Raw genomic sequence first — 57110 nt, forward strand, 5'->3', positions numbered from 1 at the left:
AATTGTAGACTTGGTCGATAAGAGAGAACGGTTATTGCAAGGATTGTTACTCTACGCAGCTGACAATCCGGAATTTGCCCATTCTGAGGTTTGGCGCAAGGCAATTTTGCAAACACAACAGCTTGTTGAACAGATGCAGTCACAAACGACTGCAATAGGTCGATTGTTGCATAAATATCGCTACGGCAACAAATCAGTTCAGCAATACAAAAAGTTTTTATAAAGAGGAAGACTATGCGTGGTTCTTTACAGGCGTACAAAAAAGTATCAGTGGATAGCCAGCTAAGTGCGGCCTCACCGCATAAAATCGTTCAGATGCTGATGGGCGGTGCAATTGAACGTCTTATTCAAGGTAAGGCGGCGATGTTGCAGGGTCATATCCCGGTTAAAGGTGAACGTCTTGGTAAGGCGTTAGAAATTGTCATCAGCCTGCGCAGCTGTCTGTCGATGAATGATGGTGGCGAAATCGCCGAGAATCTCGATCAGTTGTATGAATTTATGATCACTCAGATCACGACGGCAAACTATGAGAATGACCCTCAGCCTATTGACGACGTTATTGATATTTTGCGTGAAATCAAGTCCGCCTGGGATCAAATTCCGGCTGAATACCACAATCTGACTGCCTCAGAAGTGGGAATCTAAGGAATTTTTGAAACTTTTAACTGATATCACATCGGTTAATTGCCAGGTTGCCTTATTTTTATAATTAAATAGAATAGAAGCCACTAACTAGCCAGTGGCTTTTTTGTTGCTGAATTCCACAAATTGTCTGTCGTTTAGACAGATAGATATTATAAATTGTCGGGTCTGATGATGACAGTCAGCAGCGCGACAACAACATTCCAGAATTAAGGCAAATAATCTCACCTATGCAAGGTTTAGCAAAACTACTTGTGATTGAAGACGATCCCTCGATTCGTCTGAGTCTCAGTACCATATTAGAATTTGTTGGAGAGCAATGTGAGGTGATTGAGTCTTCTCAGTTGGATCAGATTGACTGGTCGGCTGTTTGGGCTGGATGCATCCTGGGCTCCCTCGGAACGCAGTACTTACCTGAGTTGCTGTCGAATTCTCTTGCAAAAGCTAACCACATCCCGCTATTGGTCGCGAATAAGCAGCCGTACTCGCTGGAAGAGTTTCCCCATTTTGTTGGTGAGCTGGATTTCCCTCTCAATTATCCGCAGCTCAGTGAAGCACTGAGACACTGCAAAGAGTTCCTGGGGCGTAAAGGCATTCAGGTCATGGCGAGTGCGCGTAAAAACACGCTGTTTCGCAGCCTGGTTGGGCAAAGTCATGGTATCCAGGAAGTTCGTCACCTGATTGAACAAGTTGCGGGCACCGAAGCCAATGTACTTATCCTGGGGGAATCCGGGACAGGCAAAGAAGTGGTGGCACGTAACATCCATTACCATTCGTCACGTCGCGGCGGCCCGTTCGTGCCGATTAACTGCGGCGCTATTCCGGCCGATCTGTTAGAAAGCGAACTGTTTGGTCATGAAAAAGGCGCCTTCACCGGGGCAATTACCGCGCGGAAAGGACGTTTTGAACTGGCTGACGGCGGTACACTGTTCCTGGATGAAATCGGTGATATGCCGATGAGTATGCAGGTGAAGTTACTGCGAGTGCTGCAAGAGCGCTGTTTTGAGCGTGTCGGCGGTAACAGTACGATTAAAGCCAATGTCCGCGTGATTGCGGCGACGCACCGCAACCTGGAAACTATGATAGATGATCAGCGTTTCCGTGAAGATCTTTACTATCGTCTCAATGTGTTCCCGATTGAAATGCCGGCGCTGAAAGAGCGCAAAGAAGATATTCCGCTCCTGCTGCAGGAGCTGATGACCCGTCTGGAAGCGGAAGGCGGCCTGCCTATCTGTTTCACACCACGCGCGATCAATTCTCTGATGGAGCACGACTGGCCGGGGAATGTGCGCGAGTTGGCCAACCTGGTCGAGCGCATGGTTATCCTGTATCCGAACAGCCTGGTGGATGTTAACCATCTGCCGACCAAATACCGTTACAGTGATATTCCTGAATTCCAGCCTGAGCCAAGTCGTTTCAGTTCGGTTGAAGAGCAGGAGCGCGATGTGCTGGCGGATATTTTCTCGGAAGACTTCAGTTTTGGTCAGGATGAAGCCTTTAGTGAGCAGCTCGATGCCCCACAATCACTGCCTCCGGAAGGCGTGAACCTGAAAGAGTTGCTGGCCGATTTGGAAGTGAACCTGATTAACCAGGCTCTGGACGCTCAGGGTGGCGTTGTGGCTCGTGCCGCTGATATGCTGGGTATGCGCCGCACGACTTTGGTTGAGAAAATGCGCAAATACAACATGCAGCGCTGATTTTCGCTGAGTCAATTTATTGTCATAGCATTAACCTGCTGAAAAGTAATGTAAATAGCCTGGCACGCATCTTGCGTTACAGGCTATTGTTGTATTTAGAGGCAGATTTCCGACGATGGACCACGCAGCGCAAGAACAGCATTCTCATTTAGACTCCCTTGAGCATCAGGTGGAGCGCTACAAACAAGTACTGGATGTTATGCCAGCCGGAGTGATTTTGCTCGATACCCAGGGCATAGTGCGTGAAGCCAACCCTGAAGCTCAGCGTCTGCTTGACGTGCCGCTGCTGGGTGAGCGCTGGTATACCATTATTCAGACCGCTTTTGCACCGCGCGAAGATGACGGCCACGAGATCTCGCTGCGTAACGGACGTAAGGTTCGTTTGGCTATCTCGGCATCGGCGACCGGACAACTGATTCTTATCACGGATCTGACGGAAACCCGGCTGTTACAGTCGCGGGTCAGCGATCTGCAACGTTTGTCATCGCTGGGCCGCATGGTGGCGTCATTGGCGCATCAGGTCAGAACACCGTTGTCGAGCGCAATGCTGTATGCCTCCAACCTGTCAGCGCCTAATCTGCCTCAGCCCACTCGCGAACGTTTCCAAAGCAAACTGATGGATCGCTTGCATGACCTGGAAAAACAAGTTAACGACATGCTGCTGTTCGCCAAAGGTGGTGATAACAAAGTGATTCAGCCTTTTACGGTGGCCGATCTGGTGAATGAATTTTTGCCGATGATCGAAACCGCAGTAAAAAATAATCAGATTGATTACGGCCAGGAAGTGGAGCAGCAAGAGACCCAACTGATGGGTAACGTTAATGCGATCGCTTCTGCGTTAAGTAATCTGGTGATGAATGCGATTCAAATCGTCGGTAAAGGTGCTCAAATCGATGTCTTTTTCCGACCGGTGAATGGGGTATTAAAAATTTCTGTGCAGGACAATGGGCCAGGTGTGGCGAAAGAGCTACAACAAAAAATTATGGAGCCTTTCTTTACCACCCGTTCACAAGGCACCGGCCTTGGTCTTGCGGTTGTACAAATGGTGTGTCGTGCACACGACGGCCAACTTGAGTTGATTTCTGAACCGGGGGATGGTGCCTGTTTTACCATGTGTTTGCCTCTGGAGCGTCAACCACACACGTCTCACTCAGATTCGGGAGAATGATGATGGCTCAAAGTAAAGTCTTAATCGTTGAAGATGATGAAGGTCTACGCGAAGCACTGGTAGACACTCTGGCATTAGCGGGCTACGAATGGCTTGAAGCCGATTGTGCCGAGGATGCGTTGTTGAAACTGAAAACCTATCCGGTTGATATTGTGGTCTCTGACGTGCAAATGGCCGGAATGGGCGGCCTGGCCCTGCTGCGTAACATCAAACAGCATTGGCCGAATCTTCCGGTGCTGCTGATGACCGCGTATGCCAATATTGAAGATGCAGTGTCGGCGATGAAGGAAGGGGCGATTGATTATATGGCCAAACCTTTCGCACCTGAGGTGTTGCTTAACATGGTCAGCCGTTACGCTCCGGTGAAATCGGATGACAATGGTGATGCTGTGGTCGCGGACGAAAAAAGCCTTAAGTTGCTGAGCCTGGCAGAAAAAGTCGCGAAAACCGACGCGAATGTCATGGTTCTGGGGCCAAGTGGTTCCGGTAAAGAAGTGATGTCCCGTTATATCCATAATGCGTCACCGCGTAAAGCCGGCCCGTTTGTTGCCATCAACTGTGCTGCGATTCCGGATAACATGCTGGAAGCAACCCTGTTTGGTTACGAGAAAGGGGCATTTACCGGTGCGGTTCAGGCTTGTCCGGGCAAATTTGAGCAGGCTCAGGGCGGTACTATTTTGCTCGATGAGATCAGCGAAATGGATCTCAACCTGCAGGCCAAACTACTGCGTGTGCTGCAGGAGCGTGAAGTGGAACGGCTGGGCAGTCGCAAGAGCATCAAACTGGATGTGCGTGTACTGGCAACCAGTAACCGTGATCTTAAAGCTTACGTGCAAGAGAAAAAATTCCGCGAAGACCTTTATTATCGTCTCAATGTTTTCCCAATCGCCTGGCCGGCGCTGTGTGAGCGGAAAGGGGATATTGAACCGCTGGCCATCCATCTGGTTGAGCGTCACTGTAAAAAGCTTGGTCTGGCGGTTCCGGCAGTTTCTGAAAGTGCAATCAATAAGTTGCTGAGCTATAACTGGCCGGGTAACGTGCGCGAGCTGGATAACGTGATTCAGCGCGCTCTGATTCTGAGTGACCAGGACAGCATTGATCAGCAGCATATTTTGCTGGAAGGCCTCGACTGGCAGGATGCAAGCAGCTTGCAGAGTGCGGTGGAAAGCGGAGACGTGGCCGCGGTAGAGATTAAGCCGGTTGCCGAGGCCGACTTTGCCAAATCAATCAGCGCGAGCAGCGGTTTAGGCGGCGAACTGCGCGATCAGGAGTACGCCATCATCATGGATACCCTGGTGGAATGTGAAGGACGACGTAAAGAGATGGCCGAGAAGCTTGGTATCAGCCCGCGTACTTTGCGCTACAAACTGGCCAAAATGCGTGATGCCGGAATCGATATTCCGGGCTGAGTGAGCGTTGCGGTGCATGGCACATAACTTGCTGGATCTGACTAAAAGGTGATTCACAACGGGCTTGAGTCAAACAATTGGCATCTGAGGTAATAATGAGATTAGACGGCTTACAAAGCGAAATGCAGGCGATGATGATCGAAGCGGGTAACAGCCGCCCTGCAGCAACAGGACAAAAAGTTGGCGCTGATTTTGGCGATATGCTCGCTCAGGCCATCAATAATGTGAACGCTCTGCAAAAATCATCCGGTAATTTACAAACCCGTTTTGACCGTGGTGACGAGGGGGTTTCTCTGTCGGATGTGATGATCGCCCGCAACAAATCGAGTGTGGCTTTTGATGCCACGATCCAGGTACGCAATAAGTTGGTTGAAGCGTACAAAGAACTGATGAACATGCCAGTGTAATTGTAGGATTTGAACTGTGGCTGAAGATAAGCAAACAACTGATTTGGCACTGTCCGGCTCTGGCGGAGATCAGGCCCTGCTCGCCGGCGCGGATCTTGACGGCGTGGCGCAGAATCCCGATCTGGATGAGAAAAGCTCATCCAAGATGGATTTTGCTATGGGTGATCTGGATCTGCTGCGTCAGATCGTGCTGGTTCTGTCCATTTCGATTTGTGTTGCTTTGATCGTGATGCTGTTTTTCTGGGTCAAAGAGCCGGAAATGCGGCCGCTTGGCGCCTATGAAACGGAAGAGTTGATTCCGGTGCTGGATTACCTGGATCAGCAAAAACAAGATTACAAACTGGATGGCAACACCATTTTGGTGCCGAACAGTGACTACAACAGCCTCAAACTGAACATGGTGCGCGCCGGCCTGAATCAATCCCGGGAAGCCGGTGATGATATCCTGTTGCAGGATATGGGGTTTGGGGTTTCCCAGCGTCTCGAGCAGGAACGTTTAAAACTGAGCCGGGAACGCCAGCTGGCCAAAGCGATCGAAGAGATGCGTCAGGTGAATAAAGCGCGTGTTCTGCTGGCACTGCCGAAACAGAGCGTATTCGTGCGTCATAACCAGGAAGCGTCCGCCTCAGTATTTTTGACCCTGCGTACCGGCTCCGACCTGAAACAAGAAGAAGTGGATTCGATTGTCGATATGGTCGCCAGTGCGGTACCGGGGATGAAACCGACCCGGGTCACGGTCACGGATCAACACGGTCGTCTGCTCAGCTCCGGTTCACAGGATCCGGTCTCTGCGGCACGCCGCAAAGAGCAGGAGCAGGAGCGCAAGCAGGAAGACAACCTGCGTGAGAAAATTGACTCGGTGCTGATCCCGATCCTTGGCCTGGGTAACTACACCGCTCAGGTGGATGTGGAACTGGATTTCAGCGCCATTGAACAAACGCGCAAAAGCTTTGACCCGAACACGCCATCGACCCGCAGTGAATATACACTGGAAGATTACAACAACAGTAATACGGTCGCGGGGGTTCCCGGCGCTCTAAGTAACCAGCCGCCGGCGGATGCCTCGATTCCGCAGGATGTCGCGCAAATGAAAGACGGCTCGCTGATGGGACAGGGTTCGGTGCATAAAGAAGCCACCCGCAACTTTGAGCTCGATACGACCATCAGCCATGAGCGTAAGCAGACGGGCGTAATTAACCGCCAAACCGTGGCCGTTGCGGTGAAAAACCGTGCCAGTGTTAATCCGGAGACCGGCGAAGTGACCTACACTCCGCTGAGTGAAAGTGAGCTAAACTCTATCCGACAGATTCTGATTGGTGCGGTGGGCTTCAGTGAAAATCGCGGTGACCTGCTCAATGTATTGAGTATGCAGTTTGCCGAGCCTGAAATAGAGCCGCTGGCCGATGTGCCAATTTGGGAGAACCCGAATTTCAGTGACTGGATTCGCTGGCTGGCGAGTGCACTGGTTATCATCGTTGTGGTGCTGGTGCTGGTTCGCCCGGCGATGAAAAAACTGCTCAACCCTGTAGCAGAAGACGACGAACAACTGTATGGCCCGGATGGCCTGCCTATCGGAGCGGATGGTGAAACCAGCCTGATTGGCAGCGACATTGAAGGCGGAGAACTGTTTGAGTTTGGTTCGGGGATTGACTTGCCGAATCTGCATAAGGATGAGGACGTGCTGAAAGCCGTACGTGCTCTGGTGGCCAACGAGCCGGAACTGGCGGCTCAAGTAGTGAAGAACTGGATGCAAAATGCCTGACGAAATCGTACCACGTAATGCCGGCGGTGAAGTGGCTGAAACCAAAATTGATATTGCCTCAATACCGGGTGATGAACGTGCAGCAATCCTGTTGCTGAGCCTGAATGAAGAAGATGCGGCCGGGATTATCCGCCATCTGGAACCCAAGCAAGTTCAGCGGGTCGGTAGTGCGATGGCGCGGGCTAAAGATCTGAGCCAGGATAAAGTCAGTGCGGTGCACCGTGCATTTCTGGAAGACATCCAGAAATACACCAATATCGGTATGGGTAGCGAAGACTTTATGCGTAATGCTCTGGTGGCAGCACTGGGAGCGGACAAGGCCAACAATCTGGTTGACCAGATTCTGCTCGGTACTGGTTCGAAAGGTCTCGATTCACTCAAATGGATGGATCCGCGTCAGGTTGCCAGCATTATTGTTAACGAGCACCCGCAGATCCAGACCATTGTCTTGTCTTACCTTGAGCCGGATCAGTCGGCGGAGATACTGGCCCAGTTCTCCGAACGTGACCGTCTCGATTTGATGATGCGAATTGCCAACCTGGAAGAAGTTCAGCCATCCGCACTGGCGGAGCTGAACGAGATCATGGAGAAACAGTTTGCTGGTCAGGCTGGTGCGCAAGCGGCTAAGATTGGTGGCCTGAAAGCAGCGGCCGATATCATGAACTACCTCGACAATAACATCGAGGGAGCTCTGATGGATCAGATGCGCGACCAGGACGAAGATCTGGCTACTCAGATCCAGGATCTGATGTTTGTGTTCGAGAATCTGGTCGAAGTCGACGATCAGGGGATTCAGAAACTACTGCGCGATGTTCCGCAGGATGTGCTGCAACGTGCGCTTAAAGGTGCCGATGACGCGCTACGTGACAAGATCTTCAAGAACATGTCCAAGCGTGCTGCTGAACTGATGCGCGATGACCTGGAAGCGATGCCGCCGATCAAAGTGTCGGATGTCGAAGCGGCCCAGAAAGAGATTCTGGCCATCGCTCGTCGTATGGCGGATAACGGTGAACTGATGTTGTCCGGCGGCGCCGACGAGTTCCTGTAACACAATCTATTTTGTCAGGGGCTGTTGACCTGATGACAGCAGCAGACCCGGGCCGGCTGATTCAGCGGGCCCTTTTTTATCTTGGGTAGGGATGGTATGTCTGGAGAAAGAAAACGCGGTTTTATTCGTTTAGGCTCAGAATCAGAAGTGGCCGCCGAACCGCCAAAAAAATGGGGTCTGCCTGATTACAGTGCTGAACAGCATAAAACGGCTCGGGAAACGGCGATGAACTACGACCCGAGCTGGATGCCGAATTTTGATGAGCCGGAAGAAGAAGAACCGGTGCAACTGACCGAGCAGGATATCGAGCTGATTAAGCAGGCCGCTTACCAGGAAGGTCTGGAACAGGGTAAAGCGGAAGGCTATCAGCAAGGTTTCGAGCAGGGCAAAGAAGCGGGCTATAACGTCGGCCATGAAGAAGGCTTAGTTGCGGGGCAGGCCGAAGGCATAGAAGCCGGGCAGGCGGTGATAGAAGAACACGTGAATACCTTTATTGGTCTTGCCAATCAGTTTGCCCAGCCGCTGGAGTTGATGAACGCCCAGGTTGAAAAGCAGCTGGTGGATATGGTGCTCACTTTGGTCAAAGAGGTGGTGCACGTAGAAGCGCAGACCAACCCGCAAGTGATACTGGATACAGTCAAAGGTTCGGTGGAGGCGCTGCCGGTTTCCGGCCACGCCATTACGTTAAAACTCAACCCGCAAGACTGCGAGATTATCGAACAGGCTTATGGTGAACAACAGTTGCAATTACGTAACTGGACGCTGGTGAGTGAACCGGCTCTCAATCGCGGCGATGTGCAGATTGAAGCCGGCGAATCGAGCGTCAACTATCGGATGGAAGAGCGCATCCGATCTGTATTGCAGAGTTTTTGTGGTACCAACCGTCATCAGCAAGGTAATGAATAATGTTAGCGTTGGCAGAACGTCTTGCACAGTATAAAACCCAGGGGTTGACTAGTCGTCCGATTGCCTCTGGCAAACTGGTACGTGTGGTCGGACTCACCCTCGAAGCGACCGGTTGCCGCGCGCCAATTGGCAGCTTGTGCCGGGTCGAGACCATGTCCGGCGAGATGGAAGGCGAAGTGGTTGGTTTTTCCGGCGACAGTTTGTTTTTGATGCCAAGTGAACAAATAACCGGGGTTCTGCCCGGGGCAAAAGTGACCCCACTGACGGAAGAGACCGGACTGGCGGTCGGCATGGAACTGCTTGGCCGGGTGATTGATGGTGTGGGCAATCCGCTCGACGGACTTGGCCCGATTTATACCGACCAACGCGCCTCTTTCAACGCTCAGCCGATTAACCCGCTGGCACGCAAACCGATCAGTGAGCCGCTTGATGTGGGCATCAAGGCCATCAATGGCCTGCTCACGGTCGGTAAAGGACAGCGTATCGGTCTGTTTGCCGGTTCAGGTGTCGGTAAATCGGTCACGATGGGCATGATGACCCGGGGCACGACAGCGCAGGTGGTCGTGGTCGGTCTGATTGGTGAACGGGGCCGCGAGGTTAAAGAATTTATTGAAGAGATCCTCGGGGTGGACGGACGCCAGCGTTCTGTGGTAGTCGCCGCGCCAGCGGACTCCTCTCCACTGATGCGGCTCAAGGGATGTCAGACGGCGCTCACGATTGCTGAATACTTTCGTGATCAGGGTCTGGATGTCCTGCTGCTGATGGACTCACTGACCCGTTTTGCTCAGGCGCAGCGGGAAATCGCGCTCTCGGTTGGTGAACCGCCAGCGACCAAGGGTTACCCGCCATCGGTGTTTGCCAAGCTGCCCGCGCTGGTGGAACGGGCCGGTAACGGCGGTTCGCAGCAAGGCTCGATTACCGCATTCTTTACTGTGCTGACCGAAGGCGATGATTTGCAGGACCCGATCGCCGATGCGTCCCGGGCAATTCTGGATGGCCATATCGTGCTGTCACGGGAAATGGCCGATGCCGGCCATTATCCGGCGATCGACGTTGAGAAATCTGTCAGCCGGGTCATGCCACAAATTACGACAGATGAGCACGTGCTGATGTCCAAGGCGGTACGTCAGGTATTGTCTATTTGCCGTAAAAATCAGGATCTGGTGTCGATTGGTGCCTATAAGCCGGGCACTGACAAAGCGATCGACAGTGCCTTTACTCTCAAGCCGCGCCTGGATCTCTATCTGCAGCAAGCGATGAAAGAATCCGTCCCTTACGAGATGTGTGTCAGCATGCTGAAAAATGTGCTGAGCATGGAGTAACATCATGGATAACGCATTACAGTTTTTGCTGGAGCAGGCCAAAGATAACGAAGATAAAGCTGTCCTGGCGCTCAACAAGGCGCGCACTGAGCTGGAAGGTTATTATCAGCAAATCCGTCAGATTGAGCAGTATCGTCTGGAATACTGCCAGCAACTGGTTGAGCGTGGCCAGTCCGGGCTGACGGCCAGTCAATATGGTCACCTCAACCGCTTTCTGACTCAGTTGGATGAAACTCTGGCCAAGCAGCGCGATGCAGAACACCACTTTAAAAATCAGGTCGTCAATTGTGAGCAGCATTGGATGGCGGTACATAAACAGCGCCGATCTTACCAATGGCTGATCGATAAGAAGCAGACCGAAAAACAGCGCGCAGAAAATAAGCGCGAGCAGAAGCTGATGGATGAGTTTTCGACCCTCAGCTTTAACCGACGTCGTTCCGGTTCCAGTTTGAGCTGAGTTTATTGGGCCATTGACGTGCTTGGCGTAGATTTTGCAGAGTAGTAATGTGCAGAGTAGTAACAGATATCCGTGAGTCTCATCTCTGCAGATTAAGTACAAAGTGCTGTCCGACGCAGTTGTGCACGTGACAGTGGATTCGCTGCCGTTTAGGTGTGCAGCCTGAAATACGAGCTAAGTAATTATGAACGTCAACTCAACCTCATCTGCTGTTGATAATAGCAAAGCCACCAATGTGGTTAAGTCTGCGGGACAACAGGTCCAGCAGGATGAAAGCGGGGAAAATTCCGGCTTTTTGAGCAAATTATCGGCTCTGCTGTTTGGCGCCTCTGACCAGAGCGAATCCAGTGATGTCAAAAAAGCGGCCGGGCAGTCACAAGCTGCATTAGTTTCTACGCAAGATAAGCTTTCTGCGCAAGATAAGCTTTCGACTCAAGACCAGCAGTCTGCAGCGGATGGCAAGCTTATTAGTGTTGATAGCGGACAAGATGCGGCTGAGGGACTGCTCGAACAAGGTGACGGTGATGAGCAGACTCCGTCAGCCAAAGGGCAGCCAGCGGAGACGCAGCCTGATATCCCTAAGAATTTACAACGCTTTATTGCTGACGAAAGTGACAGCAAGCAAGGCGTGAATGCCACAAGCCAGCAAGTCATGAGTGACGGCGATGCGCTGATAGGCCGCTTAAAAGACGCCAATCAGGCACTGGCTGCCAGTAACGGCAACATTTTGCCTCCGTTCCCTGCTCAGCCTGCAAGCCGAGGTCATAGTGAAGATGATCTGTCATTGCGCGCCGCGTCGGAATCCGTTCAGGTCGTTCGTCCGATGAGTGCAAAGGGTGTGCTCAGCAGTGCTATAACCGGCAACGCTCAGCTAACCGCACCCGGTACTCCGCTCAGTGCTGCACAGGGGGCAGAGATCACCCAGTTGCTGGCCGAGCAGTTAACCAGGTTAGGATTGGATGATCAGATGAGCACCGAAGAACTGCAAGAGCTGACACCGCAGCAGGCAGCGGCTATCCTTGCTGCTTTGAAGGCCGAGTCGGCTCAGCCTGCGTCTGCGGATCCTGAACTCAGCTCTGCCAACAAGTCGGGAGAAGTTAAGATTCAATCTGCTGCTGCCGATAGCCAGAGCTTAGCGCAGCTTGCGCAAGGAGTTATGCATGATAAAGGTGACGCTACACCTGGCGTTGTCGCAGTGACGGCGGATTCAGCACGACTCGCGAACTCGCGGGCAGAGAGTCAGGTTTCTGCAGACAATGCGCCGCACTTAACCGCTGTGGCACAAGGTGTTGCAGCCGCAGCAGGTTCGGAGCTCGCCAGCGCTCAGACGACGTTGGGCTCTTCTGAGCAAGCAGACAAAATTAAGTCGGGAGTACACCATAATCCGGCTGGTGCAGCGCAGCAGCTTATCAACCAGTGGCAAACTGCTCAGCAACAATCTACTCAGCAAGCCGGCGCGTCAACCCATAATGTACCGGTCCAGGATGCCACTAATAGCGCGACTGTCACCACCAATGCCGCCAATCCGGCTGGCGTTAATCCGGCGCTTAATCCTGCAATGCTGGCCCAAACTGAAAGCCTCAGCCCGGCAGCATTAAAAGCTGCACTCGCAGGTAGCGGGATAGGTAAGCTGACCAACAGTAAAACAGGCCAGCCTGGTCAGGACTCGGCTTTTGCTAGCCAGGTGGCAACGGCTGCTGGTCAGCAGGGTATGAATGCCACGTCGTCCAACCTGCGTGCAGAACCAACCCAGGCTCAGCCGCAGATGCCGCTGCATCTGAGTAAGGAAATGGATGTGGATGATATGGCACAACGGGTCCAGATGATGATGTCTAAAAACCTCAAGCAGATTGATATTCGTCTCGACCCGCCTGAGCTGGGCCGTCTCCATATCCGCATGAACATGCATGGTGACGGAGCCAGCGTACAGTTCACCGTGGCCAACAACCAGGCGCGTGATGCGCTGGAACACTCTATGCCCCGCCTGAGAGAAATGTTGTCTCAACAAGGCGTTCAGCTTGGAGATACTTCGGTACAACAACAGAATTCAGGCCAGCAACAGCGTTATGCGGCAGGGGGGGGCGGTCAATCCGGTCATTCCTCAGCCAACGAGCGTTTTGCTGGTGAAGAAAATCTTGATACAGACGTCAAACTTGATTTGAATGTGGCTGCAAAGCGTGATGGAATCAGTTATTACGCTTAAACTAAATACAAAATAACGACATAGAGTAAGTTATGGCTGTTGAAGAATTACCTGATGGTGCCCCGAAAAGTAAAAAGAAACTGATGATCATCATCATTGCTGCTGTCGTATTGCTACTGGGCGGCGGCGGTGCGGCTTTCTTCCTGATGGGCTCAGATGGCAGCGAGCAGGCTCAGGAAGAAAGCGCTGAGAAAGTTGAAACTGTCGCTGAGCCGGTCTCTTACGTCAACATTGCCCAGCCGTTTGTGTTTAATGTCAGCGGTGATGCGCGTGAGCGTATGGTGCAAATTAAAGTGCAGCTCATGGTGCGTGGCACTGAAAACGAAGATCAGGCCCGTTACCATTCGCCGTTAGTTGAAAGCACGCTATTAAGTACCTTTGCTTCCGCTACGGTTGAGCAACTGCGCAGCGCCACTGGCCGTATTGACCTGCGCGACCAGGCGACAGACGATATCAAAGCAGCCATGACCAAAGTCGTCGGTAAGCCTGTGATTGAGCGGGTTCTGTTCACTGACTTTGTTATGCAGTAGGTGACGTGTGACTGATCTATTAAGCCAGGACGAAATCGATGCTCTGCTCCACGGTGTGGACAGTGTCGATGACGTTGAAGAAGAGTTAGATAGCTCCGATACCAGTGCGGTATCTTTCGATTTCTCCTCACAGGATCGGATTGTGCGCGGCCGAATGCCGACCCTGGAGCTGATCAACGAACGCTTTGCCCGTCACCTGCGTATCAGCCTGTTTAATATGCTACGCAAGACCGCAGAAGTGTCGATTAACGGCGTACAGATGATGAAGTTCGGAGAGTATCAGAACACCTTGTACGTACCGACCAGCCTGAATATGGTGCGTTTTCGCCCTTTGAAAGGCACAGCGCTGGTCACCATGGAGGCACGCCTGGTATTTATCCTGGTGGAAAACTTCTTTGGTGGCGATGGCCGCTACCACGCGCGGATTGAAGGTCGCGAGTTCACCCCGACCGAACGCCGTGTTATCCAGCTTCTGCTTAAAATTGTATTTGCTGATTACAAAGATGCCTGGGCGCCTGTGATGGGGGTGGAATTCGAGTATCTCGATTCGGAAGTGAACCCGAGCATGGCCAACATCGTCAGCCCGACCGAAGTGATTGTGGTCAGTTCGTTTCATATTGAAGTGGATGGCGGCGGCGGTGATTTTCACATAGTGATGCCGTACTCCATGGTGGAACCGATTCGGGAACTGCTGGATGCCGGTGTGCAGTCAGACAAGATGGAAACCGACGTACGCTGGAGCTCGGCACTGCGTGAAGAAATTATGGATGTCCCGGTCAATTTCCGCGTCAACCTGCTGGAGCAGGATCTGGCGCTGCGTGACCTGATGGAACTGCAGGTCGGCGATATTATCCCGATCAATATGCCCAAACATGCCACCATGTTTGTCGAAGAGTTGCCGACCTACCGGGTTAAGATGGGACGCTCGGGCGATAAACTGGCAGTGCAGGTATCGGAAAAAATTAAACGCCCGGATGTGGTAAAGACCGATCTCGCTTTCTTTGGTAAGGACATTATTGCCGAGCTGGAAGATGACGAGGAGGATGATGAAATGACGCTGGACAAGAATAGGTAACAAAGATGTCAAAATCAGAAGATCAAAAGCTTGCAGACGAGTGGGCTGCGGCACTGGGGGAAGACCCGAATGCGCCAGACGTTGATGTCGATGAGATTCTGGCGGCGCCACTGGATGAGTTGAAAGATAGTGCTCAGCCTATTTCAGATGATGAGCGGCGCAAACTGGATACCATTATGGATATCCCGGTCACCATTTCGATGGAAGTGGGGCGCTCTAAGATCAGTATCCGAAACCTGCTGCAACTTAACCAGGGCTCGGTCGTCGAGCTGGATCGCATCGCCGGTGAATCGCTGGATGTGATGGTAAACGGCACTCTGATAGCCCATGGCGAGGTGGTGGTCGTGAATGATAAGTTTGGTATCCGTCTGACCGATGTGATCAGCCAGACTGAACGCATTAAGAAACTGAGATAGCTTATGAAAAAGCTCATAAGCCTGGCGCTGTTTTCGACCCCGGCATTGGCGGTGGAGAATAATCAACTGGACCTGGCGACCACGCTGGGTTCTTTGATTTTTGTCATCGCGCTGATTCTGGCCATGGCCTGGATGCTCAAGCGTATGCGGGTCCCCGCGTTTGGTCAGCAGAAAGGACTGAGTGTGATCAGGCAACTGGCCGTCGGAACCAAAGAGCGGGTGATGATAGTACAGGCGGGGGAAGAGCAGTTCCTGATAGGGGTAACCGCGCAATCTGTTCAACTGATCTCAAAACTGGACAAGCCACTCCAGCCACAGGAGACGGAAGCGGCTTCTTTTACTAATCAACTGACCCAGCTACTGAAAAAACATGATAATAAACCCTCTGTTTAAGCGCTTGCCCGACCGACTGTCCTGGATAGCTGTGCTTATGTGGTTGTCTGCACTGCTGTTTGCGCCGTTGGCCAGTGCACAGCAGGAACTGGAAACCCCCATCCCTGCCACCGCCGCCGGCGCTGAAAATGTGACGGTTTCGGCGATGGAACGCGAGCAGGGGGCGGCCCGGACGATGGCGCTGGGCTCAAGCAGTGGCGGCGGGGGCATTCCTGCCTTTACCATGACGACAACTGCCGATGGCGGCGAGGAATACTCGGTCAATCTGCAGATCCTGGCCCTGATGACCATGCTCGGCTTCTTGCCGGCCATGGTCATTCTGATGACCTCGTTTACCCGTATCGTCGTGGTAATGTCGATTCTGCGTCAGGCGATGGGGCTGCAGCAGACGCCGTCCAACCAGGTGATTATCGGCATTGCTGTGTTTCTGACCTTTTTTATCATGTCACCGGTTCTCAACCGCATTAATGACCAGGCCGTACAGCCTTACCTCAATGAACAGATCACCGCCCGGCAGGCTTTTGATTTGGCTCAGGAGCCGATGAAAGATTTTATGCTCAAGCAGACCCGGGTGAAAGATCTCGAGACCTTCGTCAATATTTCAGGATCTGAGGCGCAGAATCCTGAGGATGTCTCTATGGCCGTGCTGATTCCGGCTTTCATTACTTCTGAACTTAAAACGGCTTTCCAAATCGGCTTTATGCTGTTTTTGCCGTTCTTAATCATCGATTTGGTCGTTGCTTCGGTACTGATGGCGATGGGTATGATGATGTTGTCGCCGATGATTGTTTCGTTACCGTTTAAACTGATGCTGTTTGTGCTGGTGGATGGATGGAATCTGATTCTGTCAACCCTGGCGGGCAGTTTTGCCTTATAGCAGGAGCATTGAATGACACCAGAAGTCTTTGTCGAGCTGTTTCGTGATGCGCTGTGGATGGTCCTGATTATGGTCTGTGCCATCATAGTGCCGAGTCTGCTGATTGGTCTGGTGGTGGCGATATTTCAGGCCGCAACCTCCATTAACGAACAGACGCTGAGTTTTTTGCCGCGTCTTATCGTGACTTTGCTGGCGCTGATGGCGTTTGCGCACTGGATGACGCAAATGCTGATGGAATACTTTTATTCCATCGTTGAGCGCCTGCCTCAGGTGCTGTATTAGGCTGGCGTATGGAATATCCTGCCAGCGTCGTCCTCGATTTTATCGCCAACTATTTTTGGCCCTATACCCGCATTTCAGCCATGCTGATGGTGATGAGTGTCACCGGGGCGCGATTTGTTTCCACTCGTATCCGGCTTTATCTCGGTCTGGCGATTACCTTTGCCGTTATGCCCGCTATCCCAGCCGTTCCTGCTGATCTGCAACTGCTCTCTTTTCAGGGTTTTATGACCACGCTGGAGCAGTTGATCATCGGAGTGGCGATGGGTATGGTGACCCAGTTTATGGTACAGACCTTTGTGATGCTGGGCCAAATTCTCGGCATGCAGGCGAGTTTGGGTTTTGCTTCCATGGTCGATCCTGCCAACGGTCAGAATACGCCGCTGCTCGGTCAGCTGTTTATGTTTCTCGTCACCCTGTTTTTTCTTGCCACCGATGGGCATCTGAAAATGATCCAGCTGCTGGTGATGAGTTTTAAAAGTCTGCCGATTGGCTCTGGCTCGCTCACCGCGGTTGATTTTCGCGAGCTGGCGTTGTGGCTTGGGACCATGTTTAAAGTGGCCCTTAGTATGTCACTGTCAGGCATCATCGCCCTGCTGACAGTCAACTTATCCTTCGGGGTGATGACCCGCGCTGCGCCGCAGCTGAATATCTTTTCACTCGGTTTTGCCTTTGCGCTGATGGTCGGCTTGCTGCTGTGCTGGTATATCATCAGCGGGCTCTATACTCATTATGATCTGTACTGGAATCAGGGCGAACAGCAGGTGTGCAGTCTGATCCGGTTAACATGTTAATTCACGGCGTGTCAGGAGGCTGAATTGGCAGAATCAGACGGACAAGAAAGGACCGAAGACGCCACCCCCCGACGGTTGCAACAGGCGCGAGAAAAAGGCCAGGTTGCCCGGTCGAAGGAGCTGGCGTCTGTGTCGGTACTGGTGGTCGGCGCTTTATCTCTGATGTGGTTCGGAAAGTCGATGGCCAGCGGTTTGCTGACTGCGATGGGGCGGCTTTTTAACCTCAGCCGGGAAGAGATTTTTGACGTCAACAAACTGTTCGACATCATTTCCGGTGTGCTGGTGCAGTTGCTGATGCCGCTGCTGCTTATTCTGGTGACGTTATTTATTGCGGCGCTGATTGGTGCAGCCGGCGTCGGCGGGATCAGTTTCTCAGCCGAAGCTGCGATGCCAAAATTATCCAAGATGAATCCGCTCAGTGGTATCAAGCGCATGTTTGGCATGCAGAGCTGGGTTGAGCTGATTAAATCGATTCTCAAAGTACTGCTGGTGGCCGGGATGGCGTTTTATCTGATTGAAGCGTCGAAACAAGATCTGTTTCAGCTCAGTCTGGATGTCTTTCCGCAAAATATTTTTCATGCCCTGGACATTCTGCTTAATTTTGTCTTGCTGATCAGCTGTTCACTGCTGGTGGTGGTGGCGATCGATATTCCGTTTCAGATCTGGCAACACGCCAATCAGTTGAAAATGACCAAGCAGGAAGTCAAAGACGAATACAAAGACACCGAAGGTAAACCTGAGGTGAAAGGACGGATTCGGATGCTGCAACGCGAGGCTGCGCAGCGGCGTATGATGGCTGATGTACCGCAGGCGGATGTTATTATTACCAACCCGGATCACTTCTCGGTTGCGCTGCGTTATACACAAAACCGCGACCGGGCGCCGGTGGTGATAGCGAAAGGGGTTGATCACCTCGCCCTGAAAATTCGTGAAGTGGCACGGGAGCATGACATTATGATCGTGCCGGCTCCGCCCTTAGCGCGGGCTTTGTATCATACCACTGAACTGGAACAGGAAATTCCTGACGGATTGTTTGTTGCTGTGGCCCAGGTACTGGCTTATGTGTTCCAACTGAAACAATATCGGCGTAAAGGTGGCGAACGACCTAAACTGAAAGAAGAGAATATGCCGATACCGGATGAGATGAGGTACTAAAGGGCTATGACTCACAGATTAAGCCATAGCTACTCAGAATTATTTTTTGCTGACTGACTATTTTTCTGGGACTGACAGCAGAACCAGTAGTGCACCGGCACCGCCAAATTCCAGCGGTGCCTGGTGGAAAGCCATCACATCCGGATGCTGGGCCAGCCACAATGGCACCTTCTGTTTGAGAATGTGTTTACCAATGCCGTGTTGGACGCAGGCACAGTGGGTACCTTCTTTGATGCAGTAGGCGATCATGGCGCCAAGCTCACGTTTGGCTTCCTGTTGCGTCATGCCATGCATGTCGAGGAAAACATCCGGCACATAGACTCCGCGTCGCAGACGTTTGACCTCGTATTTGGACACATCGCTGCGCGCGTAACGAGTCGGCCCCTCTTCACTGAGCAGGGGGACGAACTCATCGGAAAAGTAGAAATCGTTGTCGCGGGCTTCGCGCGCGGTACGACGGGTTTCTTTTTGTTTAGGATTTCTGTTTGGCTCCTGGATTATGGTATCCTGCGCCAACTTTTTAACGCCCTTTACTGCATCCTGAAATAAAGCGAAATCGTCATCGGTGTCGACTTCATAATTGTCGTTGAATTCGGTCTCTTTTTTGCTCATTTGGGATTAGATAATCTGTTATAAATCGAAATTGGCAGTATTGTAGCGCTTTTCGGAGGCAAGTTTGGATAAGATTTTTGTAGAAGAGGCGGTTTCAGAGCTGCATACGCTTCAAGATATGATTCGTTGGACGGTGAGTCGCTTTAACGCTGCGAACTTATTTTATGGTCACGGTACCGACAATGCGTGGGATGAAGCGGTTCAACTGATCCTGCCAACCCTTTATTTACCGATTGATGTGCCTCCTCATGTGTTGAACTCACGCCTGACGACCAGCGAGCGTTTGCGTGTGGTTGAGCGTGTGGTGATGCGGATTAAAGATCGCACCCCGGTGGCTTACCTGACCAATAAAGCCTGGTTCTGCGGCCTGGAATTTTTTGTTGATGAGCGGGTGCTGGTGCCACGTTCACCGATTGGTGAGCTGATTCAGGCTCAGTTTGAACCTTGGCTGGTAGAAGAGCCGCAACGTATCATGGATATGTGTACCGGCAGTGGCTGTATCGCAATTGCCTGTGCACACGCATTCCCTGATGCAGAAGTGGATGCGATTGATATTTCGGCGGCAGCGCTGGAAGTGGCTGAGCAAAATATCCAGGACCACGGACTGGAACAGCAAGTGTACCCGATTCGTTCTGACCTGTTCCGCGATCTGCCAAAAGAGCAGTACGATGTGATTGTCACCAACCCACCATATGTGGATGAAGAAGACATGAACAGTCTGCCGGATGAGTTCCGTCACGAGCCTGAACTGGGTCTGGCGGCCGGAACCGACGGCCTTAAGCTGGTGCGCCGTATTCTGGCGAATGCCCCGAATTACCTGACTGAGAAAGGTATTTTGATCTGTGAAGTGGGTAACTCGATGATTCACATGATGGAGCAGTACCCGGAGATCCCATTTACCTGGATTGAGTTTGAACATGGTGGTCACGGCGTATTCATGCTGACCCGCGATCAGCTGCTGGCGTGTGCCGATGAGTTTGCACTCTATCTGGATTAACCAGCACTGAGCTGTATACATAGTTAAGACAGTTGTCTAGAACACCGGCTTTGCAGCCGGTGTTTTTTTATCTTTTTAATGGCTGATCGTATGTAAATCAGTGGATTGGAAAGGTGATGCCCATTTTAGGGAGAAAGATTGCACAAATTGTGCAAGCTTAGGCTTTACATCAAATCGTAATAAAGCGACTATGATTCCACGAAGAATAGTAATGAGTGCTGCGGGCGTCGCGTTCAACGTGCGCAGCAAGCTAATTTGAGGACATAATGGCAGGAAACAGTATCGGACAACATTTCCGGGTAACGACATTCGGAGAAAGTCACGGTATCGCACTGGGATGTATCGTAGACGGTTGCCCTCCGGGGTTAGAAATCAGTGAAGCAGATCTGCAGGTCGACTTAGATCGTCGTCGTCCGGGCACATCGCGTTATACCACGCAGCGCCGCGAAGCGGATGAAGTAAAGATTTTGTCGGGTGTGTTTGAAGGTAAAACGACCGGCACTTCGATTGGTCTGCTGATTGAAAATACCGATCAACGTTCCAAAGATTATTCCGACATTAAAGATAAGTTCCGTCCGGGACACGCTGACTATACCTACCATCAGAAATATGGGGTGCGTGATTATCGTGGCGGTGGCCGCTCATCGGCTCGCGAAACCGCGATGCGTGTTGCCGCCGGTGGTATTGCCAAGAAATACCTCAAACAGGAATTTGGCATCGAGATCCGAGCTTATCTGGCACAGATGGGCGATGTTGCGATCGATAAAGTGGACTGGAACGAAATCGATAACAATGCGTTCTTCTGTCCTGATGTCGATAAAGTGGAGGCTTTTGACCAACTGATTCGCGATCTGAAAAAAGAAGGCGATTCGATTGGTGCCAAAATTCAGGTTGTTGCCACCAACGTACCGGTTGGTCTTGGTGAGCCGGTATTTGACCGTCTGGATGCAGACATTGCGCATGCACTGATGAGCATCAATGCGGTCAAAGGGGTGGAAATCGGCGATGGTTTTGATGTAGTGCAGCAAAAGGGCAGTGAGCATCGTGATCCACTGACTCCGCAGGGTTTCAGCTCTAACCATGCTGGCGGTATTCTGGGCGGTATCTCAACCGGCCAGGACTTAGTGGCGAATATCGCGCTGAAACCGACCTCGAGCATTACGGTTCCGGGCGATACCATTACCCGTACCGGTGAGCCAACTCAGCTGATCACTAAAGGTCGTCACGATCCTTGTGTCGGTATCCGTGCGGTACCGATTGCCGAAGCTATGCTGGCGATTGTGGTTCTTGACCATCTGCTGCGTCATCGCGGGCAGAATTTTGGTGTCACCACTGACACTCCGGTTATCTGATAATCCGAGCTCTTCACCCCAAAAACGCCCTCATGTGAGGGCGTTTTTGTTGGTGCAGAGCCGAGGTTGTCACACGCTGGCTGATTGCACTTTACCCGCCGCGAAAAAATCGCCAAAATGCGCGCTGTCGATGACTGTTAACCTTAATCTTATGTCCCACCAATATTCCGATTTGATCGCTATTTTCGATCAAACCTTTTTTGCTGATTTTAACACCCGTCTGGTGCGCGGTGATGACGAGCCGGTTTATCTGCCTGCTGATGACAGTACGCCTTACCACAGGATCATTTTTGCCCGCGGTTTTTATGCCTCGGCGTTACATGAAATATCTCACTGGTGTGTAGCGGGTCCTGAGCGCCGTTTGCTGGAGGATTTTGGCTACTGGTACGAACCAGACGGACGAACGGAAGCGGTTCAGGCCCGGTTTGAGCAGGTAGAGGTGCGCCCTCAGGCGTATGAGTGGATCTTCTCGTTGAGTGCAGGCTTTCCTTTTACGGTCAGTTGTGACAACCTTAACGGCGATTTTGAGCCGGACCGGCTGGCTTTTATGCACAAAGTGCAACAAGAAGTACGGTCGATTCTGGCCAGCGGATTACCAACCCGAGTGAACATGCTGTCGCAAGCGCTGCGCGCGTTTTACCACACGCCGCCGCTCAGTCCAGACCAATTTATTGTGAAGTAACGAGATAACTATGATTATTGAATTTGAAGAAAAACTCCTTGAGCTGATTGATACCCGTATCGCGACGGCGTCGGACGATGAGCTGTTTGCCGGTGGTTATCTGCGTGGTCATATTTCGTTATCCGCGGCAGCGTGTGAAGAAGAGGGCATTAATGATCTGAACGAGTTTAAAAGCCGTATCGAGAATAGCCTGGAACAGGCTCGTTCAGAGCTGACCCCGGCTGACCGCATCATTGTTGCCGATCTTTGGCAGGAATTGGCTGCTCAGGCCTGATGGCCGCATTATCGATCGTTCAAATTATTCGAATGAATCCATAAAAGTTTTATAGTTGTTGTTGAGCGGTCGAATGATTACTCTATCATCATCAACCGAACAGATAGGATTACCGACATGAAAGTTATCGCATTCGGAGCTAGTACTAGCTCAACATCAATTAACAAAGCATTAGCGACTTACACCGCTGGTCTTGTTGATGGCGCAGAGGTTAAAGTTCTGAACATCAGCGACTACAGCGTGCCTATGTTCAGCGAAGATCTGGAAAAAGAGATCGGCCAGGCTGAAGGTGCACAAGCGTTCCTGCGTGATTTGGCTGATGCTGACGCCCTGGTGATTTCGTACGCAGAGCACAACGGCCATTACCCGGCTGCTTTTAAAAACCTGTTTGACTGGGCAACTCGTATCGATCGCGAAGTGTTTAAGAACAAACCAGCGGTTTACCTGTCTACATCACCTGGCCCTGGCGGCGCGCAATCTGTTCTGGCTGCTGCAGTCGGTTCTGCACCTTTCTTTGCTGGTAACGTGAAAGCATCACTGTCTGTACCAAACTTCTACGATGTGTTTGATCTGGAAGCGGGTCAGGTGAAAGACGACGCGGTCAACGCTCAACTGAAAGAAGCGGTTGCTAAACTGGCTTAATGAGCTGACAACAGGTCGATGCTGACTGTTGTCAGCCAATGAATCTAAAAACGCCTCGCAAAATTGCGAGGCGTTTTGTTTTTTGCCGTGGCGGACGGAACGGTTGTGCCATCTTGCCGACGAATTTGCCGAAGGTTAGTTCACTCAGTGCGGTTATTATCTATTCGGCGCGATTATTATCTATTCGGCGTGATTATTGTTCACTGATGGCTTTACCTTTACGCAGGCGGCGCACCCACATCCGGCTCGGGTGCAGGCTTTCCATCACATCGACCGGTAGCGGCAGCGGATCACCACAGATGATGGATGCCAGAACTTCGGCCAGAAGAGGGGCCGAACTTAGGCCACGCGAACCGAGACCAAGCAAGCCATACAGTTGCGGGTACTGAGCCACACGTGGCGCTTCATCCTGTGCCATGTGCACCAACTGTTGGTACTGCTCGAGAATTTCCGCCATCTGACCGATACTGCCGACAAAAGGCAGGTGATCACGGCTGACGCAGCGGATGGCCTGACGTGAGTCGTTACCTGAGGTGTCGACCTGAGCCGGCCAGCTTTGTGTACTGACACATTTGGCCAGACGTGCGCCATTTTCGGTTTGTGCCTGCGCGTCAAACTCATGGTCGATGTGTTCGCGGTCATAACTCGCCCCGATGCAATGGGTGGCTGTGTCTGGGTTGGCCGGGGTCATGTAACCGTCGTAACACAAAACCGAACGCAGTAACCGCAGGGTGTCGTTGCTTGGTACATGACTGACCTGACCTTTGACTTTACCCAGCGGCTGTAGCTTGGTCTGCTCGATGGCGTCAAACTGATGACCATTGGCCATAATCACGCACTGATGATGTCTCGTCTGCTGCACGGGTGATGTGCCGGCAAAGGACAGCTGCCACTGCTGGCTGTCAGCCAGCCATTCCAGTTTGGTCAGCTCATGATCATAACGGGCAGTCAGTTTGCCTTGTCGGGTTAAATGGTTCAGCAGCCCTGTGGTGAACTGAGCCGGGCATAGCCAGCCGCCCAGCGGGTAGTGGACGCTTTCCACATCAACCGGTAAGCCGACCACTTGCGCGCTCTGCTCGGGGCTGAGTTTGGTGACTAAATCGTGACTGAAATCACCGGCGATCATTTTATTGAGTTTTTTGGCGGACTTTTCATCCCACAGTAACTGAGTCACGCCACACCAGTCATGATCGAATTCGATGTTTTCTGCCATCTGCTCAAAGAACTGGCGGGCGTATAAAAAGGCCGGGGCAAACACGCGAGACACGCCGCTATGCTCACCATTGAGCAGCGGATAGACGGCGCCCTGGCGGTTGCCGGACGCGCCCTGAGCCGCTTCACTGTCCTGGCAATACAGCGTGATGGCCACGCCACGTTCGCTCAATGCTTTAGCCAGAGCGGCACTAGCGATACCGCCACCTATAATGGCCACATCCTTGACGTCGCTCAGGGCCTCGATGTGATACCAGGGTTTAATATTGCTGGCCGGCTGTTTGTCGCTCATGGCACCGGCGATCATTTCCCGTTTGGTGCCAAAGCCTTTGACTTTCTTCATGTCAAACCCGGCTTCTATCAGGCCGCGACGCACAAAACCGGCTGCGGTGAAAGTGGCGCAGGTACAGTCTTGTTTCGCCATCATTGCCATGCCGTTAAACAGGTTTTGATTCCACATTTCGGGATTTTTACTCGGAGCAAAGCCGTCCAGGAACCAGGCATCGACCAGACCTTTTTCAGGAACCGGAACGCCGGGCATGCAATCTTTAATGTCACCAAACCATAAATCCAGGGTGACCGCGCCATCGGCCAGTACAATACGGTGACATTCTGGCACAGCAGGCGGATAATGCTGATGTAATTGCCTGGCATAATCAGCCAGTTCCGGCCACGCCTGATGAGCCTGGACTAAATCTGCACGACTGAGCGGAAACTTTTCAAAACTAATGAAATGTAACTGCTGTAGTGTCGCTTGTGGGTTTTGCTGTCTAAACTTGTCAAACCATTGCCAGGCGGCAAGGAAGTTAAGTCCGGTACCGAATCCGGTTTCGGCAATGACGAAACGGCGCTGATCGTGTTCGTGCCAGCGCTGAGGAAGGTGATTTTGGGTCAGAAATACGTAACGGGTCTCTTCTAACCCATTAACGTTAGAGAAATAGACGTCGTCAAATTGGTCAGAAACCGGGGTTCCGGCCTCATTCCAGCCGAGTTGTGCATGAGTGATTGAAGTCATAATGGGCGAGTTCTATGATATTTGACGTAATTATGGGCCGGGATTGTACGGATTTATGGGAAAGCTGACCACTTTTGTTGGCCTTCTTCGTTATCATTTATCAGAATTTTGAATTATAGGAATGTCACATGAAACGAGTCGTAATCACCGGTATGGGTATTGTTTCAAGTATCGGTAACAACGTCGAAGAAGTTTTAGCGTCTCTTAAAGCAGGTAAGTCAGGCATCAATGCTTCTGAGCAATTCAAAGAGAAAGGTCTACGTTCTCAAGTTTGGGGCGACCTGAAAATCAACCCTGCTGAACATATTGACCGTAAACAAATGCGTTTTATGGGCGATGCAGCGGCATACGCTTACCTGTCGATGGAACAGGCGATTGCTGATGCAGGTCTGACTCCAGAGCAGGTTTCTAACGACCGTACAGGTATCATTGCCGGATCGGGCGGTGCGTCTTCCCTGAACCAGGTGAACGCGGTCGATATTCTGCGTGAGAAGGGTGTGAAGCGCGTTGGTCCTTACATGGTACCGCGTACTATGTCTTCAACGGTTTCGGCTTGTCTGGCAACTCCATTTAAAATCCGTGGCGTTAACTACTCAATAAGCTCTGCTTGTGCGACATCTGCACACTGTATCGGCAACGCAATGGAACTGATCCAACTGGGTAAACAGGACATCGTATTCGCGGGCGGCGGTGAAGAACTGGACTGGTCACTGACCATGATGTTTGATGCGATGGGTGCACTGTCAACTAAGTACAACGATGATCCATCTAAAGCGTCTCGTACCTACGATGCAGACCGTGACGGTTTCGTTATCTCCGGCGGCGGCGGTATGGTCGTGATTGAAGAGCTGGAACACGCTCTGGCACGTGGCGCGAAAATCTACGGTGAAATCGTCGGCTACGGTGCGACTTCGGACGGTTACGACATGGTCGCTCCGTCTGGTGAAGGTGCAGTGCGTTGTATGCAGATGGCGATGCAAAACGTGGACGACGTGGACTACGTAAACACACACGGTACGTCAACACCGGTTGGTGATGTGAAAGAACTGGGTGCGATTCAACAGGTCTTCGGCGGTAAGAGCCCGGCGATTTCAGCAACCAAAGCGATGACAGGTCACGCTCTGGGTGCGGCGGGTGTGCACGAAGCGATCTACTCAACCCTGATGCTGCATCACGGTTTTGTTGCACCAAGCATCAACATTGAAAACCTGGATGAAGCGGCGCAAGGTCTGGATATCGTGACTGAAGCTCGTGAACAGGAACTGACCACTGTGATGTCAAACAGTTTTGGTTTTGGTGGCACTAACGCGACGCTGGTAATTAAGAAATACCAGGGCTAAGCGCCTCTGACCAATCCGTTTCCAGAACCGATCAGCCTGGCTGATCGAACAGACGCAGACTCTGTCCCATGGAGAGCGGGACAGGATCCTTTTGTTCTGGTTATTGCCCGGCAACCATTTTTGGTGCCGGGCATTTTTATGGCCAACGTGTTAATCCTCGACACTGGCAACGCTTTTCTGCACAATGCGTTGTTAACCTGCCAAGCACACTAGTAACGCAACCCCAGTCAAAAAATAATGTGAACTCTGTATGAAAATTGTGATCGACGAAAACATGCCTTATGCAGCTGAGCTGTTCAGCCAGTTGGGTGAGGTGATTTTAAAACCAGGCCGGACTCTGACCGCCGACGATCTGATTGATGTCGATGCGCTGATGATTCGTTCGGTGACCAAAGTCAACCAGGAACTGATCAGTAAGGCCAATAAGCTGAAGTTTGTTGGTACGGCGACTGCGGGAATGGACCATGTAGACCAGGCGTTGCTGCAAGATCGCGGAATCTTCTTTACTGCGGCACCAGGCTGTAACAAAGTCGGTGTGGCGGAATATGTGGTCAGTGTGTTGATGGTGCTGTCACAGCAACAGGGTTTTTCGGTCTTTGATAAGACGGTCGGTATCATTGGCGCGGGCCAGGTGGGCAGCTATCTGGCCGAGTGTCTGAGCGGTATGGGCATCAAAGTTCTGCTCAATGATCCACCGAAACAGGCGCAAGGTGACTCTCGTGTCTTCACTCCGCTTGAGGCTTTGCTTAGTGAAGCGGATGTGATTACTGTGCATACGCCGATCACCAAAGACGGTGAATGGCCGACCCATCATCTGATCAACGCCGACGTGCTGGCGAATCTGCGCAGTGACCAGATCCTGATTAACGCCGCTCGTGGTCCGATTGTCGATAACGAAGCGCTGAAAGCGCGTCTGCTGGAGCGTGACGGTTTCACCGCTGCGCTGGATGTGTTCGAGTATGAACCTCAGGTCGATATGACACTGCTGCCTCTGTTGGCGTTCGCGACGCCACATATCGCCGGTTATGGTCTGGAAGGTAAGGCGCGTGGTACGACGATGATTTTTAACAGCTACTGTGAGTTTCTGGGTGAAGCTCATTGTGCTAATCCATCCAGCTTACTGCCGGTAGCTCCGGTTCCCGAGGTGACGCTGGATCGGGCCTGGGATGAAGCGACACTGCTGTCCTTAACCCAACTGATTTATGATGTGCGTAGGGATGACGCACTGTTCCGTCGCGAAATACACAAACCTGGCGCGTTTGACCAAATGCGTAAACACTATTGGGACAGACGTGAGTATAGCGCGGTCACACTCGTTGGTGATGCCGGATGTAATCTGGAGCCGCTGGCGAAATTAGGTTTTAAAATTGAGGTAACGAATGAGCCAAGAATTTAACGTTGCAATATTTGGTGCAACAGGCGCCGTCGGTGAAACGATGCTGGAAGTGCTGCAGGAGCGTAAGTTCCCGGTCGGCAATCTGTACCTGCTGGCCAGTGAGCGCAGTGAGGGCAAGACTTACCGTTTCAACGGTAAAACGGTCCGGGTCGAGAATGTCGAAAACTTTGACTGGACGCAAGTTCATATTGCGTTGTTCTCTGCAGGTGGTGAACTGTCAGCCCAGTACGCGCCGATCGCGGCAGATGCTGGTGTGGTGGTGATTGATAACACCTCACAGTTTCGTTATGACTACGACATTCCGTTGGTTGTGCCGGAAGTGAACCCGCAAGCGGTGGCGGATTTCCGTAACCGTAACATCATCGCTAACCCGAATTGCTCGACCATCCAGATGCTGGTCGCACTGAAGCCGATTTATGATGCGGTGGGTATTGAGCGCATTAACGTCACGACTTACCAGTCGGTATCCGGAGCCGGTAAAGCTGGCATTGATGAGCTGGCAGGACAGACCGCCAAGCTGCTGAACGGTATTCCGGCTGAGAGTAAAGAGTTTCGTCAGCAAATCGCGTTTAACTGTATTCCGCAAATCGATCAGTTTATGGACAACGGCTACACCAAAGAAGAAATGAAAATGGTGTGGGAAACGCAGAAGATTTTTAATGATGCGGCGATTACGGTTAACCCGACCTGTGTGCGTGTGCCAGTTTTCTACGGTCATGCAGAAGCGCTGCACGTTGAAACCAGTGCTCCGATCGATGCTGAGCAGGTGATTGATTTGCTGGAACACACCGAAGGAGTGGAAGTGTTCAAGGGTGAAGATTTCCCGACCCAGGTGCGTGATGCCGGCGGTAAAGACCATGTGATGGTGGGACGTATCCGTAACGACATCAGCCATCACAGTGGTATTAACCTGTGGGTTGTGGCTGACAACGTGCGTAAAGGTGCGGCGACCAATGCAGTGCAGATTGCTGAGGTGCTGATTCGGGATTATTTCTGAGTTAGGTCAGTCGTCTGATGTAAAAAAACCACCGTAAAACGGTGGTTTTTTTTATTTCTTCGGCTTGTGAGCGTCAGGGTTGTCTTTGCAACTTCCGTCTGCGCATTTGCCGTAAAGATACAGGCTGTGGTTGGTCAGTTGGACATTGTACTGCGCGGCAATTTGTTTCTGACGATCTTCGATCATATCGTCCGAAAATTCAATTACTTCACCGCAGTCCAGGCAGACCAGGTGGTCGTGGTGGTGCTGCGTTGACAGTTCAAATACCGATTTACCGCCTTCAAAATGGTGACGGGTCACGATGCCTGCATCATCAAACTGGTTTAGTACCCGATAAACTGTGGCAAGGCCAATCTCTTCACCGAGATCAATCAGCTTCTTGTACAGCTCCTCAGCACTAATATGTTGGCACTCAGGCTGCTGTAATACTTCTAAAATCTTGAGCCGTGGAAGGGTTACTTTAAGACCAGCATCCTTTAGCGCTTGGTTATTGTCTGACATATACTTTCCCGTTGATGATCTGCAGTAATTAACAGAAGTCAATGTTGTCCAACATTATAGGTTAGTCGCCGCGAACAATAAACCACGAACTTCAAAGGGTTACTACTAATTATTATAAAGCGGGAGTACATCACTGATATAAGTAATCCGACCAGTTACACTTTGTTAACATTTGGCAGAGGTAAAATCTTGGGTGGTTGACGCTTAACTCCCTGATTTTACGCTGGCTGGGTATCTACATGGCGTCAGAGGTATTTACATAATGCATACAACCCTCGCAAAACTCTATCGTCCTGGTGTGGTGAAATGGGCATTGAACTGCTGGCCACCATTTTGGGGCTCAGGGATTAAAATAGTCACTATCAGTAATGATTTTCGTGAAGCGCGTCTGCAGTTAAAGCTGCGTTGGTGGAACAAAAATGCCAATCGCTCGCAATATGGCGGCAGTATCTTTTCTTTAACCGATCCGGTTTACGCTCTGATGTTGATGGGGATCCTCGGCGATCAGTACTATGTCTGGGACAAGCAGGCGAGCATCAATTTTATTAAACCCGGCCATACCGATTTACATGCGGACTTTTTGATCTCGCAACAGCAACTGGATGACATTCTGGCTGCAACCGCATGTGGTGATAAGTGTTTTCCCGAATTCATCATCCATGTCAAAAACGCGCATGGTGAAGTGGTGTCGGAAGTGCATCGCCAGCTCTATGTGCGCAAGAAGCCCAAATACCGCGATGTGGAGCCCTCAGCGATGATGGAATCACAAACAACAGTGCGATCGGAAAATATTGCCTTGGTCGAGTCGTTAAGCCCGGCAGAGTCGATAACGTCGTCCAGTCAGGTTGTGACGCAGGACGACCGTGCCGCGCGGCGTTACGGGCAGCAGCGCTAGCGTGTGCGGTTGCGATAGGCCCGGCATACATCAATCCACGCTTCCGCCGTGCGCGGCACGTAGCGCTCGGCGTGCCAGATAGCGCCCAAGCGCCATTCAATTGAAGGTGACATGGCTTTTATCACCACACCTTCGCCCTGAATACGATGACACAAAGGCTCAGGTAAAAAAGCGACGCCCACGCCGCTTTTGACCAGTGCGACCAGAAAGTCCCACTGGCTGCTGCGTGCGGCGACAGAAGGAGTGATCGCCTGTTGCTGACACAGAGTTGCTATGTATTCGCTGAGGGTGAAATCATCGGTATACAGATAAAACGGCTCGTGCTGAATATCCTGCCAGTGCACAATGTCCATCTCGTTCCAGGGCGCGACATCCGGCAGCACGGCGCAAATCGGGTAACTGTCGAGATCGAGAATATTGAGCGTGTCGGCGGCGCTGGGCGAGAGCATGGTGACGGCGACGTCAAGGTCACCGTTATACACGGCTTGCTCAATTTTACGTCCGCCGCACTCAACGATGGTCAGTTCGACATTAGGAAAGGCTTGGCGATACTGGCGAATCAATCCGGCGTACATATGACCGACCATGGGCGGTATTCCGAGGCGCAGGTGGCCGCGTTGCAATTGGTTGAGGTCGAGCAGCTCAGCATTGAGCTGGTTGAACTGAGCCAGGATCTGCTGGGCACGCTGATAAACCACTTCACCGGCATCGGTGAGCCACAAACGGCGACCTTCCCGGTGCAGTAATGGCTGTTCGACTTCCTGCTCTAGGCTGCGAATCATTTTACTGATGGTCGGTTGGGTGACAAACAACTTTTCTGACGCCCGGGTAAAACTCTGCTCGTTGACCACTTCAATAAAATAACGCAGTGCTTTGATGTCCATGTCGTTCACTCCGGTTGCTAAATATTCCATTTTGGCATGAATTGAATAATAAAAATTCATTTTATGATGGTTTTGCCTCTGCCTATACTGTGATTGACTTCTCAAAAAGGCAAATGGGCAATGATAAAACTAATGAACGCGCTGATGACTCTGGGTCAGGTCACAGCATTAACCCTGATCTGGTTCATCGCCGATGAGCTGGTGGCACACTTCCATCTGCCATTACCGGCTAATTTAACCGGCATGCTGATGCTGCTGGCCTTGGTGATGTGCCGAGTGGTCAAAGTGGACTGGTTCCGGCGTGGTGCCAGCTGGTTGCTGGCCGAGATGCTGCTGTTTTTTATTCCGGCTGTGGTGGCAGTGATCAATTATCAGGATATGCTCGCACAGCAAGGGTTGCGCATTCTGCTGGTGCTGGTATTGAGTACCATCATAGTGATTGCCTGTACGGCCTGGGTCGTTGACAAGCTGTATCGTTATGAGCTCAAAGTGGCGCGGCGGCGCAGTCAGTTAGGGCAGGAAGCATAATGATGGCTGCCGGAACTTCGCTGTTGGGGGCAGTTTGTCTGTTAATGACATTAGTGCTCTATTTTGCCAGTAAGGCGCTCTATCGTCGTAAGCAGACTATGTTGTTGATGCCGTTATTGCTGGTACCTGTGTTACTTATTCTGGTGGTGGTGGGTTTGCATATCTCTTATCAGGACTATATGGCCGAGTCACACTGGCTGGTATGGATGCTGGGCCCTGCCACGGTAGCGTTTGCGGTTCCTGTCTATGATAACCGACATTTGATCGCGCGCCACTGGCTCTCTTTATCAGCTGGCGTGGCGGTTTCTGTGGTGGTTGCGGTCAGCTCAACGGTATTCCTGGCCCGTTGGCTTGAGTTGCCGGAATTGCTGCAACGCAGCCTGGCGATGCGTTCAATCACGACCCCTTTTGCTGTCGAGGCCACCAAGTCAGTTGGCGGACAAACCGATCTCACTGCGCTGTTTGTGGTGCTGACTGGGGTGATAGGTATGCTGGTCGGCGAGGTGATTTTTACCTTGTTGTCGATTCGCTCCCGTCTGGGACGTGGTGCCAGCTTAGGAGCCTCAGCCCATGGTGCTGGTACCGCTAAAGCCTATCAGCTTGGTCATTCCGAAGGGGTCGTCTCGAGCGTGGCGATGATGATAGCGGGAATTATCACCGTGCTGGTGGCACCGCTTATCGGTCAGGTGATGTGGTAAATCTGCGCTAAGCGTAAGCGGATATAAAAAAACCCTGCCTGGCAGGGTTTTTTCAATCAGTGCGACAAGCTTAGTCTTCCAGCTCAGCCAGGCACATCTCTTCGTAAACCTGGGTTACCCATTTGGTCACACGTTGCTCAGTCAGTTCTGGCTGACGGTCTTCATCAATACACAGGCCGATGAAGTGGTTTTCATCAACCAGCGCTTTCGACGCTTCAAACTCGTAACCTTCTGTTGGCCAGTGACCCACAATGGTTGCGCCTTTGGCTTCAACGATGTCACGCACGGTGCCCATCGCGTCACAGAAGTACTCAGCGTAGTCTTCCTGGTCACCACAACCAAATACAGCGACGAGCTTGGTTGAAAAATCAATGGCTTCTAATTCAGGGAAAAAATCATCCCAGTCACATTGAGCTTCACCGTAATACCAGGTAGGGATACCGAGCAGCAACAGATCGAAGTTATCAATGTCTTCTTTGCTGCTTTTAGCAATATCTTGAACGTGAACCAGTTTTTTACCCAGTTGTTTCTGAATCATCTTTGCAATAGCTTCGGTGTTACCTGTATCGCTACCAAAAAAGATACCTACACTTGCCATAGAGTCTTTACCTTTAAATTGTTATGGGTTGGCGCTGGTTGAACGCGCGGGCATTAGCCAAGTCCGGTTCCTTCCCAACTCAGTTGGATAATGCCTTTGGCGATAAAGCCGGCACAACCTAAAAATAGAACAAGCCACACGATACGACGGCCAAATGGCGGAACATTACCTTGTTTTAAAACGTCTTTTATTGCCATTCCGATCAGAAAAAATATAGACGCAAACAGCAGATCGAGTCCGACAGACTCAAGCATGTTCATGTAGTCGTACAGCATGGTAGTCCTTTATGCCAATTTGCTTGCGCGCACTATACCATTGTTGTCGGGCAAAGTTAATGCGCGGATGAGAATCGATTTCACACTTGGCGGATGAGAAAAACCGCGATCAGCCGACAACTGCAGTGCGTTATCTCATGTGATGAATTTGCGTATCGCACGCAGTACTTCGGTTGGCTTTTCTGCGTGTAGCCAGTGGCCGGTGTTGGCGATGACGTGGGCTTTCGCCTCGCTGAACTGGGCCTGAACCTCGCTCTGATGCTCGGCGGTCAGATAATCGGAGTCACCACCTTTAATGAACAGGGTCGGAATCGTGCAGCATGTGATCGGCTCCCAGCCCATAATGTGAGCGTAGTTGGCTTTGAGCGCGGTGACGTTGAAGCGCCAGGCCATGATGCCATCGCAGTTATACAGGGATTTACCCAGGAACTGACGTACACCGTCAAGCTCGATGTGCTCGGCAAGAATCGCCATTGCTGCACTGCGTGAAGTCGGCTTTTGTTCTTCAACCGCGGTCAGACCGGCAAAAACCTGCTGGTGGCGATGTTCGCGGTAAGCATACGGGGCAATGTCCATTACCACCAGTTGACGCATACGATCGGCGGCGATATCGGCCAGTTTCATTGCCGTTTTTCCGCCCATGGAATGGCCGATCACGATGGCATCACGAATATCAAGATGTTCGAGTAACTGTTTGATATCCTGAGCGAGCAGAGCGTAATTGTGCTGCTCACTGTGCAGTGACAAGCCATGGTTACGCAGATCGACACTCAGGACCTGATGATCGGTTTTCAGGTCGCGGGCCAGCAGGCCCAGGTTGTCCAGATTACCGAACAGGCCATGGATCAAGACGACGGTGTGACCCTCACCTTCAAGTTTGTAATTCAGAAGTGCTGACATTTTATCTTATTAGTAATGGGTTTAACGTAGAGTCTCGGCAAAGATCTCGCTATAATCCCCCAGAGTTTAAACATTGAGATTGTGAAAAGCGAATGAAAACAATTGAGGTAGATGAGGATCTATACCGTTACATTGCAAGCCAGACCCAACACATCGGTGAGAGCGCGTCGGACATTCTGCGCCGCCTGTTGAAAGCGGATGGACAAAGCACTCCTGTTGCTCCTAAGTTGTCGGTGGAGCCGAAAGGTATAGTTGTGAGTAAAGATGCTGGGCAAGAAACGAAACTGGATGGCGTGAAAGAGATGCGCGCTCTGCTGATTTCAGACGAATTTGCTGGTCTGAAAAAAGCGGTTGATCGTTTTATGCTGGTGCTTTCCACTCTTCATCGCATCGATCCTGCCAGCTTTTCTGACGCCACGTTAGTGAAGGGCCGCAAACGTGTTTATTTTGCGGACAATGAGCAGACCCTGCTGGCCAACGGTCAAACGACGAAGCCCAAGGCGATTCCGAATACCCCGTTCTGGGTGATCACCAATAATAATACCAGCCGTAAACAGCAAATGATTGAGCAGGTCATGCTGCGTATGAACTTCCCGGCTGAGATTATTGAAAAGGTCACTCAATCTATTTGATTATATTGATCAAGCCCTAAAAGTCTGACTAAAACCTCATAATATGCAATCTAAACTGCGTATTATGGGGTTTTTTATTTGTCGTTATTTCTGAAAGGATGTCTCCTATGCCAATGCACCCACGTGCAGGACAAAAAGCCCAACAGCAGGACCTGCATAATATTCCCGCGCTTGTTGCTAACTACTATCTGTTGCAGCCTGATCCAAGCAATCCGCAACACAAAGTGGAATTTGGCACCTCAGGGCATCGCGGTACTGCGGATAAATCCACATTTAACGAGAACCATATTCTGGCGATCGCCCAGGCGATCGTTGAAGTCCGTACCGAGCAAAAGACTTCAGGTCCGCTGTTCGTTGGTAAAGATACCCATGCGTTGTCTGAACCTGCCTTCAGCAGCGTGATCGAAGTCCTGATTGCCAACGGCGTTGAAGTGATTGTTCAGCAGGACAACGGTTATACGCCGACGCCGGGTATTTCCCATGCCATTTTGACCTACAACCGTGACCACGCCGAAAAAGCGGATGGTATCGTCATTACCCCGTCGCACAACCCGCCCCAGGACGGCGGCATCAAATATAACCCGACTCATGGCGGCCCGGCGGAAGGTGAACTGACCCAGGCGATTGAAAACCGTGCTAATCAGCTGATTGCCGAGGGGATGAAGGGAGTAAAACGCCTGCCGATTGGCGAGGCGAAACAGTCTGCATTGTTTAAACAGGTGGATTTGGTTAAGCCTTATATTGACGACCTGGTGAATGTGGTTGATATGGCGGCGATTCAAAAAGCTAACCTGAAACTGGGTGTGGACCCACTCGGCGGCAGTGGTATTGATTATTGGCGCCAGATCGGGAAGGCCTACAATCTGAATCTGACCCTGGTCAGTGAAGCGATTGATCCCAGCTTCCAGTTCATGTCACTGGATAAAGACGGTGTCATTCGTATGGACTGTTCTTCGCCGTATGCGATGGCCGGTCTGCTGGCATTGAAAGATGAGTACGACCTGGCGTTCGGTAATGACCCGGATTATGACCGTCATGGCATCGTGACTCCGAAAGGTTTGATGAATCCGAACCACTTCCTTGCGGTGTGTATCGATTACCTGTACCGCCATCGTGACGGCTGGGGTAAAGATGTCGCTGTCGGTAAAACCCTGGTTTCTAGTGCCATGATCGACAAAGTGGTGGCGGATTTGGGCCGTGAACTGTGCGAAGTGCCGGTCGGCTTCAAATGGTTTGTAGATGGGCTGTACAACGGCAGCTTTGGTTTTGGTGGTGAAGAGAGCGCTGGCGCCTCTTTCCTGCGTAAAGATGGTACGCCGTGGTCAACCGACAAAGACGGCATCATTCTGTGTTTGCTGGCCGCGGAAATTACGGCTGTGACCGGTAAAACGCCGCAGCAGTACTATGACGAGCTGGCGGCTAAACATGGTGATTCACACTACAACCGGATTCAGGCGGTCGCGAACGGCCCGCAAAAAGAGGTATTGAAAAAGCTGTCACCTGAAATGGTGTCAGCCCAGACTCTGGCTGGTGATGCGATTACTGCCCGTCTTACCCATGCGCCGGGCAATGGTGCAGCGATTGGCGGCCTGAAAGTGACCAGTGATTTTGGCTGGTTTGCGGCGCGTCCTTCCGGCACCGAAGATATCTACAAGATTTACTGTGAGAGTTTCAAAGGTGAAGCGCATCTGCAGCAAATAGAGCAAGAAGCTCAGGATATCGTGAACCAGGTGTTTAAAGACGCCGGACTGTGATCGGCTGAGCGAGGCAGTTGAAGACTATGACGTGAAGAGGCGCACTGAGCGCCTCTTTTTATCTCTGTAGTTTCCGGTTTGTCTGCCCGAGTACAGCGTGATTGTCAGAGGCGTTCGGATTACGCGCCGATATTGTGGGGCCAGTCGCGAGGAACCACAAACCAGAATTGGCCGGATTCACTCTGGCAGTGGACAAAACCGTCGGCGTTGCCGTGAAAACGCTCGGCATCCGCGCTGCGCCCGGTCAGCCATTGTGATTTGTCCAGCAGGTAAAGTGGTTCTTCTATCTGAGCGAACTGATGATCATAACACCAGTATCCGCTGACCTGCGACTGATTGAGGCGAAAGCCCAGACAGTCTTCGGGCACGGTTTCCGGCACGAACGGATTGAGGTACAGACGTCCCTGCATCAGCAAATTGGGTTGTGCATTGGCCCATAAAGGATAGGTTTTGATGAACGCATCGTTGGTTGACATCGGCAACTGGTGGTTGAGCATATGGGCCAGTTTGAGATCCAGTCGGTCCTGGGCATTCGGGCCGTACCATAGCCCATTCTGGAGCAGATAAAACTTTACCGCGACTTCCCAGTGTTCATACTGCTCGGTTTTGCTGTTTTTAACGATAAAATCGATGGAGCCCAGTGTACGGCCATGTTGATTGAGCTGAATCTCGTCCGATACAGAGTGATAACGCGGCGTGGCAGAGAAGAGTTGCAAACATAAATGCTGATAAAGAAAGCCCAGACGGCGGTTGCCCTGATATTCAGCCCATTTCTGCGAAGCGGGCTTACGAAATGGCGGTGTGCCGGCAATCGGCGGGGCAGATTCAAACAGTGATGGGGTAGTGGCTACCCAGTGGGTGAGTTGTTCCAGATCCATAATTGTCTCGTTCCGTCAGTGTTCTTTTCGACATTTTAGCGCGAAATTGGTAGCGTAAGCGGGAAATTGTCAGTTTTAAAATGAAAATGTTATAACCACGCCATGAATATCAGGCAATGGGATCAATGATGAATAATTTACAACTTGAAATGTTGCTCAATGACACGCTGTCGCCACAGCTGATTAAAGATTATTGCCCGAACGGTTTGCAGGTTGAGGGTAAATCGGAAGTCAAAAAAATTGTTACCGGTGTGACAGCATCTAAGGCGCTGATAGAAAAAGCGATAGAGCTTAATGCTGATGCGTTGCTGGTCCATCATGGCTATTTCTGGAAAGGTGAAAATGAGGCGATTCGCGGTATGAAAGGTACGCGCATCCGTCAGTTAATTAAGCATGATATCAACCTGCTGGCCTATCATTTACCACTTGATATCCATCCTGAGCTGGGTAATAACGCGCAACTGGCCAAGCGACTGGGTATTAAGGTTGAAGGTGGACTTGAAGGGCATCCGCAATCGGTGGCGATGTATGGTTCATTGGCTGAGGCGCTCAGCGGAGATCAATTGGCACAGCGTATCAGCCAGGTACTCAGCCGGGCACCGCTGCACATTGCCCCGGAGATGGCAGACAAACCGATTAAAAAAGTCGCCTGGTGTACCGGTGGTGGTCAGGATTATATTGAACTGGCGGCAGCGCAGGGTATGGATGCGTTTATCTCCGGTGAAATCTCAGAACGCACCACATACAGTGCTCGTGAGCTTAACATTCATTATTTCTCTGCGGGCCATCATGCTACGGAACGCTATGGGGTGAAGGCGCTGGGGGAGTGGCTGGCGGCCGAGCACGGATTTGAGGTTGAATTTGTCGATATTGATAATCCGGTGTAACGGACAATCTGAACTCAATGCGCGATACTAATGAAAAGAGCGAGGCCAGGCCTCGCTCTTTGTTATCACACAACAAACATCTGGCTATTATTCGCGTTCGTGCAGAGGCACGAAGTCACGCAGACCCTGACCAGTGTACAGCTGACGTGGACGACCGATACGGCTGCCCGGGTCGCTGTGCATTTCATTCCAGTGAGCAATCCAGCCGATAGTCCGCGACATCGCGAAGATTACAGTGAACATAGACACCGGGATACCGATCGCTTTCAGAATAATACCGGAATAGAAGTCTACGTTCGGGTAGAGTTTCTTCTCGATGAAGTATTCATCAGACAGAGCGATACGCTCAAGTTCCATCGCCACATCCAGCAGTGGGTCCTTGATGCTGAGCTCTTTCAGCACTTCGTGACACGCTTCGCGCATTACGGTTGCACGCGGGTCATAGTTTTTGTACACGCGGTGACCGAAGCCCATCAGACGGAATGGGTCATCTTTGTCTTTCGCACGTTCAACATACTCAGGGATTTGGTCAACTGACCCAATCTCTTCCAGCATACGCAGACACGCTTCGTTCGCGCCGCCGTGAGCCGGACCCCATAGCGATGCAATACCGGCGGCAATACATGCAAATGGGTTAGCACCAGAAGAACCAGCCAGACGAACTGTTGACGTCGAGGCGTTTTGTTCATGGTCTGCGTGCAGAGTAAAGATCTTGTCCATCGCACGAGCGACAACCGGGTTCACTTCGTACTCCTCACATGGTGTTGCGAACATCATGTGCAGGAAGTTTTCAGCGTAGCCCAGATCATTGCGCGGGTAGATAAACGGTTGACCTGTTGAGTATTTATAACACATTGCTGCCAGTGTAGGCATTTTAGACAGTAGACGGTACGCAGCGATTTCCCGGTGCGAGTCGTTATTGATGTCCAGTGAATCATGGTAGAAGGCTGCCAGGGCACCCACCACGCCACACATTACTGCCATTGGGTGAGCATCACGACGGAAGCCGTGGAAAAAGCTTGCGATTTGCTCATGGACCATAGTGTGACGAGTAACGGTACGTTTGAATTCTTCGTACTGATCGCGATTAGGGGCTTCACCGTAAAGCAGAATATAACACACTTCCAGGTAATCAGCGTTATTGGCTAACTGGTCGATAGGGAAACCGCGGTGTAGCAGAACACCTTTGTCACCATCGATATAAGTGATTTGAGATTCACAAGATGCAGTGGCAAGAAAACCAGGGTCAAAAGTGAAGTAACCATTTGAACCTAATTTACGAACGTCGATTACCTGAGGGCCCAGTGAGCCATCCATAATCGGCAGTTCGATTGGCGCTTTGCCTTCGATATGAAGGGTCGCTTTCTTATCTGCCATAACAATCTCCTTTGTTTATTATTTAATCCGTCCAGGATGTTTGTGTGCCATTCTTGTACGTCTGATCTTGGTTAAAGTCAATTAATCTCACCCGATGTGTGCACTTACTTTGATTTTTTATACATATAAAGTTAAAAATCTGTTCTGTGTAGCAAAAATTGTTACATCAATTGTTGTAGAATGTTGCTAGCCGTATATTGGCGTGGCAAATTTTGGTGGAAACCTTATAAATTAAGGGTTAGCTATAACGGTGAGGTGATAGCTTATCTCCTTTGTTAACAAATGTTTTACAATTTTATTCCGGTGTTGAAGCGGGTAAAGGTTAAATAAATGTTAACTTTTGTGGGTTTGCCACCAAATTTCATCCATAACTATAAATGCTCAATGGAGCTGAGTGAGCAAGCCCGTGAAAGAAAGAAAGTCTAGACCTGTTAATTTAGATCTGCAGACCATCAGCTTTCCGATCACAGCAATCGCTTCTATCCTTCACCGCGTGGCGGGGGTTATTACGTTTGTAGCAATCGGAATTCTGCTTTGGTTATTATCCATGTCATTATCCTCCCAAGAAGGGTTCATCGAAGCGAGCGATATCGTTGGCGGTTTCTTCGTGAAATTTATTCTGTGGGGTATTCTGACCGCATTGGCGTACCACATCGCTGGTGGTGTTCGTCATTTACTTATGGACCTTGGCTATTTTGAAGAGCTTGAGTCTGGTGCGCAGAGCGCGAAAGTGGCGTTCGGCGCTACTGTGGTTCTATCTCTGTTGGCGGGGGTTTTGGTATGGTAAAACACGTTTCCTCATTTGGTCGTAACGGGGTTCATGATTTTCTGTTGATTCGCGCCAGCGCAATCATCATGACTCTGTACACCATCTATATCGTTGCCTTTTGTGCATTTACTGATATCTCTTACGTTTCCTGGACCGAGTTCTTCGGCGGCACGTTTACCAAAGTGTTCACTATGCTGGCCTTGGTATGCATCCTTATCCACGGCTGGATCGGCTTGTGGCAGGTTCTGACCGACTACGTCAAGTGCGCTAAACTGCGTGGCGGTTTGCAGCTTGTCGTGATCGCCGTGTTGTTCGGATACTTTTTCTCTGGCCTATTTGTATTGTGGGGTGCGTAAGTGACTATTCCAGTTCGTGAGTTTGATGCCGTAGTAATCGGCGCAGGTGGTGCTGGCATGCGTGCAGCACTGCAAATTTCAGAGCAAGGTTTGACTTGTGCTCTGTTGTCAAAAGTGTTTCCAACTCGTTCTCACACGGTATCGGCGCAAGGCGGTATCACAGTGGCACTGGGCAACTCGCACAAAGATAATTGGCAATGGCACATGTATGACACCGTAAAAGGTTCTGATTACATCGGTGACCAGAACGCTATCGAATACATGTGTAAAAATGGCCCGGAATCGGTAATTGAGCTGGAGAAAATGGGTCTGCCATTCTCTCGTTTCGAAAATGGCTCGATTTATCAGCGTCCGTTTGGTGGCCAGTCTAAAGAGTTTGGTGGCGAGCAGGCTGCACGTACTGCAGCAGCGGCTGACCGTACTGGTCACGCACTGCTACATACTCTTTATCAACAAAACATTAAACATAAAACCACCATTTTCTCAGAATGGTACGCACTGGATCTGGTGAAAAACCAGGATGGTGCTGTGATGGGGTGTACCGCACTGTGCATGGAAACCGGCGAGATCTGTTACTTCAAAGCGAAGGCAACGGTTCTGGCAACGGGTGGTGCAGGCCGTATTTACGCATCGACCACTAACGCGCACATTAACACCGGTGATGGTGTTGGTATGGCTCTGCGCGCTGGCGTACCTATGCAGGATATGGAAATGTGGCAATTCCACCCAACCGGCATTGCCGGCGCCGGCGTGCTGGTGACCGAAGGCTGTCGTGGTGAAGGTGGTTACCTGCTTAATAAAGACGGCGAACGTTTCATGGAGCGTTACGCACCCAACGCCAAAGACCTGGCTGGTCGTGACGTGGTAGCGCGTTCAATGATGATCGAGATCCGTGAAGGCCGTGGTTGCGATGGTCCGTGGGGCCCGCACATCAAGCTGAAACTGGATCATCTGGGTAAAGACGTGCTTGAGTCTCGTCTGCCTGGTATCTGTGAATTGTCACGTACCTTTGCTCACGTTGATCCGGTGAAAGAACCGATTCCGGTTATCCCGACCTGTCACTATATGATGGGTGGTGTTCCAACGCAGGTTTCCGGTCAGGCTATCAAGCAAACGGCAGCAGGTCAGGACGTTGAAGTTCAGGGTCTGTTTGCCTGTGGTGAAATTGCTTCTGTATCGGTCCACGGTGCCAACCGTCTGGGTGGCAACTCGCTGCTTGACCTGGTGGTATTCGGCCGTGCAACCGGCCTGCACCTGGGTGAAACCCTGGCTGCACAGGCTGAGGCTCGTCCGGTAACTGAGTCAGACATTGAAGCTTCACTGGCGCGTACCATGCGTTGGGAAAACAGCAAGGGCGGCGAAGATCCGGTGCAAATCCGTAAAGACCTGCAACGTTGCATGCAAAACAGCTTCTCGGTATTCCGTGAAGGTGATGCAATGGCAAACGGCCTGGAAGAGCTGAAAGTGATTCGTGAACGTCTGAAAGATGCTCATCTGGCGGACAAGTCACAGGAATTCAACACCCAGCGCGTTGAGTGTCTGGAGCTGGATAACCTGATGGAAACCGCTTTCTCGACTGCGGTTGCAGCGAACTACCGTACCGAAAGTCGCGGTGCCCACGCTCGTTTCGACTTCCCTGATCGTGACGATGCAAACTGGCTGTGCCACTCGATTTACAACCCGGAAACTGAGCAGATGAACAAGCGTGATGTCAACATGACGCCGGTTCACCGCGAAGCGTTCCCGCCAAAAGTACGTACTTACTAAGAGGAGGACTGACTGATGAAAATGAACTTCTCTCTGTACCGCTACAATCCGGATGTCGATAAAAAGCCTTACATGAAAGACTACGTGCTTGAAGTGGAAGAAGGCTCTGACATGATGGTTCTGGATGCGCTGATTCTGCTCAAAGAGCAAGACCCGTCGATTGCGTTCCGCCGTTCATGCCGTGAAGGTGTGTGTGGCTCGGACGGTCTTAACATGAATGGTAAAAATGGTCTGGCGTGTATCACTCCATTGTCGGCGTTAAAAGGCGACAAAATTGTGATTCGTCCGCTGCCAGGTCTGCCGGTAATTCGTGACCTGATCGTTGATATGACTCAGTTCTACGATAACTACGCCAAAGTGAAACCATTCCTGATTGCTGACGATGCATTACCACCATCGCGTGAGAATCTGCAATCTCCGGAAGATCGCGCACATCTTGATGGCTTGTATGAATGTATCATGTGTGCATGTTGTACAACGTCCTGCCCATCATTCTGGTGGAATCCGGACAAATTTATCGGTCCTGCGGGCTTACTGGCCGCTTATCGTTGGTTGATCGACAGCCGCGACACCGCGACAGACGAACGCTTATCCAATCTTGATGACGCATTCAGCGTTTTCCGTTGCCACGGCATCATGAACTGTGTAAGTGTTTGTCCGAAAGGATTGAATCCGACGAAAGCAATCGGCCATATCAAGTCGATGCTGGTAAACCGTTCGGTTTAGATAAAAAATTGCAGGCCTGCGGGCCTGCGTTTATTAGCTCGGCGTAGACCGAAGCAAACGTGAAAACTACTGGTTAAGGGAAAATAATGCACAACGGCGTGATGAAGGCATGGCTCGAGTCTTCACACTTGGCTGGCGCCAATGCAACTTACGTAGAGGACCTCTACGAACTGTATCTAAGTGATCCCGATCTGGTCAGTGAGGAGTGGAAACGTGTTTTTGAAGGGCTGCCTGCGCAACCCGACAATGTGGCAGAACAGCCACATTCACGTGTCCGTGACTACTTCAGACGACTCGCTCAAGAAACAAAGCATTACAGTGTCCAAGTTAGTGATCCTGAAGTCGATGCAAAACAAGTAAAAGTCCTACAGCTGATTAACGCATACCGCTTTCGCGGACACGAAGCAGCCCAATTGGACCCTCTCGGATTGTGGAAACGCCCTCCTGTGGCGGAATTAGACCCCTCTTTCCACAGCCTGACTGCCGAAGATATGGAAGAAACTTTCAACGTAGGTTCATTTGCGGTTGGCAAAGAAACCATGCGTCTGAAAGACATCTATCAATCTCTCAACAACATCTATTGTGGCTCGGTTGGTGCAGAATACATGCACATGACAGACACAGAGCAAAAACGTTGGATTCAGCAACGTCTTGAGCCTGTGGTCGGACAGCCGTCGTTCACTCTGGATGAAAAGCAAACTTTCCTGGAAGAATTGACCGCAGCTGAAGGTCTGGAACGCTATCTGGGGGCAAAATTCCCGGGTGCAAAGCGTTTCTCACTGGAAGGTGGCGACGCGATGATTCCAATGACCAAAGAACTGATTCGTCATGCGGGTAAAACCGGTATGCGTGAAGTGGTCATCGGGATGGCGCACCGTGGCCGTCTGAATATGCTGGTCAACGTTCTGGGTAAGAAACCGCAGGATCTGTTCGATGAGTTTGCAGGTAAGCATGACGAAACCTGGGGTACCGGTGATGTGAAATATCACCAGGGTTTCTCGGCTGACTTTGCAACGCCTGGTGGTGATGTGCATTTAGCACTAGCATTCAACCCATCACACCTGGAAATCGTCAACCCTGTGGTTATGGGCTCGGTGCGCGCTCGTCAGGATCGTCTCGGCGATGATGACGGTAGCAAAGTTCTGCCAATTACCATCCACGGTGACTCTGCTGTTGCCGGTCAGGGTGTCGTGGCTGAAACCTTCAACATGTCTCTGGCGCGCGGTTACTGCGTGGGCGGTACGGTTCGCATCGTGGTGAATAACCAGGTCGGCTTTACTACCTCCAACCCTCGTGATACTCGCTCGACCATGTACTGTACTGACATTGCGAAGATGGTTCAGGCGCCGATTTTCCACGTTAACTCGGATGATCCGGAAGCGGTTGCTTTCGTTACCCGTCTGGCGCTGGATTATCGTAATGAGTTCAAACGCGACGTAGTGATTGACCTGGTATGTTACCGCCGGCATGGTCACAATGAAGCGGATGAGCCAAATGCGACTCAGCCTCTGATGTATCAGAAAATCAAAAAGCATCCGACACCTCGTAAGCTGTACGCGGATGTGCTGATTGACCGTAAAGAAAGTGATATCGAAACCGCGACTCAGCTGGTGAATGAATATCGCGATGCTCTGGACCGCGGCGAAGTCGTAGTGAAAGAGTGGCGTCCGATGACGATGCACTCGGTTGACTGGTCACCATACCTGGGCCATGAGTGGAATGAAGAGTGGGCCAACAAATACCCGCTTGAGCGTCTGCAAGAACTGGGTCAGCGTGTTTGTCAGTATCCTGAAAGCCACAAGCTGCAAAGCCGGGTAGATAAAATCTACAACGACCGTCGCGCGATGCTTTCCGGCGAAAAAATGCTCGACTGGGGTATGGCGGAAACACTGGCTTACGCCACTTTGGTGGATGACAGCAAACGTATCCGTCTCTCAGGTCAGGATTCCGGTCGTGGAACCTTTTTCCACCGTCATTCAGTTCTGCACAACCAGGGCGATGCCAGCACTTACATTCCGCTGAGCAACATTCATGACAACCAGGGTCCATTCGAAGTGATTGACTCGGTTCTGTCAGAAGAGGCAGTACTGGCGTTCGAATATGGTTATGCCACAGCAGAACCCGGCGGCCTGACTATCTGGGAAGCGCAGTTTGGTGACTTTGCCAACGGAGCTCAGGTGGTGGTGGACCAGTTCATCTCTTCCGGTGAGCAGAAGTGGGGACGTTTGTGCGGCCTGACTATGCTACTGCCACACGGTTATGAAGGTCAGGGTCCAGAGCACTCCTCTGCTCGCCTTGAGCGTTACTTGCAGTTGTGTGCTGAGCAGAATATGCAGGTTGTTGTACCGTCGACTCCGGCTCAGGTTTACCACATGCTGCGTCGTCAGGTGGTGCGTAAGATGCGTCGTCCGCTGATCGTGATGTCACCGAAATCGCTGCTGCGTCATCCGCTGTGTGTTTCCAGCATGGAAGAGCTGGCTGAGGGGGCATTCCAGGCCGCAATTCCGGAAATCGACACGCTGGACCCAGCCAAGGTGAAACGCGTGGTGTTCTGTTCAGGTAAAGTTTACTACGACCTGCTGGAACAGCGCCGCAGTAACGAGCAGGAAGACGTCGCGATTGTACGTATCGAACAGCTGTACCCATTCCCGATTGAAGAAGTACAGGCTGCTATCGCCCCGTACACCAATGTGGTGGACTATGTTTGGTGTCAGGAAGAGCCGCAAAACCAAGGCGCCTGGTACTCTAGCCAGCACAACTTCCGCGCAGCCATCCCAGCTGGTGCGGATCTGAAATATGCAGGCCGTCCTGCTTCTGCTTCACCAGCAGTAGGTTACATGTCGGTACACTTGAAACAACAAAAAGCGTTGGTTGAAGACGCTCTGACCCTAGCTTAAGAACTAGAACTAAAAAAGGAAGACATAGATATGACAGTTGAAATTCTGGTTCCAGATTTACCTGAATCAGTAGCAGACGCAACCGTTGCGACATGGCACAAACAACCAGGTGACGCCGTTGCACGCGATGAAGTGATTGTAGAAATTGAAACCGACAAAGTAGTACTGGAAGTTCCGGCTCCTGAAGATGGCGTGCTGGAAGCTATTCTGGAAGAGGAAGGCTCGACCGTACTGTCTAAGCAACTGCTGGCTCGCATCAAAAAAGGCGCGGTTGCCGGTGAGCCGACTAAGGACACCACCAGTGCAAGCGAATCTTCACCAGACAAACGCCATAAAGCGACACTGACGGAAGAGAGCAACGATGCACTGAGCCCGGCGGTTCGTCGTCTGCTGGCTGAACATAACCTGGAAGCCTCTCAGGTGAAAGGTACGGGTGTTGGCGGTCGCATCACTCGTGAAGACATCGAAGCCTTCCTGGCTGCTGATAAGAAAGCGCCTCAGGCAGCACAAGAAGCACCTGTTCAGGCTCCGGTTGCAGCACGCAGTGAAAAACGCGTTCCAATGACCCGCCTGCGTAAGCGTGTGGCTGAGCGTCTGCTGGAAGCGAAAAACAGCACTGCTATGCTGACCACGTTTAACGAAGTCAACATGAAACCTATCATGGATCTGCGTAAGCAGTACCAGGATGTGTTTGAGAAGAAACACGGCATCCGTCTGGGCTTCATGTCTTTCTACGTTAAAGCGGTGACCGAAGCGCTGAAACGTTTCCCTGAAGTGAATGCGTCAATCGACGGCGACGAGATTGTTTACCACAATTTCTTCGATATCAGCATCGCGGTTTCTACGCCACGTGGTCTGGTGACTCCGGTACTGAAAGACTCAGATACACTGGGCATGGCTCAGATCGAAAAAGGTATCAAAGAGCTGGCAGTGAAAGGTCGTGACGGCAAACTGACGGTTGACGAACTGACTGGCGGTAACTTCACTATCACTAACGGTGGTGTGTTTGGTTCCCTGATGTCAACGCCAATCATCAACCCGCCACAAGCGGCTATTCTGGGTATGCACAAAATCCAGGACCGTGCCATGGTTGTCGACGGCAAGATTGAAATCCTGCCAATGATGTATCTGGCGCTGTCTTACGACCACCGTTTAATCGACGGTCGTGAGTCAGTTGGCTTCCTGGTAACCATCAAAGAGTTGCTGGAAGACCCAACACGTCTGCTGTTAGACGTTTAATATCGCTGAAACGTCTAGTTATCGCCGATAGCTAGACGTTTGATTGCGGCTAAGGCTAGACTGCTCAACGTCCGGCCTTCATATGAACTGTCTTGCGCAGTTGATTTGAGAAGACCCTACAGACGCGCGACAGTAACTGTGAACGCGTCATGGAAATTATAAGTCCCTTAAGGGAAGAACAAACGGAATAGATCAATGAATTTGCATGAATACCAAGCCAAACAGCTGTTTGCAGAATTCGGATTGCCTGTGCCAGAAGGCTATGCATGTGATACGCCACAGGAAGCTTTTGAAGCGGCTGGCCGTATTTCGACGGCAAAAAAAGTAGTTAAATGTCAGGTTCACGCAGGTGGCCGCGGTAAAGCGGGCGGCGTAGAACTGCACGACACCAAAGAAGGTGTCAAAGAATTCGCACAGAAATGGCTGGGTAAAAACCTGGTCACTTACCAGACAGATGCGAATGGTCAGCCAGTGACTAAGATCCTGGTAGAAGAAGCGTCAAACATCGCTAATGAACTGTACCTGGGTGCCGTTGTTGACCGTTCGACCCGTCGTATCGTTTTCATGGCATCGACTGAAGGTGGCGTGGAAATCGAGAAAGTTGCGGAAGAGACTCCGGAACTGATTCACAAAGCAGCGATTGATCCATTGGTTGGCCCTCAGGCATACCAAGGCCGCGAACTGGCATTCAAACTGGGCCTGCAAGGCGATCAGATCAAACAGTTCGTTAAAATCTTCATGGGTCTGGGCCAGATGTTCGCTCAGTACGACTTGGCTCTGCTGGAGATCAACCCTCTGGTTCTGACCGGTGAAGGCAACCTGCTGTGTCTGGATGGTAAGATCAACATCGACTCTAACGCTCTGTACCGTCAGCCAAAACTGCGTGAAATGCACGATCCTTCACAAGAAGATGCCCGTGAAGCGCACGCAGCGCAATGGGAACTGAACTATGTTGCTCTGGATGGTAACGTAGGTTGTATGGTAAACGGTGCCGGTCTGGCAATGGGTACCATGGACATCGTGAACCTGCACGGCGGCAAACCGGCTAACTTCCTGGATGTCGGCGGCGGTGCTACTAAAGAACGCGTTGCAGAAGCGTTCAAGATTATCCTGTCTGATGACAACGTAAAAGCCGTACTGGTTAACATCTTCGGCGGTATCGTGCGTTGTGACATGATCGCTGAAGGCATCATCGGTGCTGTGAAAGAAGTCGGCGTAACTGTACCGGTTGTCGTTCGTCTTGAAGGCACTAACGCGGACCTAGGCCGCGAAGTACTGGCTAAGTCAGGTCTGGATATCATTGCAGCTGAGTCGCTTACTGACGCAGCGCAGAAAGTTGTTGCTGCAGCGGAGGGCAAATAATGTCTGTATTAATTAACAAAGACACCAAAGTAATCTGTCAGGGTTTTACCGGCGGACAGGGTACCTTCCACTCAGAGCAGGCGATTGCTTACGGTACACAAATGGTGGGTGGTGTTTCTCCGGGCAAAGGCGGTCAAACACATCTGGGTCTGCCAGTGTTTAACACCGTACGTGAAGCAGTAGAAGCCACAGGTGCAACGGCAACCGTTATCTACGTACCAGCGCCTTTCTGTAAAGATGCGATTCTGGAAGCGATTGATGCGGGTATCCAGCTTATCGTCACTATCACTGAAGGTATCCCGACAACGGATATGATTGACGTGAAAGTGAAACTGGAAGAAACCGGCGTACGTATGATCGGCCCTAACTGTCCGGGTGTTATTACTCCGGATGAGTGTAAGATTGGTATCATGCCTGGTCACATTCACCGTAAAGGTAAAGTCGGCATCGTATCTCGTTCAGGTACGCTGACTTATGAAGCAGTAAAACAGACGACTGATGAAGGCTTCGGTCAGTCTACCTGTGTTGGTATCGGTGGCGACCCAATTCCGGGTTCTAACTTCATCGATATTCTGAAACTGTTCCAGGAAGATCCGGAAACCGAGGCGATTGTTATGATCGGCGAAATCGGTGGTACTGCGGAAGAAGAAGCGGCAGCGTTCATCAAAGAGAACGTAACCAAACCGGTTGTTTCTTACATCGCGGGTGTTACTGCTCCTCCGGGCAAGCGCATGGGCCACGCTGGTGCAATCATCTCTGGTGGTAAAGGTACGGCAGACGAGAAGTTTGCGGCACTGGAATCAGCAGGCGTGAAAACAGTGAAAAGCCTGGCAGATATCGGTTCAGCACTGCGTGAAGTGACTGGCTGGTAATTCGCTGGCGAATTGAGAAAAACCCGGGTTTTCCCGGGTTTTTTTATGGCTGACAGTTTTTTTTATTGCTGACAATGTTGATTGCGACTATCTGTTCTCTCAGTCTGTCCGCATTGCTGGTCGAGCAACTCATCGCTTTTTGACATGCAAACCATTCATCAGGTGCGCTTGAAGAAATGGCTTAGAATGAACATGGTGGTGGCGCTGACCACGACAGACGGGCCTGCCGGCGTATCGAAATGCCATGACAGTGACAGGCCGGATAGCACGCAAATCATACCAATGGCTGACGCCATAGCGGCCATTTGTTCCGGCGTTTTGGCAATGCGGCGCGCCGTGGCGGCCGGAATAATCATTAACGATGTCATGATCAGGGCACCGACAAACTTCATACCGACCGCAATCACCAGACCAATCAGCAGCATCAGAATCAGTTGCATCAAGTCGGTATTAGTCCCTTCCACCGACGCCAGTTCTTCGTTGATACTGCTCGAAAGCAGAGGACGCCAGAATACACATACCGCAATGCCGACCGCAATCACGCCACTCCAGATGAAGATCAAATCAGACGGACTGACCGCGAGCAGGTCACCAAACAGGTAACTCATCAAATCGATGCGGACATTATCCAGGAAGCTGACGGCAATCAGACCGAGCGATAACGCACTGTGAGCGAGGATGCCGAGCAGGGTATCGGTGGCAATCAGCTTCTGCTTTTGCATCGCCACCAGAATCACAGCCAGACCAAGACAGCACACCAGCAGCGCGAGGTAAAGGTTGATGTCGAGCAGAAAGCCCAGCGCCAGTCCTAGCAGGGAAGAGTGGGCCAGCGTGTCGCCAAAATAAGCCATACGCCGCCAGACGATAAAAGAGCCAAGTGGGCCGGCGATCAGTGCAATACCAATCCCGGCGATAATCGAAGGTAACAGAAATTCAATCATGTTGGTGGTGACCATGTGAATGGTGGGAACAATCCTGAGCATCGCCTTTGACTGGCTGGCCCGCTAAATCATGGTGATGGTGTTCGTGATCGTGATGGTAAAACGCCAGCGCTTCACGGCTGGGTTGTCCGAAGAGGGCAATGTAATTCGGATGCTGGGTAATCGCGGCCGGTGTGCCTGAGCAACAGATGTGATGATGCAGACAGATAACGTTATCGGTTTTCGCCATCACCAGATGCAGATCATGGGAAACCATAAATACACTGCAGCCAAAACGCTGGCGAATGGTGTCAATCAGATCGTACAGATCTATCTGCCCCTGGACATCAACTCCTTGCGCCGGTTCATCCAGTACCAGCAGATCCGGACGACGCAACAGGGCTCGTGCAATCAGAATACGCTGGCTTTCACCGCCGGACAGCTTGTGCATGTCATTGAGCAGCAAATGCTCGGCGCCAACCAGACGCAAAGCCTCGATCAGTTCTTGTTTACTGTATTTACCCGCCAGTTGCAGAAAACGTTTTACGGTTAACGGCAGGGTATCGTTGAGTTTCAGTTTTTGCGGCACGTAACCGATACGCAGGTTTTTGGCGCGCTTGAGCTGACCTGAATCCGGCGCATGCAGACCGAGCAGCACCCGCACCAGGGTTGACTTGCCTGCACCGTTGGGACCAATCAGCGTAGTGATCTTACCGCGGGTAAGGGTGAGGCTGATATTATCCAGGACCTGGCGTTGGTTAAAAGCAACGCGAATGTCTTGTAATTCAATAAGCGGTGACATGGAAGAGGAACTCATTTGCAAAGTGGTGATGTTATAATGTAACATCCATAAACTAATAACGCTATCGCTCGGAGACAACATCCTCATGTTACCCAGAATTGCCTTACTAACCGCACTTGCGGCTGCTTCAAATTCTGCCTTGGCGGCCAATATACTGACCAGTATTAAACCGATTCAGATGATTACCCATGAGCTGACAGCCGGTGTGGCTGAACCTGATGTGTTGTTACCAGCGAATGCTTCACCGCACGATTATGCGCTTCGTCCCTCAGATGTAAAGCGGATTCATAATGCCGATCTGATTATCTGGTTCGGAGAAGACCTGGAACCCTTCCTCGATCGTGCTCTGGCCAGTCACAGTAATGTGCTGACGCTGGAAAAATCACCGCAACTGGTCCTGCGATCTTACGGTGAAGCGGAAGAGCATGACGACCATGAAGAGCATGTCAGCCATGCGAACCATGCTGACCATCACCACGAAGAACACGCTGATCATGACCAGCACGATGAGCACGTTGCCCATAATGATGAGCACGACGACGGACATCATGAAGAACATGAAGGGCATCATCATGATCACGGCTCGCATGACCCGCATTTCTGGCTGAGTGTCGAGCAGGCTAAGCAAGCGGCCGGAATTATCGCTCTGCGCCTGGAGGAGACGGACCCGCAACATGCAGACCTGTACCGCAAAAACCTGGCGCGTTTTATTAAGCAGGCTGATGAGACGGACAGCGAAATCCGCTCTCAGCTCTACGCAGTGCAATCTGTACCTTATTATGTGTTCCATGAAGGTTATAGTTACTTCGAACAGCGCTATGGCCTGAATAACATGGGGCACTTTACGGTCAGTCCTGATCGTAAGCCTGGCGCAAAAACCCTGATCCGGATCCGCCAGTCTCTGGCTGATAATCAGGCCAAGTGTGTGTTTGCAGAACCGCAGTTTCAGCCGGCGGTGATTGATACGGTTGTCAGAGGCAGTAAAGCGAAAATTGGTGTTCTTGACCCTCTGGGTACGGAAGTGAAGATTGAGCAGGGCAGCTATTTCACCTTCCTGCATCAGCTCAGTGATAGCTTCTATCAATGTTTAGCGCAGTGATTCTTTAGCGCACTGATTCGAAAGCCAGCATCTGCTGGCTTTTTTTGTCTCTGAATTTTGCATGTCGTTATTTAGCGAACTTTGTACGCTATAAATCAAGTTAGCCCCAGAATTAGATGAAATACTCTAAAAATACATAAGCCGGTCAGACATTCAGTCCCGGCCCGGGGACTCAGCGGATGTAGGAGATGAGAATGAAGCTAACCATCATACTGGTGCTGTTGGGCGGGGTGATGATGATAGGGTGGGGATTCCACCGTCGGTGCAATGCTCACTTGCAGGAGATGGTCACTCAGGTTGCCCGACTGCGTCAGGATAACTGCAAGTTGCTCAACCATAACTGCCAATTGATGAAACAAATCGAAGTACGTGAGATCTGGCAGGAAAACCACATTGCCAATCTGATACCCACATTGAGTCGGTTGAGTGTTGGTCACGATACGCAGCAGGGCAAGCAGGCCCATTTAGCTATACGGTGCAGCCTTGGCCGGTTAAGCCGTTCGACTGTGGCGGATCTTCCCCGCGCCGCGCCGCCAAACATCAGCTATCGGCTCATCGATATAATGACCAGCGTCAGAGCCTGCTGGCAGGACGAGTTACAGCATGCCGGAATTAAGGTTGAACGTGATATCCGTATCTCAGATGAGATGATTGAGTTGCGCCAGTGGGGTGCGGATATCATTTTCAATGCTATTTTCTCGCATACCCTGCAGCGACTGACGCCTGGTCAGATCCTGTCAATTGAATGCCAGTCTGTTGCAGGGAAGGCGGTTATCCGTTTTTCAGACCACGGTTTATCTTGCGCTTACCTGGCGCAAGCAATGCTGTTTGATCGCGAAGGCCATCTGTTATCTCTGCCTACTCTGACCAGAGATACCGGTGGTGAGCTGATTATATGTAGTGGGGAGCAGGGCAATCTGGTTGAGCTGTCTTGGTCTTTAGCGTGCCAGGGCGCCGGTGAAATCCTTGATGATTGTGGTGGGGCGGCTACGACAGCACTCACGGCGCAAGGTGACTGGTTATCCAAACTTGAACAACTGGTCTGTGTCCATTTTTCTGAACCGGATTTTTCTACCGCCCGGGCGGCCCGTTTATTATTGTTGTCTGAACGCAGTTTACAGCGCCGTCTCAAGCAGCTTACCAACCGAACGTTCACTGAGTATCTGACCCATTACCGATTGGAACAAGCCTGTTTACAGTTGCGTAGTGGCGCCAGAGTATCCGATGTCGCATTCGAATGTGGCTTTAATGACCCGTCTTATTTCAGCCAACGTTTCAAACAGTATTATGGTCTGTCTCCTAGTCAATATATTGCCAACGGTTATCGGCTGTAAATCAACAATCATTATATGATTTTAAGATGTTTCATGTCGGGGGCAGGATGCCCGCGCGGTATAAATGGGGTTGAACGACTGAGAGAAGAAAAGCGTGACACACAAGGCTGGGCTTTGTGTGTCACGGCGCTAAGGGCGCAGCGTGTCTGATGACTGAGCAATGCCAACCTGCGATATTCTCTAGTTGCTCGGGAATGTCGACTCGGTTGATGTCACTGACTTTACCAGCTGGCATACTGCGGCCTGTAGCAGATTTACGCCAACTGCTGTGAGGAAAACGCCAGTCATATGTTTTGATATAAATCGCGTTTTATTTTGGTGTTTTTAGGTTTTTTGTCCCCCCGTTTCTCCACACATAGCAGTGGCCGGTCCGGCACTTGACCATCCGGCTGCATTGAATCTGGAATCTTTGATTTCGCGCAAGCCTTACCCCCTGGCATAGCGTTATTATTGTGCTCATCAGTAATGAAAATCCTTATCATTAGCAATAGTGCTTTATCGTTCAGGCGGAGTTACGGGCGTGGCAATGAAATTATCCGATTTACAACCAGGCCAATCCGGTCAGGTCGTCGCATTGAACGGGCTGTCTGTGGAAGTCAGAAAAAAACTGATGGTCATGGGCGTGCTGCCTGCGACCAGAGTGACAGTGATTCGTCATGCTCCGATGGGCGATCCTTTGCAAATCGAGGTGCGAGGTGTTTCGATTGCGGTGCGTGAGAGCATTGCGGCGGCAATAGAGGTGGAGTGCGGGCGATGAAGTATCAGATTCTGACGGTCGGTAATCCAAACAGCGGTAAAACGACCTTATTTAATGGTTTGACCGGCGCCCGGCAGCAAGTTGGTAACTGGGCCGGGGTCACAGTTGAGAAGAAAACCGGCCGCTACCTGTATGCCGGTGATGAGTTGCTGCTAACCGACCTGCCGGGAATTTATGCTCTGGACAGCGGTAATGATGCCAACAGCCTTGATGAGTCGATAGCATCCAGAGCGGTACTGACTCACCCGGCAGACGTCATCATTAATGTGGTGGATGTGACCTGTCTGGAACGCAGCTTATATATGACCTTGCAGCTGCGTGAGCTGGGCCGCCCTATGGTGGTGGTACTCAATAAAATGGATGCTCTGAAGCGCGAACGTCAGACCATTGATGTCAAAAAGCTGCAACAGGCGCTGGCCTGTCCGGTGTTTACCTTGTCCGCCCACAACAAACAGCAGGTTGCTCGCTTCAAAGATAAGCTGCATAACGCTTTGGTGCAGGGGATGGCGCTTGAGCCGTTGCAACTCGATTATGGTCAGCGCTTTGAATCAGCGATTGCTGCCTTACAACCAGATTTTACTGAGCAGCAGGTCTCTGCCCGGGCCCTCGCGATTCGAGCGCTGGAAAATGATATGCTGGTGGTTAACATGCTGCAGCAGGCGCAGCGAGAACAGTTGGTGTTTGAGCAGCAGCGCAGTGAAATGGATATTGATCTGCACGTTGCTGACTGTAAATACACCTATTTACACCAGTTGTGCCAGCAGGTACGCCGCAGTGAAGGTAAGCTCAGCCACAGTTTTACCGAAAAAGCCGACCGAGTGATTCTGAACAAATGGGTCGGGGTGCCGTTCTTCTTTGTGGTGATGTACCTGATGTTTATGTTTTCCATCAACATTGGGAGTGCTTTTATCGACTTCTTTGATATTGGTGTCGGAGCATTACTGGTGGATGGTGGCCACTATCTGCTGGATGACCATCTGCCGGTTTGGCTGGTGACCCTGCTGGCGGACGGAATTGGCGGTGGTGTGCAGACGGTCGCGACCTTTATCCCGGTCATTGCCTGTCTGTACTTGTTTCTGGCCCTGCTGGAAAGCTCAGGTTATATGTCACGTGCCGCCTTTGTGCTTGATAAGGTGATGCAGAAAATTGGTCTGCCGGGTAAAGCCTTTGTGCCTCTGGTTCTTGGGTTTGGTTGCAATGTGCCGGCAATCATGGCCACTCGAACCCTGGATCAGGAGCGGGAACGCAAACTGGCTGCATCGATGGCTCCTTTCATGTCCTGTGGCGCGCGTCTGCCGGTTTATGCGTTGTTTGCTGCGGCATTCTTTCCGGATCTCGGCCAAAACATCGTGTTTGGTTTGTACCTCCTGGGTATTGTGGCTGCGGTGTTCACGGGCTGGGTGCTGAAGAAAACCCTTTATCCGGGTACCAGTGACAGCTTTGTAATGGAAATGCCGGATTACGAGCTGCCGACGCTACGCAATGTGGCGATTAAAACCTGGCACAAGCTCAAACGTTTCGTGCTTGGTGCGGGGAAGACCATTGTCATGGTGGTGGCCATTCTTAGCTTCCTTAACTCGCTCGGCCCGGATGGCTCGTTCGGCAACCAGGACAGCGGTAATTCGCTCCTGTCCAGAGCAGCCCAGATAGTGACGCCGGTATTTGCGCCGATAGGGATTGAAGCGGACAACTGGCAGGCGACCGTGGGTATTATTACTGGCATCTTCGCCAAAGAGGCGGTGGTTGGGACCCTTAATAATCTCTATACCTCATCCCAATCGGATAATGCCGACTATGATTTGCTGGCCAGCTTGCAACAGGCGGTCGGGTCCATCGCCGATAACCTGACGGGGCTGAATTTTAGTGACCCGCTGGGGATCGAAGTGGGTGACTTAACCGATAGTGCTTCGGCAGCCGCTGATCAGCAGGTGGACGCTGCATTGTTCGGAAATCTGCACAGCCATTTCAGCTCTGGTTATGCGGCGTTTTCCTACCTGATATTTATTCTGCTCTATACACCTTGTGTGGCGGCGATGGGCGCTTATGTTCGTGAGTTTGGTGGCCGTTTTGCGCGCTTTATTGCTGTGTGGACCATGGGGCTGGCCTACGCCGGGGCGATATTGTTCAATCAGGCTGCGCATCTGGCGGAGAGTCCGCTCAGCAGCAGTTTATGGATTGTCGCAGTGCTCGCTTCTGCGTTGCTGGTATTCTGGTTACTGAAACGCACGGGGCGGCGACAACAACATTTCGAGGTGACCATCGCATGATACTTAATCAGCTGAAACAGACGATTGCCGAACACGGATCCATGTCACGGAAAGAGTTAGCCCGTCGTTTTGCTCTG

The 57110-nt window shown here is 51.3% G+C and carries 57 protein-coding genes and 1 pseudogene (2 of these 58 running past the window's edge); 47 read left to right on the forward strand and 11 right to left on the reverse strand.

Annotation, left to right across the window (positions count from 1 at the left end):
• The 20 genes from E6C74_RS00915 to flhB all read left to right on the forward strand — a co-directional run.
• Positions 1-223 carry the 3' portion of a flagellar protein FliT gene (locus E6C74_RS00915; RefSeq protein ID WP_136482462.1) on the forward strand. The gene continues 83 nt to the left of window position 1, outside the view, so the window shows 223 of its 306 coding nt (coding positions 84-306); its start codon lies beyond the left edge, outside the window; its stop codon occupies positions 221-223.
• A gap of 11 nt (positions 224-234) precedes the next feature.
• Complete coding sequence (gene fliS, locus E6C74_RS00920) at positions 235-645, forward strand: flagellar export chaperone FliS (RefSeq protein WP_136482464.1); 411 nt, start codon at positions 235-237, stop codon at positions 643-645.
• A gap of 227 nt (positions 646-872) precedes the next feature.
• Positions 873-2339 carry a sigma-54 dependent transcriptional regulator gene (locus tag E6C74_RS00925; RefSeq protein WP_136482466.1) on the forward strand — a complete coding sequence of 489 codons (1467 nt, stop codon included), beginning with the start codon at positions 873-875 and terminating at the stop codon, positions 2337-2339.
• Between the two features lie 115 nt (positions 2340-2454).
• The gene (locus E6C74_RS00930; RefSeq protein ID WP_136482468.1) at positions 2455-3507 is read left to right on the forward strand and encodes an ATP-binding protein; all 1053 of its coding nucleotides are present in this window, start codon (positions 2455-2457) and stop codon (positions 3505-3507) included.
• A gap of 2 nt (positions 3508-3509) precedes the next feature.
• Positions 3510-4916, forward strand: a complete 1407-nt coding sequence (locus E6C74_RS00935) for a sigma-54 dependent transcriptional regulator (RefSeq protein ID WP_168796920.1) — start codon at positions 3510-3512, stop codon at positions 4914-4916.
• Between the two features lie 95 nt (positions 4917-5011).
• Entirely contained in the window at positions 5012-5323 is a 312-nt protein-coding gene (gene fliE / locus E6C74_RS00940; protein WP_136482472.1) for a flagellar hook-basal body complex protein FliE, read from the forward strand.
• A 16-nt stretch (positions 5324-5339) separates the two neighbouring features.
• Positions 5340-7085 (forward strand): flagellar basal-body MS-ring/collar protein FliF, encoded by a 1746-nt coding sequence (fliF, locus tag E6C74_RS00945; RefSeq protein WP_136482474.1) that lies wholly within the window; start codon positions 5340-5342, stop codon positions 7083-7085.
• A complete protein-coding gene (gene fliG / locus E6C74_RS00950) occupies positions 7078-8133 on the forward strand; it encodes a flagellar motor switch protein FliG (protein ID WP_136482476.1) in 1056 nt (351 codons plus the stop codon). Before fliF ends, fliG begins: the two co-directional genes overlap by 8 nt.
• 96 nt (positions 8134-8229) lie before the next feature.
• The gene (gene fliH / locus E6C74_RS00955; RefSeq protein ID WP_136482478.1) at positions 8230-9039 is read left to right on the forward strand and encodes a flagellar assembly protein FliH; all 810 of its coding nucleotides are present in this window, start codon (positions 8230-8232) and stop codon (positions 9037-9039) included.
• Positions 9039-10361 carry a flagellar protein export ATPase FliI gene (fliI, locus tag E6C74_RS00960; RefSeq protein WP_136482480.1) on the forward strand — a complete coding sequence of 441 codons (1323 nt, stop codon included), beginning with the start codon at positions 9039-9041 and terminating at the stop codon, positions 10359-10361. Before fliH ends, fliI begins: the two co-directional genes overlap by 1 nt.
• A gap of 4 nt (positions 10362-10365) precedes the next feature.
• Entirely contained in the window at positions 10366-10818 is a 453-nt protein-coding gene (gene fliJ, locus E6C74_RS00965) for a flagellar export protein FliJ (RefSeq protein WP_136482482.1), read from the forward strand.
• A gap of 184 nt (positions 10819-11002) precedes the next feature.
• Complete coding sequence (locus E6C74_RS00970; RefSeq protein WP_136482484.1) at positions 11003-13021, forward strand: flagellar hook-length control protein FliK; 2019 nt, start codon at positions 11003-11005, stop codon at positions 13019-13021.
• A gap of 32 nt (positions 13022-13053) precedes the next feature.
• A complete protein-coding gene (fliL, locus tag E6C74_RS00975) occupies positions 13054-13551 on the forward strand; it encodes a flagellar basal body-associated protein FliL (protein WP_136482486.1) in 498 nt (165 codons plus the stop codon).
• Positions 13552-13558: 7 nt separating this feature from the next.
• Complete coding sequence (gene fliM / locus E6C74_RS00980) at positions 13559-14626, forward strand: flagellar motor switch protein FliM (protein ID WP_136482487.1); 1068 nt, start codon at positions 13559-13561, stop codon at positions 14624-14626.
• A 5-nt stretch (positions 14627-14631) separates the two neighbouring features.
• Positions 14632-15042: a flagellar motor switch protein FliN gene (fliN, locus tag E6C74_RS00985; protein ID WP_136482489.1), complete on the forward strand. Its 411-nt coding sequence runs from the start codon at positions 14632-14634 to the stop codon at positions 15040-15042.
• A 3-nt stretch (positions 15043-15045) separates the two neighbouring features.
• Positions 15046-15435: a flagellar biosynthetic protein FliO gene (fliO, locus tag E6C74_RS00990; RefSeq protein WP_136482491.1), complete on the forward strand. Its 390-nt coding sequence runs from the start codon at positions 15046-15048 to the stop codon at positions 15433-15435.
• A 37-nt stretch (positions 15436-15472) separates the two neighbouring features.
• Positions 15473-16312 (forward strand): flagellar type III secretion system pore protein FliP, encoded by an 840-nt coding sequence (gene fliP / locus E6C74_RS00995; RefSeq protein WP_136482493.1) that lies wholly within the window; start codon positions 15473-15475, stop codon positions 16310-16312.
• Positions 16313-16324: 12 nt separating this feature from the next.
• Positions 16325-16594: a flagellar biosynthesis protein FliQ gene (gene fliQ, locus E6C74_RS01000; RefSeq protein ID WP_136482495.1), complete on the forward strand. Its 270-nt coding sequence runs from the start codon at positions 16325-16327 to the stop codon at positions 16592-16594.
• 8 nt (positions 16595-16602) lie between these two features.
• Positions 16603-17385, forward strand: coding sequence for a flagellar biosynthetic protein FliR (gene fliR / locus E6C74_RS01005; protein WP_136482497.1), 783 nt, complete (start codon positions 16603-16605; stop codon positions 17383-17385).
• Between the two features lie 24 nt (positions 17386-17409).
• Positions 17410-18540, forward strand: a complete 1131-nt coding sequence (gene flhB, locus E6C74_RS01010) for a flagellar biosynthesis protein FlhB (RefSeq protein ID WP_136482499.1) — start codon at positions 17410-17412, stop codon at positions 18538-18540.
• A 57-nt stretch (positions 18541-18597) separates the two neighbouring features.
• Here the strand turns inward: flhB and smrB are convergent, their stop codons facing one another.
• Positions 18598-19152, reverse strand: a complete 555-nt coding sequence (smrB, locus tag E6C74_RS01015) for an endonuclease SmrB (protein ID WP_136482502.1) — start codon at positions 19150-19152, stop codon at positions 18598-18600.
• 64 nt (positions 19153-19216) lie between these two features.
• Here smrB and prmB point away from each other — a divergent pair, with 64 nt between their 5' ends.
• The 5 genes from prmB to E6C74_RS01040 all read left to right on the forward strand — a co-directional run bounded on the left by prmB (position 19217) and on the right by E6C74_RS01040 (position 23099).
• Positions 19217-20149: a 50S ribosomal protein L3 N(5)-glutamine methyltransferase gene (gene prmB, locus E6C74_RS01020; protein ID WP_136482504.1), complete on the forward strand. Its 933-nt coding sequence runs from the start codon at positions 19217-19219 to the stop codon at positions 20147-20149.
• Positions 20150-20415: 266 nt separating this feature from the next.
• A complete protein-coding gene (gene aroC / locus E6C74_RS01025) occupies positions 20416-21501 on the forward strand; it encodes a chorismate synthase (protein WP_136482506.1) in 1086 nt (361 codons plus the stop codon).
• Between the two features lie 151 nt (positions 21502-21652).
• Positions 21653-22183, forward strand: a complete 531-nt coding sequence (locus tag E6C74_RS01030) for an elongation factor P hydroxylase (RefSeq protein WP_136482508.1) — start codon at positions 21653-21655, stop codon at positions 22181-22183.
• 10 nt (positions 22184-22193) lie between these two features.
• Entirely contained in the window at positions 22194-22457 is a 264-nt protein-coding gene (locus E6C74_RS01035) for a YfcL family protein (RefSeq protein ID WP_136482510.1), read from the forward strand.
• A gap of 117 nt (positions 22458-22574) precedes the next feature.
• Positions 22575-23099: an NADPH-dependent FMN reductase gene (locus E6C74_RS01040; protein ID WP_136482512.1), complete on the forward strand. Its 525-nt coding sequence runs from the start codon at positions 22575-22577 to the stop codon at positions 23097-23099.
• Between the two features lie 193 nt (positions 23100-23292).
• Here E6C74_RS01040 and mnmC read toward each other — a convergent pair whose 3' ends face one another.
• Positions 23293-25326, reverse strand: coding sequence for a bifunctional tRNA (5-methylaminomethyl-2-thiouridine)(34)-methyltransferase MnmD/FAD-dependent 5-carboxymethylaminomethyl-2-thiouridine(34) oxidoreductase MnmC (gene mnmC, locus E6C74_RS01045; RefSeq protein ID WP_136482514.1), 2034 nt, complete (start codon positions 25324-25326; stop codon positions 23293-23295).
• A gap of 128 nt (positions 25327-25454) precedes the next feature.
• Here mnmC and fabB point away from each other — a divergent pair, with 128 nt between their 5' ends.
• The 3 genes from fabB to E6C74_RS01060 all read left to right on the forward strand — a co-directional run bounded on the left by fabB (position 25455) and on the right by E6C74_RS01060 (position 29059).
• Complete coding sequence (gene fabB, locus E6C74_RS01050; protein ID WP_136482516.1) at positions 25455-26666, forward strand: beta-ketoacyl-ACP synthase I; 1212 nt, start codon at positions 25455-25457, stop codon at positions 26664-26666.
• A 250-nt stretch (positions 26667-26916) separates the two neighbouring features.
• Entirely contained in the window at positions 26917-28062 is a 1146-nt protein-coding gene (locus E6C74_RS01055) for a 4-phosphoerythronate dehydrogenase (protein WP_136482519.1), read from the forward strand.
• Positions 28046-29059 carry an aspartate-semialdehyde dehydrogenase gene (locus tag E6C74_RS01060; RefSeq protein WP_136482521.1) on the forward strand — a complete coding sequence of 338 codons (1014 nt, stop codon included), beginning with the start codon at positions 28046-28048 and terminating at the stop codon, positions 29057-29059. Before E6C74_RS01055 ends, E6C74_RS01060 begins: the two co-directional genes overlap by 17 nt.
• 51 nt (positions 29060-29110) lie before the next feature.
• On the opposite strand, the gene fcrX is transcribed toward E6C74_RS01060, so the two are convergent.
• Positions 29111-29560: a ferric iron uptake transcriptional regulator FcrX gene (gene fcrX / locus E6C74_RS01065; protein ID WP_136482523.1), complete on the reverse strand. Its 450-nt coding sequence runs from the start codon at positions 29558-29560 to the stop codon at positions 29111-29113.
• Positions 29561-29822: 262 nt separating this feature from the next.
• Between fcrX and E6C74_RS01070 the strand changes: the two are divergent.
• Positions 29823-30299 (forward strand): annotated as a pseudogene (locus tag E6C74_RS01070) (DUF4442 domain-containing protein); the annotation flags it as partial.
• A gap of 152 nt (positions 30300-30451) precedes the next feature.
• Here E6C74_RS01070 and E6C74_RS01075 read toward each other — a convergent pair.
• Positions 30452-31339, reverse strand: coding sequence for a LysR family transcriptional regulator (locus E6C74_RS01075; RefSeq protein WP_136483163.1), 888 nt, complete (start codon positions 31337-31339; stop codon positions 30452-30454).
• A gap of 120 nt (positions 31340-31459) precedes the next feature.
• Between E6C74_RS01075 and E6C74_RS01080 the strand changes: the two genes are divergently transcribed.
• Positions 31460-31867 carry a CidA/LrgA family protein gene (locus tag E6C74_RS01080; protein ID WP_206208361.1) on the forward strand — a complete coding sequence of 136 codons (408 nt, stop codon included), beginning with the start codon at positions 31460-31462 and terminating at the stop codon, positions 31865-31867.
• Positions 31867-32565 carry an LrgB family protein gene (locus tag E6C74_RS01085; RefSeq protein WP_168796921.1) on the forward strand — a complete coding sequence of 233 codons (699 nt, stop codon included), beginning with the start codon at positions 31867-31869 and terminating at the stop codon, positions 32563-32565. Before E6C74_RS01080 ends, E6C74_RS01085 begins: the two co-directional genes overlap by 1 nt.
• Positions 32566-32635: 70 nt before the next feature.
• On the opposite strand, the gene fldA is transcribed toward E6C74_RS01085, so the two are convergent.
• The 3 genes from fldA to E6C74_RS01100 all read right to left on the reverse strand — a co-directional run bounded on the left by fldA (position 32636) and on the right by E6C74_RS01100 (position 34338).
• On the reverse strand, positions 32636-33163 hold the full coding sequence (gene fldA, locus E6C74_RS01090) for a flavodoxin FldA (RefSeq protein WP_136482527.1): 528 nt from the start codon (positions 33161-33163) through the stop codon (positions 32636-32638).
• 53 nt (positions 33164-33216) lie between these two features.
• Positions 33217-33438, reverse strand: a complete 222-nt coding sequence (locus tag E6C74_RS01095; RefSeq protein WP_136482529.1) for a DUF2788 domain-containing protein — start codon at positions 33436-33438, stop codon at positions 33217-33219.
• A 135-nt stretch (positions 33439-33573) separates the two neighbouring features.
• Positions 33574-34338 carry an alpha/beta fold hydrolase gene (locus E6C74_RS01100; RefSeq protein WP_136482531.1) on the reverse strand — a complete coding sequence of 255 codons (765 nt, stop codon included), beginning with the start codon at positions 34336-34338 and terminating at the stop codon, positions 33574-33576.
• Positions 34339-34430: 92 nt separating this feature from the next.
• Between E6C74_RS01100 and seqA the strand changes: the two genes are divergently transcribed.
• Together seqA and pgm are read left to right on the forward strand one after the other, a co-directional pair.
• Positions 34431-34970, forward strand: coding sequence for a replication initiation negative regulator SeqA (gene seqA / locus E6C74_RS01105; protein ID WP_136482533.1), 540 nt, complete (start codon positions 34431-34433; stop codon positions 34968-34970).
• 107 nt (positions 34971-35077) lie between these two features.
• Entirely contained in the window at positions 35078-36724 is a 1647-nt protein-coding gene (gene pgm, locus E6C74_RS01110; protein ID WP_136482535.1) for a phosphoglucomutase (alpha-D-glucose-1,6-bisphosphate-dependent), read from the forward strand.
• A 119-nt stretch (positions 36725-36843) separates the two neighbouring features.
• On the opposite strand, the gene E6C74_RS01115 is transcribed toward pgm, so the two are convergent.
• Positions 36844-37602: a DUF1853 family protein gene (locus E6C74_RS01115; protein ID WP_136482537.1), complete on the reverse strand. Its 759-nt coding sequence runs from the start codon at positions 37600-37602 to the stop codon at positions 36844-36846.
• Between the two features lie 128 nt (positions 37603-37730).
• On the opposite strand from E6C74_RS01115, the gene E6C74_RS01120 reads away from it, so the two are divergent.
• Positions 37731-38489, forward strand: a complete 759-nt coding sequence (locus E6C74_RS01120) for a Nif3-like dinuclear metal center hexameric protein (RefSeq protein WP_168796940.1) — start codon at positions 37731-37733, stop codon at positions 38487-38489.
• An 87-nt stretch (positions 38490-38576) separates the two neighbouring features.
• On the opposite strand, the gene E6C74_RS01130 is transcribed toward E6C74_RS01120, so the two are convergent.
• Positions 38577-39866 (reverse strand): citrate synthase, encoded by a 1290-nt coding sequence (locus E6C74_RS01130; RefSeq protein WP_136482541.1) that lies wholly within the window; start codon positions 39864-39866, stop codon positions 38577-38579.
• Between the two features lie 394 nt (positions 39867-40260).
• Between E6C74_RS01130 and sdhC the strand changes: the two genes are divergently transcribed.
• The 8 genes from sdhC to sucD all read left to right on the forward strand — a co-directional run bounded on the left by sdhC (position 40261) and on the right by sucD (position 49854).
• Positions 40261-40653, forward strand: coding sequence for a succinate dehydrogenase cytochrome b556 subunit (gene sdhC, locus E6C74_RS01135; RefSeq protein WP_136482543.1), 393 nt, complete (start codon positions 40261-40263; stop codon positions 40651-40653).
• Positions 40647-40991, forward strand: coding sequence for a succinate dehydrogenase, hydrophobic membrane anchor protein (sdhD, locus tag E6C74_RS01140; protein WP_136482545.1), 345 nt, complete (start codon positions 40647-40649; stop codon positions 40989-40991). Before sdhC ends, sdhD begins: the two co-directional genes overlap by 7 nt.
• Positions 40992-42758, forward strand: coding sequence for a succinate dehydrogenase flavoprotein subunit (sdhA, locus tag E6C74_RS01145; protein WP_136482548.1), 1767 nt, complete (start codon positions 40992-40994; stop codon positions 42756-42758).
• 15 nt (positions 42759-42773) lie between these two features.
• On the forward strand, positions 42774-43484 hold the full coding sequence (locus E6C74_RS01150) for a succinate dehydrogenase iron-sulfur subunit (protein ID WP_136482550.1): 711 nt from the start codon (positions 42774-42776) through the stop codon (positions 43482-43484).
• A gap of 86 nt (positions 43485-43570) precedes the next feature.
• Positions 43571-46381: a 2-oxoglutarate dehydrogenase E1 component gene (gene sucA, locus E6C74_RS01155; RefSeq protein ID WP_136482553.1), complete on the forward strand. Its 2811-nt coding sequence runs from the start codon at positions 43571-43573 to the stop codon at positions 46379-46381.
• Between the two features lie 30 nt (positions 46382-46411).
• Entirely contained in the window at positions 46412-47620 is a 1209-nt protein-coding gene (gene odhB, locus E6C74_RS01160) for a 2-oxoglutarate dehydrogenase complex dihydrolipoyllysine-residue succinyltransferase (protein ID WP_136482555.1), read from the forward strand.
• A gap of 195 nt (positions 47621-47815) precedes the next feature.
• Positions 47816-48982 carry an ADP-forming succinate--CoA ligase subunit beta gene (sucC, locus tag E6C74_RS01165; RefSeq protein WP_136482557.1) on the forward strand — a complete coding sequence of 389 codons (1167 nt, stop codon included), beginning with the start codon at positions 47816-47818 and terminating at the stop codon, positions 48980-48982.
• The gene (sucD, locus tag E6C74_RS01170) at positions 48982-49854 is read left to right on the forward strand and encodes a succinate--CoA ligase subunit alpha (protein WP_136482559.1); all 873 of its coding nucleotides are present in this window, start codon (positions 48982-48984) and stop codon (positions 49852-49854) included. The genes sucC and sucD overlap by 1 nt, the downstream gene beginning before the upstream one ends.
• Before the next feature lie 158 nt (positions 49855-50012).
• On the opposite strand, the gene znuB is transcribed toward sucD, so the two are convergent.
• Positions 50013-50795 (reverse strand): zinc ABC transporter permease subunit ZnuB, encoded by a 783-nt coding sequence (znuB, locus tag E6C74_RS01175; protein ID WP_136482562.1) that lies wholly within the window; start codon positions 50793-50795, stop codon positions 50013-50015.
• Positions 50788-51576 (reverse strand): zinc ABC transporter ATP-binding protein ZnuC, encoded by a 789-nt coding sequence (znuC, locus tag E6C74_RS01180; protein WP_136482564.1) that lies wholly within the window; start codon positions 51574-51576, stop codon positions 50788-50790. The genes znuB and znuC overlap by 8 nt, the downstream gene beginning before the upstream one ends.
• An 85-nt stretch (positions 51577-51661) precedes the next feature.
• On the opposite strand from znuC, the gene E6C74_RS01185 reads away from it, so the two are divergent.
• The 5 genes from E6C74_RS01185 to E6C74_RS01205 all read left to right on the forward strand — a co-directional run.
• A complete protein-coding gene (locus E6C74_RS01185) occupies positions 51662-52675 on the forward strand; it encodes a zinc ABC transporter substrate-binding protein (RefSeq protein WP_136482566.1) in 1014 nt (337 codons plus the stop codon).
• Between the two features lie 194 nt (positions 52676-52869).
• Complete coding sequence (locus E6C74_RS01190; RefSeq protein ID WP_168796922.1) at positions 52870-54009, forward strand: helix-turn-helix transcriptional regulator; 1140 nt, start codon at positions 52870-52872, stop codon at positions 54007-54009.
• A 526-nt stretch (positions 54010-54535) separates the two neighbouring features.
• Complete coding sequence (locus E6C74_RS01195) at positions 54536-54766, forward strand: FeoA family protein (protein ID WP_136482570.1); 231 nt, start codon at positions 54536-54538, stop codon at positions 54764-54766.
• The gene (gene feoB, locus E6C74_RS01200) at positions 54763-57033 is read left to right on the forward strand and encodes a Fe(2+) transporter permease subunit FeoB (RefSeq protein WP_136482572.1); all 2271 of its coding nucleotides are present in this window, start codon (positions 54763-54765) and stop codon (positions 57031-57033) included. Before E6C74_RS01195 ends, feoB begins: the two co-directional genes overlap by 4 nt.
• Positions 57030-57110, forward strand: the beginning of a protein-coding gene (locus E6C74_RS01205) for a FeoC-like transcriptional regulator (RefSeq protein WP_136482574.1). Its footprint extends 150 nt past the window's final position; only the first 81 of its 231 coding nucleotides appear in the window; the start codon lies at positions 57030-57032; its stop codon lies beyond the right edge, outside the window. The genes feoB and E6C74_RS01205 overlap by 4 nt, the downstream gene beginning before the upstream one ends.

The organism is Vibrio sp. H11 (assembly GCF_004804295.1).
GTDB lineage: Bacteria > Pseudomonadota > Gammaproteobacteria > Enterobacterales > Vibrionaceae > Vibrio > Vibrio ostreae.

Excerpts from the sequence above, each read along its gene's own strand:
- fliS (WP_136482464.1), top strand. The coding sequence starts at position 235 with ATGCGTGGTTCTTTACAGGCGTACAAAAAAGTATCAGTGGATAGCCAG.
- E6C74_RS00925 (WP_136482466.1), top strand. The coding sequence starts at position 873 with ATGCAAGGTTTAGCAAAACTACTTGTGATTGAAGACGATCCCTCGATT.
- E6C74_RS00930 (WP_136482468.1), top strand. The coding sequence starts at position 2,455 with ATGGACCACGCAGCGCAAGAACAGCATTCTCATTTAGACTCCCTTGAG.
- E6C74_RS00935 (WP_168796920.1), top strand. The coding sequence starts at position 3,510 with ATGGCTCAAAGTAAAGTCTTAATCGTTGAAGATGATGAAGGTCTACGC.
- fliE (WP_136482472.1), top strand. The coding sequence starts at position 5,012 with ATGAGATTAGACGGCTTACAAAGCGAAATGCAGGCGATGATGATCGAA.
- fliG (WP_136482476.1), top strand. The coding sequence starts at position 7,078 with ATGCCTGACGAAATCGTACCACGTAATGCCGGCGGTGAAGTGGCTGAA.
- fliH (WP_136482478.1), top strand. The coding sequence starts at position 8,230 with ATGTCTGGAGAAAGAAAACGCGGTTTTATTCGTTTAGGCTCAGAATCA.
- fliI (WP_136482480.1), top strand. The coding sequence starts at position 9,039 with ATGTTAGCGTTGGCAGAACGTCTTGCACAGTATAAAACCCAGGGGTTG.
- fliJ (WP_136482482.1), top strand. The coding sequence starts at position 10,366 with ATGGATAACGCATTACAGTTTTTGCTGGAGCAGGCCAAAGATAACGAA.
- E6C74_RS00970 (WP_136482484.1), top strand. The coding sequence starts at position 11,003 with ATGAACGTCAACTCAACCTCATCTGCTGTTGATAATAGCAAAGCCACC.
- fliL (WP_136482486.1), top strand. The coding sequence starts at position 13,054 with ATGGCTGTTGAAGAATTACCTGATGGTGCCCCGAAAAGTAAAAAGAAA.
- fliN (WP_136482489.1), top strand. The coding sequence starts at position 14,632 with ATGTCAAAATCAGAAGATCAAAAGCTTGCAGACGAGTGGGCTGCGGCA.
- fliO (WP_136482491.1), top strand. The coding sequence starts at position 15,046 with ATGAAAAAGCTCATAAGCCTGGCGCTGTTTTCGACCCCGGCATTGGCG.
- fliP (WP_136482493.1), top strand. The coding sequence starts at position 15,473 with ATGTGGTTGTCTGCACTGCTGTTTGCGCCGTTGGCCAGTGCACAGCAG.
- fliQ (WP_136482495.1), top strand. The coding sequence starts at position 16,325 with ATGACACCAGAAGTCTTTGTCGAGCTGTTTCGTGATGCGCTGTGGATG.
- fliR (WP_136482497.1), top strand. The coding sequence starts at position 16,603 with ATGGAATATCCTGCCAGCGTCGTCCTCGATTTTATCGCCAACTATTTT.
- smrB (WP_136482502.1), bottom strand. The coding sequence starts at position 19,152 with ATGAGCAAAAAAGAGACCGAATTCAACGACAATTATGAAGTCGACACC.
- aroC (WP_136482506.1), top strand. The coding sequence starts at position 20,416 with ATGGCAGGAAACAGTATCGGACAACATTTCCGGGTAACGACATTCGGA.
- E6C74_RS01030 (WP_136482508.1), top strand. The coding sequence starts at position 21,653 with ATGTCCCACCAATATTCCGATTTGATCGCTATTTTCGATCAAACCTTT.
- E6C74_RS01035 (WP_136482510.1), top strand. The coding sequence starts at position 22,194 with ATGATTATTGAATTTGAAGAAAAACTCCTTGAGCTGATTGATACCCGT.
- E6C74_RS01040 (WP_136482512.1), top strand. The coding sequence starts at position 22,575 with ATGAAAGTTATCGCATTCGGAGCTAGTACTAGCTCAACATCAATTAAC.
- mnmC (WP_136482514.1), bottom strand. The coding sequence starts at position 25,326 with ATGACTTCAATCACTCATGCACAACTCGGCTGGAATGAGGCCGGAACC.
- fabB (WP_136482516.1), top strand. The coding sequence starts at position 25,455 with ATGAAACGAGTCGTAATCACCGGTATGGGTATTGTTTCAAGTATCGGT.
- E6C74_RS01055 (WP_136482519.1), top strand. The coding sequence starts at position 26,917 with ATGAAAATTGTGATCGACGAAAACATGCCTTATGCAGCTGAGCTGTTC.
- E6C74_RS01060 (WP_136482521.1), top strand. The coding sequence starts at position 28,046 with ATGAGCCAAGAATTTAACGTTGCAATATTTGGTGCAACAGGCGCCGTC.
- fcrX (WP_136482523.1), bottom strand. The coding sequence starts at position 29,560 with ATGTCAGACAATAACCAAGCGCTAAAGGATGCTGGTCTTAAAGTAACC.
- E6C74_RS01075 (WP_136483163.1), bottom strand. The coding sequence starts at position 31,339 with ATGGACATCAAAGCACTGCGTTATTTTATTGAAGTGGTCAACGAGCAG.
- E6C74_RS01080 (WP_206208361.1), top strand. The coding sequence starts at position 31,460 with ATGATAAAACTAATGAACGCGCTGATGACTCTGGGTCAGGTCACAGCA.
- E6C74_RS01085 (WP_168796921.1), top strand. The coding sequence starts at position 31,867 with ATGATGGCTGCCGGAACTTCGCTGTTGGGGGCAGTTTGTCTGTTAATG.
- fldA (WP_136482527.1), bottom strand. The coding sequence starts at position 33,163 with ATGGCAAGTGTAGGTATCTTTTTTGGTAGCGATACAGGTAACACCGAA.
- E6C74_RS01095 (WP_136482529.1), bottom strand. The coding sequence starts at position 33,438 with ATGCTGTACGACTACATGAACATGCTTGAGTCTGTCGGACTCGATCTG.
- E6C74_RS01100 (WP_136482531.1), bottom strand. The coding sequence starts at position 34,338 with ATGTCAGCACTTCTGAATTACAAACTTGAAGGTGAGGGTCACACCGTC.
- seqA (WP_136482533.1), top strand. The coding sequence starts at position 34,431 with ATGAAAACAATTGAGGTAGATGAGGATCTATACCGTTACATTGCAAGC.
- pgm (WP_136482535.1), top strand. The coding sequence starts at position 35,078 with ATGCCAATGCACCCACGTGCAGGACAAAAAGCCCAACAGCAGGACCTG.
- E6C74_RS01115 (WP_136482537.1), bottom strand. The coding sequence starts at position 37,602 with ATGGATCTGGAACAACTCACCCACTGGGTAGCCACTACCCCATCACTG.
- E6C74_RS01120 (WP_168796940.1), top strand. The coding sequence starts at position 37,731 with ATGAATAATTTACAACTTGAAATGTTGCTCAATGACACGCTGTCGCCA.
- E6C74_RS01130 (WP_136482541.1), bottom strand. The coding sequence starts at position 39,866 with ATGGCAGATAAGAAAGCGACCCTTCATATCGAAGGCAAAGCGCCAATC.
- sdhD (WP_136482545.1), top strand. The coding sequence starts at position 40,647 with ATGGTAAAACACGTTTCCTCATTTGGTCGTAACGGGGTTCATGATTTT.
- E6C74_RS01150 (WP_136482550.1), top strand. The coding sequence starts at position 42,774 with ATGAAAATGAACTTCTCTCTGTACCGCTACAATCCGGATGTCGATAAA.
- sucA (WP_136482553.1), top strand. The coding sequence starts at position 43,571 with ATGCACAACGGCGTGATGAAGGCATGGCTCGAGTCTTCACACTTGGCT.
- odhB (WP_136482555.1), top strand. The coding sequence starts at position 46,412 with ATGACAGTTGAAATTCTGGTTCCAGATTTACCTGAATCAGTAGCAGAC.
- sucC (WP_136482557.1), top strand. The coding sequence starts at position 47,816 with ATGAATTTGCATGAATACCAAGCCAAACAGCTGTTTGCAGAATTCGGA.
- sucD (WP_136482559.1), top strand. The coding sequence starts at position 48,982 with ATGTCTGTATTAATTAACAAAGACACCAAAGTAATCTGTCAGGGTTTT.
- znuB (WP_136482562.1), bottom strand. The coding sequence starts at position 50,795 with ATGATTGAATTTCTGTTACCTTCGATTATCGCCGGGATTGGTATTGCA.
- znuC (WP_136482564.1), bottom strand. The coding sequence starts at position 51,576 with ATGTCACCGCTTATTGAATTACAAGACATTCGCGTTGCTTTTAACCAA.
- E6C74_RS01185 (WP_136482566.1), top strand. The coding sequence starts at position 51,662 with ATGTTACCCAGAATTGCCTTACTAACCGCACTTGCGGCTGCTTCAAAT.
- E6C74_RS01190 (WP_168796922.1), top strand. The coding sequence starts at position 52,870 with ATGAAGCTAACCATCATACTGGTGCTGTTGGGCGGGGTGATGATGATA.
- E6C74_RS01195 (WP_136482570.1), top strand. The coding sequence starts at position 54,536 with ATGAAATTATCCGATTTACAACCAGGCCAATCCGGTCAGGTCGTCGCA.
- feoB (WP_136482572.1), top strand. The coding sequence starts at position 54,763 with ATGAAGTATCAGATTCTGACGGTCGGTAATCCAAACAGCGGTAAAACG.